Annotated in this window: 42 protein-coding genes and 2 riboswitches (1 of these 44 running past the window's edge); of the genes, 7 read left to right on the forward strand and 35 right to left on the reverse strand. The window is 68.1% G+C overall.

Annotation, left to right across the window (positions count from 1 at the left end; translation table 11 throughout):
• Positions 1-417: 417 nt before the first annotated feature.
• Entirely contained in the window at positions 418-1,902 is a 1,485-nt protein-coding gene (locus tag AC57BR_RS05705; protein WP_496358797.1) for a CoA-acylating methylmalonate-semialdehyde dehydrogenase, read from the reverse strand.
• 51 nt (positions 1,903-1,953) lie between these two features.
• Complete coding sequence (gene mmsB / locus AC57BR_RS05710; RefSeq protein ID WP_496358799.1) at positions 1,954-2,913, reverse strand: 3-hydroxyisobutyrate dehydrogenase; 960 nt, start codon at positions 2,911-2,913, stop codon at positions 1,954-1,956.
• A 55-nt stretch (positions 2,914-2,968) separates the two neighbouring features.
• Between mmsB and AC57BR_RS05715 the strand changes: the two genes are divergently transcribed.
• Positions 2,969-3,901: a LysR family transcriptional regulator gene (locus tag AC57BR_RS05715; protein ID WP_496358800.1), complete on the forward strand. Its 933-nt coding sequence runs from the start codon at positions 2,969-2,971 to the stop codon at positions 3,899-3,901.
• Between the two features lie 58 nt (positions 3,902-3,959).
• Here AC57BR_RS05715 and AC57BR_RS05720 read toward each other — a convergent pair whose 3' ends face one another.
• The 4 genes from AC57BR_RS05720 to AC57BR_RS05735 form a co-directional block, all read right to left on the reverse strand.
• Complete coding sequence (locus tag AC57BR_RS05720) at positions 3,960-5,096, reverse strand: alcohol dehydrogenase catalytic domain-containing protein (RefSeq protein ID WP_496358801.1); 1,137 nt, start codon at positions 5,094-5,096, stop codon at positions 3,960-3,962.
• 103 nt (positions 5,097-5,199) lie between these two features.
• Complete coding sequence (locus tag AC57BR_RS05725; RefSeq protein ID WP_496358802.1) at positions 5,200-6,582, reverse strand: MFS transporter; 1,383 nt, start codon at positions 6,580-6,582, stop codon at positions 5,200-5,202.
• A gap of 215 nt (positions 6,583-6,797) precedes the next feature.
• Positions 6,798-7,985: a homoserine O-acetyltransferase MetX gene (gene metX, locus AC57BR_RS05730; RefSeq protein WP_496358803.1), complete on the reverse strand. Its 1,188-nt coding sequence runs from the start codon at positions 7,983-7,985 to the stop codon at positions 6,798-6,800.
• A 12-nt stretch (positions 7,986-7,997) separates the two neighbouring features.
• A riboswitch (SAM riboswitch) is annotated at positions 7,998-8,113 on the reverse strand.
• Between the two features lie 105 nt (positions 8,114-8,218).
• Positions 8,219-9,535 (reverse strand): bifunctional o-acetylhomoserine/o-acetylserine sulfhydrylase, encoded by a 1,317-nt coding sequence (locus AC57BR_RS05735; RefSeq protein WP_496358804.1) that lies wholly within the window; start codon positions 9,533-9,535, stop codon positions 8,219-8,221.
• 43 nt (positions 9,536-9,578) lie between these two features.
• Positions 9,579-9,695: riboswitch (SAM riboswitch) on the reverse strand.
• Between the two features lie 128 nt (positions 9,696-9,823).
• Here AC57BR_RS05735 and AC57BR_RS05740 point away from each other — a divergent pair.
• Positions 9,824-10,462, forward strand: coding sequence for a VOC family protein (locus tag AC57BR_RS05740; RefSeq protein ID WP_003802054.1), 639 nt, complete (start codon positions 9,824-9,826; stop codon positions 10,460-10,462).
• Positions 10,463-10,578: 116 nt separating this feature from the next.
• On the opposite strand, the gene AC57BR_RS05745 is transcribed toward AC57BR_RS05740, so the two are convergent.
• A complete protein-coding gene (locus AC57BR_RS05745) occupies positions 10,579-11,358 on the reverse strand; it encodes a CPBP family intramembrane glutamic endopeptidase (protein WP_496358806.1) in 780 nt (259 codons plus the stop codon).
• A gap of 87 nt (positions 11,359-11,445) precedes the next feature.
• On the opposite strand from AC57BR_RS05745, the gene AC57BR_RS05750 reads away from it, so the two are divergent.
• Positions 11,446-12,126: a histidine phosphatase family protein gene (locus AC57BR_RS05750; protein WP_496358808.1), complete on the forward strand. Its 681-nt coding sequence runs from the start codon at positions 11,446-11,448 to the stop codon at positions 12,124-12,126.
• Here AC57BR_RS05750 and AC57BR_RS05755 read toward each other — a convergent pair.
• From AC57BR_RS05755 to tdh, 5 genes are all read right to left on the reverse strand, one after another.
• The gene (locus AC57BR_RS05755; protein ID WP_496358809.1) at positions 12,123-12,911 is read right to left on the reverse strand and encodes a DeoR/GlpR family DNA-binding transcription regulator; all 789 of its coding nucleotides are present in this window, start codon (positions 12,909-12,911) and stop codon (positions 12,123-12,125) included. The two genes, AC57BR_RS05750 and AC57BR_RS05755, sit on opposite strands and share 4 nt — an antisense overlap.
• Positions 12,912-13,022: 111 nt before the next feature.
• Positions 13,023-14,234: an imidazolonepropionase gene (hutI, locus tag AC57BR_RS05760; protein WP_496358810.1), complete on the reverse strand. Its 1,212-nt coding sequence runs from the start codon at positions 14,232-14,234 to the stop codon at positions 13,023-13,025.
• An 11-nt stretch (positions 14,235-14,245) separates the two neighbouring features.
• Entirely contained in the window at positions 14,246-15,364 is a 1,119-nt protein-coding gene (locus AC57BR_RS05765) for an NAD(P)/FAD-dependent oxidoreductase (RefSeq protein WP_496358812.1), read from the reverse strand.
• A gap of 28 nt (positions 15,365-15,392) precedes the next feature.
• Positions 15,393-16,589, reverse strand: a complete 1,197-nt coding sequence (locus AC57BR_RS05770) for a glycine C-acetyltransferase (protein ID WP_496358813.1) — start codon at positions 16,587-16,589, stop codon at positions 15,393-15,395.
• A 106-nt stretch (positions 16,590-16,695) separates the two neighbouring features.
• Complete coding sequence (gene tdh / locus AC57BR_RS05775) at positions 16,696-17,742, reverse strand: L-threonine 3-dehydrogenase (RefSeq protein ID WP_496358814.1); 1,047 nt, start codon at positions 17,740-17,742, stop codon at positions 16,696-16,698.
• 132 nt (positions 17,743-17,874) lie between these two features.
• On the opposite strand from tdh, the gene AC57BR_RS05780 reads away from it, so the two are divergent.
• A complete protein-coding gene (locus AC57BR_RS05780) occupies positions 17,875-18,783 on the forward strand; it encodes a LysR family transcriptional regulator (protein ID WP_496358815.1) in 909 nt (302 codons plus the stop codon).
• 76 nt (positions 18,784-18,859) lie between these two features.
• Here the strand turns inward: AC57BR_RS05780 and gatB are convergent, their stop codons facing one another.
• The 4 genes from gatB to AC57BR_RS05800 form a co-directional block, all read right to left on the reverse strand.
• Positions 18,860-20,368 carry an Asp-tRNA(Asn)/Glu-tRNA(Gln) amidotransferase subunit GatB gene (gene gatB / locus AC57BR_RS05785; protein ID WP_496358817.1) on the reverse strand — a complete coding sequence of 503 codons (1,509 nt, stop codon included), beginning with the start codon at positions 20,366-20,368 and terminating at the stop codon, positions 18,860-18,862.
• Complete coding sequence (gene gatA, locus AC57BR_RS05790) at positions 20,368-21,930, reverse strand: Asp-tRNA(Asn)/Glu-tRNA(Gln) amidotransferase subunit GatA (protein ID WP_496358818.1); 1,563 nt, start codon at positions 21,928-21,930, stop codon at positions 20,368-20,370. The genes gatB and gatA overlap by 1 nt, the downstream gene beginning before the upstream one ends.
• 3 nt (positions 21,931-21,933) lie before the next feature.
• Positions 21,934-22,230 (reverse strand): Asp-tRNA(Asn)/Glu-tRNA(Gln) amidotransferase subunit GatC, encoded by a 297-nt coding sequence (gene gatC, locus AC57BR_RS05795; protein WP_496358819.1) that lies wholly within the window; start codon positions 22,228-22,230, stop codon positions 21,934-21,936.
• A gap of 144 nt (positions 22,231-22,374) precedes the next feature.
• Positions 22,375-23,868, reverse strand: a complete 1,494-nt coding sequence (locus tag AC57BR_RS05800; RefSeq protein WP_496358821.1) for a CitMHS family transporter — start codon at positions 23,866-23,868, stop codon at positions 22,375-22,377.
• 209 nt (positions 23,869-24,077) lie between these two features.
• Here AC57BR_RS05800 and AC57BR_RS05805 point away from each other — a divergent pair, with 209 nt between their 5' ends.
• Complete coding sequence (locus AC57BR_RS05805) at positions 24,078-25,805, forward strand: sensor histidine kinase (protein WP_496358822.1); 1,728 nt, start codon at positions 24,078-24,080, stop codon at positions 25,803-25,805.
• Positions 25,806-25,847: 42 nt separating this feature from the next.
• Complete coding sequence (locus AC57BR_RS05810) at positions 25,848-26,510, forward strand: response regulator (protein WP_003802029.1); 663 nt, start codon at positions 25,848-25,850, stop codon at positions 26,508-26,510.
• An 82-nt stretch (positions 26,511-26,592) separates the two neighbouring features.
• On the opposite strand, the gene AC57BR_RS05815 is transcribed toward AC57BR_RS05810, so the two are convergent.
• Both AC57BR_RS05815 and AC57BR_RS05820 read right to left on the reverse strand, forming a co-directional pair.
• Positions 26,593-26,976, reverse strand: a complete 384-nt coding sequence (locus AC57BR_RS05815; protein ID WP_003802026.1) for a RidA family protein — start codon at positions 26,974-26,976, stop codon at positions 26,593-26,595.
• Positions 26,977-27,014: 38 nt separating this feature from the next.
• Entirely contained in the window at positions 27,015-27,527 is a 513-nt protein-coding gene (locus AC57BR_RS05820; protein ID WP_496358823.1) for a GNAT family N-acetyltransferase, read from the reverse strand.
• A 176-nt stretch (positions 27,528-27,703) separates the two neighbouring features.
• Here AC57BR_RS05820 and AC57BR_RS05825 point away from each other — a divergent pair, with 176 nt between their 5' ends.
• Complete coding sequence (locus AC57BR_RS05825; RefSeq protein ID WP_496358824.1) at positions 27,704-28,216, forward strand: cupin domain-containing protein; 513 nt, start codon at positions 27,704-27,706, stop codon at positions 28,214-28,216.
• Positions 28,217-28,264: 48 nt separating this feature from the next.
• Here the strand turns inward: AC57BR_RS05825 and AC57BR_RS05830 are convergent, their stop codons facing one another.
• From AC57BR_RS05830 to AC57BR_RS05910, 17 genes are all read right to left on the reverse strand, one after another.
• Positions 28,265-29,104, reverse strand: coding sequence for an inositol monophosphatase family protein (locus AC57BR_RS05830; RefSeq protein ID WP_496358825.1), 840 nt, complete (start codon positions 29,102-29,104; stop codon positions 28,265-28,267).
• Positions 29,101-31,392: an NAD-dependent DNA ligase LigA gene (gene ligA / locus AC57BR_RS05835; RefSeq protein WP_496358826.1), complete on the reverse strand. Its 2,292-nt coding sequence runs from the start codon at positions 31,390-31,392 to the stop codon at positions 29,101-29,103. The genes AC57BR_RS05830 and ligA overlap by 4 nt, the downstream gene beginning before the upstream one ends.
• A 50-nt stretch (positions 31,393-31,442) precedes the next feature.
• Complete coding sequence (locus AC57BR_RS05840) at positions 31,443-32,081, reverse strand: hypothetical protein (protein WP_496358827.1); 639 nt, start codon at positions 32,079-32,081, stop codon at positions 31,443-31,445.
• Positions 32,082-32,169: 88 nt separating this feature from the next.
• Positions 32,170-36,642 (reverse strand): type VII secretion EssC family protein, encoded by a 4,473-nt coding sequence (locus tag AC57BR_RS05845; protein ID WP_496358829.1) that lies wholly within the window; start codon positions 36,640-36,642, stop codon positions 32,170-32,172.
• A complete protein-coding gene (locus AC57BR_RS05850) occupies positions 36,639-37,343 on the reverse strand; it encodes a hypothetical protein (protein WP_496358830.1) in 705 nt (234 codons plus the stop codon). Before AC57BR_RS05850 ends, AC57BR_RS05845 begins: the two co-directional genes overlap by 4 nt.
• Positions 37,344-37,411: 68 nt before the next feature.
• Complete coding sequence (locus tag AC57BR_RS05855) at positions 37,412-39,064, reverse strand: serine/threonine-protein kinase (RefSeq protein WP_496358831.1); 1,653 nt, start codon at positions 39,062-39,064, stop codon at positions 37,412-37,414.
• Positions 39,061-40,839, reverse strand: coding sequence for an FHA domain-containing protein (locus AC57BR_RS05860; RefSeq protein ID WP_496358832.1), 1,779 nt, complete (start codon positions 40,837-40,839; stop codon positions 39,061-39,063). The genes AC57BR_RS05855 and AC57BR_RS05860 overlap by 4 nt, the downstream gene beginning before the upstream one ends.
• Entirely contained in the window at positions 40,826-41,704 is an 879-nt protein-coding gene (locus AC57BR_RS05865; protein WP_496358833.1) for a PP2C family protein-serine/threonine phosphatase, read from the reverse strand. The genes AC57BR_RS05860 and AC57BR_RS05865 overlap by 14 nt, the downstream gene beginning before the upstream one ends.
• Entirely contained in the window at positions 41,701-42,885 is a 1,185-nt protein-coding gene (locus tag AC57BR_RS05870; protein WP_496358834.1) for an RDD family protein, read from the reverse strand. The genes AC57BR_RS05865 and AC57BR_RS05870 overlap by 4 nt, the downstream gene beginning before the upstream one ends.
• A gap of 278 nt (positions 42,886-43,163) precedes the next feature.
• On the reverse strand, positions 43,164-45,605 hold the full coding sequence (locus AC57BR_RS05875; RefSeq protein ID WP_496358836.1) for a transglutaminase TgpA family protein: 2,442 nt from the start codon (positions 45,603-45,605) through the stop codon (positions 43,164-43,166).
• Positions 45,602-46,882: a DUF58 domain-containing protein gene (locus AC57BR_RS05880; RefSeq protein ID WP_496359023.1), complete on the reverse strand. Its 1,281-nt coding sequence runs from the start codon at positions 46,880-46,882 to the stop codon at positions 45,602-45,604. Before AC57BR_RS05880 ends, AC57BR_RS05875 begins: the two co-directional genes overlap by 4 nt.
• 46 nt (positions 46,883-46,928) lie before the next feature.
• The gene (locus tag AC57BR_RS05885) at positions 46,929-47,900 is read right to left on the reverse strand and encodes an AAA family ATPase (RefSeq protein ID WP_496358838.1); all 972 of its coding nucleotides are present in this window, start codon (positions 47,898-47,900) and stop codon (positions 46,929-46,931) included.
• A gap of 60 nt (positions 47,901-47,960) precedes the next feature.
• The gene (locus AC57BR_RS05890; protein ID WP_496358839.1) at positions 47,961-54,050 is read right to left on the reverse strand and encodes an Ig-like domain-containing protein; all 6,090 of its coding nucleotides are present in this window, start codon (positions 54,048-54,050) and stop codon (positions 47,961-47,963) included.
• 285 nt (positions 54,051-54,335) lie between these two features.
• Complete coding sequence (locus tag AC57BR_RS05895) at positions 54,336-55,511, reverse strand: adenylate/guanylate cyclase domain-containing protein (RefSeq protein ID WP_496358840.1); 1,176 nt, start codon at positions 55,509-55,511, stop codon at positions 54,336-54,338.
• On the reverse strand, positions 55,501-56,100 hold the full coding sequence (locus AC57BR_RS05900; RefSeq protein WP_496358842.1) for a PH domain-containing protein: 600 nt from the start codon (positions 56,098-56,100) through the stop codon (positions 55,501-55,503). Before AC57BR_RS05900 ends, AC57BR_RS05895 begins: the two co-directional genes overlap by 11 nt.
• Positions 56,093-57,109 carry a biotin--[acetyl-CoA-carboxylase] ligase gene (locus AC57BR_RS05905; RefSeq protein ID WP_496358844.1) on the reverse strand — a complete coding sequence of 339 codons (1,017 nt, stop codon included), beginning with the start codon at positions 57,107-57,109 and terminating at the stop codon, positions 56,093-56,095. The genes AC57BR_RS05900 and AC57BR_RS05905 overlap by 8 nt, the downstream gene beginning before the upstream one ends.
• A 145-nt stretch (positions 57,110-57,254) precedes the next feature.
• Positions 57,255-57,671: the end of an SDR family oxidoreductase gene (locus AC57BR_RS05910; protein ID WP_496358846.1), read on the reverse strand. It continues 453 nt past the right edge of the window; only the last 417 of its 870 coding nucleotides appear in the window; its start codon lies beyond the right edge, outside the window; its stop codon occupies positions 57,255-57,257.

Below are 57,671 nucleotides of genomic sequence, written 5' to 3' on the forward strand. Positions count from 1 at the left end.
GCTACGAAGACTGGCTCAACTCTCAATCCGAGAAACCGCAAAGACTGGCCCTGGGTTTGCCCGGGCTGAGCGGCAGTTTGACCAGCTCGGCGGGACCAACGGCGACAGGAGTCGGCGCGCCCGCCGTCCCTGCCATAATGACCGGGCACCAAGGCTCTGGGGTCAAGGGCGGCCGCCAGGCCGTCGCGCAGCGATTGCAGACCCTTGACGCCGGGGCCTTCGACCCGGCCACATGCACGACGCGGGGCGGCCGGGCCTCTTTGACATCTATAGGAGCATCAATTTAACGACGTGGGCCTGGACCAGAAAAAGGTACAGCCCGCGGCCCGCTGCTTGTGGCTGCGGGACGCGGGCTGAGGCGCAGGCCGGTCGTGACCGGCCCCGAACTCAAGTTTTGATGTAAACCGAGTTTCGAGTTTAGTCGATCTGCGGGAAGCCGAGGTCAATGACCGAGGTGGCCGGGTCCGGCCAGCGCGTGGTGACCACTTTGCCGCGGGTGTAGAACCGGATGCTGTCCGGGCCGTACATATGGGTGTCGCCGAACAGCGAGTTCTTCCAGCCGCCGAACGAGAACGTGCCCACCGGAACGGGGATGGGAACGTTGACGCCCACCATGCCGGCATCGACGTCGAACTCGAACTGCCGTGCCGCACCGCCGTCACGGGTGAAAATGGCTGTGCCGTTGCCGAACTCGTTCTCGTTGACCAGCCGGACGGCGTCGCTGTAGGTGTCGACGCGGACCACCGAGAGGACCGGGCCGAAGATCTCGTCGTCGTACACCTTCATGCCGGGCTTCACATGGTCAACCAGGCTTACGCCGATGAAGAAGCCGTTCGAATCGAACTGCTGCGAGCGCCCGTCCACGACGACCGTGGCGCCTTCGTTTTCCGCTCCCGCGACGTAGGAGGCCACGCGGTCCCGGTGCTCCGCGGTGATCAGCGGACCCATCTGGGAGGCCGGATCGGTTCCCGGACCAATCTTGAGGCCCGCCATGCGGCTGGAAATCGCCTGCACCAGGTCGTCCGCGATGTTGCCCACCGCCACGAGGACGCTGACGGCCATGCAGCGTTCGCCCGCGGAACCGTAGGCCGCGGAAACCGCAGCGTCGGCCGCCATGTCCAGGTCGGCGTCGGGCAGCACCACCATGTGGTTCTTCGCTCCGCCCAGAGCCTGCACGCGCTTGCCGTGGTCGGCTGCCCGCTTGTAGATCGACTGGGCGATGGGCGTGGAGCCCACGAAGCTCACCGCTTTCACATCGGGGTGCTCAAGCAGGACGTCAACGGCTTCCTTGTCGCCCTGGACCACGTTCAGCACGCCGGCGGGGAGCCCCGCTTCGGCGAAAGCCTCGGCGATGAAGACGGCGGCGGAGGGATCCTTCTCGCTGGGCTTCAGCAGCACGGTGTTGCCGCAGGCCAGGGCGCTGCCGATCATCCACAGCGGCACCATGGCCGGAAAGTTGAACGGGGTAATGCAGGCCACGACGCCCACCGGCTGGCGCACGGAGTGGACGTCGATGCCGCTGGAGACCTGCTCGGAGCGTTCGCCCTTGAGCATGTGGGACAGGCCCGTGGCGAACTCGATGTTCTCCAGGCCGCGGGAGATTTCACCTTCGGCGTCGGAGAGGACCTTCCCGTGCTCGCTGGTGAGGATGGCCGCGAGATCGGGCTTGCGCTGGTTCAGGATTTCGCGGACCCGGAAGAAGATGTTGGTGCGCTTGGCCAGGCTGGTGGCCCGCCACGCCGGCAGCGCGGCCCGTGCGGCGGCGATGGCCTCTTCAGTCCGCGACGCCGAGGCGAGCGCCACCTGCTTCTCCTGTTCCCCGGTGGCGGGGTTGAAGACGGGGCCGAAGCGTTCGGCGTCCGTGACGCGGCTGCCGTTAATGAAATGCGGAATGGTTTCCAAGGGAAGTCTCTTTTCGTACGTTGCTGGCGGGTGTATGGCTGGCGGTGAAGGCTACTTGGCGGAGCCCAGCGAGCCGTCGGCGAGCTTGATGATCATCGAGCAGTCCTTGCCCGCTTCGCCCGCGTCGATGAGCTGCTGGAACAGCTGCTGGACGTGCTTGCCGATCTCCAGCGGCGTGCCGGTGTCCTCGGCGGCGCTGATGGCCAGGCCGATGTCCTTGTTGGCCAGTTCGGTGGTGAAGGTGGGCGCGAAGTCGTTGTTGGAGGCGGCGGTGGGAACGACGCCGGGCACCGGATACCAGGTCCGCAGCGCCCAGGAGTCGCCCGAGGAGACGGACGCGATGTCCCAGAAGACCTGCTTGTCCAGGCCCAGCCGGTCAGCCAGGACGGCACCCTCGGCGGTGGAGGCGAGGTTGATGAAGAGCATCAGGTTGTTGCAGATCTTCGCTGCCTGTCCGGTAGTGGCGCCGCCGGTGGGGATGATGTTGGCTGCCATCGGGCCGATGTAGCCGGTGGCGTCTGCGACGGCGCCCTCCTCGCCGCCCACCATGAAGGTCAGCGTCCCCGCCCTGGCACCGCTCATGCCGCCGGAGACCGGGGCGTCCACAAAGCGGAAGCCGGCGGCAGCGGCGGCGTCGTGCAGTTCCTGGGCGGACGCAATGTCGATGGTGGAGGAGTCCACCAGCAGCGTGCGGGTGTCGGCATGTGCGAGGACGCCGTCTTCGCCGAGGTAGACCGCGCGGGCGTGCTCGCCCTTGGGCAGCATGGTGAACACAACGTCAGCGCCGTCGACGGCCTCGGCAATGCTGCCGACCGGCTTGACGCCGGCCTCCTCGGCGGCGGCGAGGGCCGCAGGATTGAGGTCAAAACCGCGGACATCGTGTCCGGCCTTCGCCAGGTTCGCGGTCATGTTGCCGCCCATGTTTCCGAGGCCGATCCAGCCGATTACTGCCATTCGTAAGCTCCTTTGCTTCGGATCCGGCCGCTCGGGCCGGAAGGTCTGTGTCCACAATCACACCCTGCTAGAGTGCAATCAAGGGGAAAAATTACAGACGGTATGTGCACTGATGCACACAGACGAAAGGCTTGCCGTGGATCTGAGGCGGCTCCCGAGCCCGGACGACCTCCTGATCCTGCTGACAGTTGCACGGCTGGGCAGGTTCAACGCGGTGGCGGAAACCCTGGGCACCACCCACACCACGATCTCCCGCCGGATCCTCGCCCTGGACAAGCAGCTTGGCGGCCGCACCCTCGAACGCAGCCCGCACGGCTGGGAGCTCACCCAGCTCGGTACCGCCGCCGTGGAGGCGGCGGAAGCCATTGAGAACACCCTTGGATCGCTTTCCGGCCTGATCAGCCAGGACCAGAGCGCCCTGTCCGGGCTGGTGCGCGTGGCGACGACGGACGCTGTCGGAGCCGTGTTCGTCACGCCCGCGCTGGTCCGGCTGCAGCAGCAGAACCCCCAGCTGAACATCGAGATGCTGAGCGCCACGCGGAAGGTCAGCCAGAACAGATCCGGCGTGGACCTGGAAATCGTGGTGGGCCGGACGGACGTCACCAACGCCCAGACCATCTTCCTCAGCAACTACTACCTGCGCCTCTACGCCAGCCCCGGCTATGCCGCGGAGCACGGACTGCCGGAAACGCTCGACGACGTCGGGCAGCACGGCTTTGTCTCTTACGTTGAGTCTGCACTCCAGGTGGCGGAGTTGGGGCACCGCTGGTCCTCGCAGCTACCGATGCCTACCTCGAGCTTCCAGGCCACGAGTGTATTTGCCCAGGTGGAGGCGGTGCGGCAGGGCGCAGGGATCGGGCTGCTGCCGAACTTCATGGTGGCCGGGCAGCCGGACTTCGTTCCCGTGCTCGCCGGCGACTTCGAGCGCCAGCTCCCCATCTGGGCGGTGGCACGGCCGGAATCCCTCCGCTCGGCCGCGGTGCAGGCCGTCATCGCGTCGCTCAAGGAGGAAGTGAAGGCGCGGGCAGGCCTGCTGGCGGGCTGACGCGGCCCCTGTCAGGCCGTGCGCCTGGCAGGCAAGGGCCCCGCCAGGCTTTGCCCCGTCAGGCCTGGAACAGGCGCCGCACCACCTGCCCTGACGCCAGTGCATCCAGCCCTTCGTTGATCTCGGTGAGTGGCCGGGTGTCGGTGTGCAGCAGCTCCACCGGCAGGAGGCCCTCCCGCCAGTAGCCGAGGTAGAGCGGGATGTCCCGCCCGGGAACGGCATCGCCCATGTACGAACCGAGCAGGCGTTTGCCGGCCCCGGCGAACTGCAGCGCCGGCACCGTCAGCTCTGCTGACGGATGGGGCAGGCCGACCGAGACCACGGCGCCGCCCCGGGTCACATGCCCGAGGCACGCAGCAATCACGCCGGCTGAGCCAACCGCTTCGATGGCGACGTCGACGCCGTCGCCGGCGGCCTCCGCGATGAGCCGGGCCGCGTCCTCGGGCGTCCCCACAGCGGTGGCGCCACAGTCGAGGGCGAGCTGGTGCTTGCCGGAATTGGGATCGATGGCGATCACGCTGCCGGCCCCGGCGAGGGAGGCGGCCATGACGGCGGAAAGGCCCACGGCCCCCAGCCCGAAAACGGCCACCGACTGGCCGGCCGTGACAGCGGCGGTGTTGAGCACAGCCCCCATGCCGGTGAGCACGGCGCAACCGAACATCGCCGCGACAGTGTCCGGGACGTCGTCGTCAATCACCACCACCGATTCCCGGGCCACCACGGCATGATCGGCGAAAGCCGAGACGCCCAGGTGGTGGTTGATCCGCTCCCCCGACGGCGTCCGCAGCAGCGCCTCGCCGTGGAGCAGGTCGCCCGAGCCGTTGACCTCGGCCGCCCGATGGCAGAGCGCGGGACGGCCGGACCGGCAGGCGCGGCAGTCCCCGCAGCTCGGCACGAAGACCAGCACCACGTGGTCCCCGGCCGACACGTCGGAGACGCCGTCGCCGACAGACACGACCCGCCCCACCGCCTCGTGGCCCAGCGCCATGGGCAGGGGCCGGACCCGCGAACCGTCCACCACGGAAAGGTCCGAATGGCACAGGCTGGAGTAGGTGATGGCAACGCCGAGCTCGCCGGCACGCGGCTCCGGCCGGTCCAGCTCCTGCACCACCAGGGGCCGCGCGTCCGTGTAGCTGCGCTTCTGCGCTGCAGTACTGGTGCCGGGGACGGTGGAGTAGAGGACTGCTGCTTTCATGGAATTCCTTGGTTTCGGTGAACGGGCAACTGCCCGGGCCCCGCAGGCGTGGAGGGTCCGGGCAGCTGCTGTTTGCTCGTCGGGCTCGAGGCTAAAGCCGGGCTTACTTCTTGCCGGCCGCGAGCAGGTCGGCAGTGCCCTGGGCGTCGGCCGCGTCCACGTCATGGAGCGAAATGCCGCGGGTTTCCTTCAGGAAGAACACCGCAACGGCGGTGATGACGCAGGCGATCAGCAGGTAGATGGCCACCGGAACGGAGGACTTGTAGGTGCCCAGGAGTGACGCGGCGATGATCGGGGCCAGTGAACCGGCGACGATGGAGGTCACCTGGTAGCCCAGCGAGACGCCGGAGTAGCGCATTCTGGTGGGGAACATTTCCGCCATGATGGCGGGCTGGCCGGCATACATGAGTGCGTGGAACAGCAGGCCGATCATGATGGCCGCCAGGATGATGACGTCGTTCTTGGTGTCCATCATCGGGAAGGCGAAGAAGCCCCACGTGGCGCCCAGGATGGCACCGGCCATGTAGACGGGCCTGCGGCCGAAGCGGTCCGACAGCTTGCCCACCAGCGGCACAGCGGCGAAGTGCACAGCGTGGGCAACCAGCAGCAGCAGCAGGATCCGCGTCGTGTCGGCCTGCACCACGGTCTTGAGGTACGTAATGGAGAACGTGACCACGAGGTAGTACAGGATGTTCTCGGCGAAGCGCAGGCCCATCGCGGTGAAAACGCCGCGCGGGTAGCGCTTGAAGACCTCGGCAACGCCGTAGCCCTTGTGCCCGGCCTCGACCTCTTTGCGGGCCTCAAGGAAGATCGGGGCATCGTTGACCTTGGTGCGGATGTAGTAACCGATCAGGACGATCACCGCCGAGAGCCAGAACGCCACGCGCCAGCCCCAGCCCAGGAACGCTTCCTGGGTCAGCGTGGACGACAGGATGAACAGCACGGCCGTGGCGAGAAGGTTGCCCATGGGCACGGCGGACTGCGGCCAGCTGGCCCAGAAACCACGGGACTTGCTGGGGCTGTGCTCTGCCACGAGAAGGACCGCGCCGCCCCATTCACCGCCGACCGCAAAGCCCTGGGCAAACCGCAGGAAGACCAGGAGCGCGGGCGCCCAGTAGCCGATCTGCTGGAACGTCGGCAGGCAGCCCATGAGGAAGGTGGAGACACCCACCAGGATGATGCTCAGCTGCAGCAGCTGCTTGCGGCCGAACTTGTCGCCGAAGTGGCCGAAGACGATGCCGCCGATCGGGCGCGCAACGAAGCCTACGGCGTACGTGAGGAAGGCGGCGATGATGCCGTCCAGCTCCGTGCCGGCGTTGGGGAAGAAGGTCTTGCCGAAGACCAGGGTGGCAGCCGAGGCGTAGAGGAAAAACTCGTACCACTCCACGACGGTGCCGGCCATGGATGCCGTGACTACTTTTTTGAGGCCTGTGGCCTTGATATCGGTTTCCTCTGCACGCCTTGCGGCGGAGCTTTCCGTACTCATTGCGAACTCCTTCGGCGTCTTCCTCGACACCACTGGGACCAGTCGATTGGCGAACGGTGTGATGCGCACCACGAACGCCGGATTCAACGAGTATGGTCTGCCAATGAAGCAAGCTCAACGCCAAATAGTGCAGGGCGCATCTGCATAAATGCACATACGCGGCATCGGCATTGCCACGATACGGACGGCTCCGGCCGCATGGACCGGCCCTGGAGTCAGTTAAGGAGGTGTGCCCTGAGCTGGGTGTTCAGCTGGCCGATCTCCGTGAGGAATCCGTCGTGGCCGATCGGCGAATCGATCATATGGACATCCACGTTCCCGGGCAGGGCCTCGGCGAGTTCCACCGACTGGGCAGGAAAGTACAGCCGGTCCGTCTCTACCGCGGCGACGAAGAAGTCCGCGGAGGCCCGCGCCAGGGCTTCCTTGAGCGTCCCCCGCCCCCGGCTGACGTCATGGCTCATGAGTGCTTCCGTCAGGGCGATGTAGCTGTTGGCGTCGAAGCGCCGGACCAGCTTGTTGCCCTGGTGGTCGAGGTAGCTCTCCACCTGGTACCGGCCGCGGCCCGCCAGTGCACCGGCCTGCAGCGGCTCTTCAGCGGCCTGGGCGTTCCTGCCGAACCGGAAATCGAGTTCGTAGGCAGAGCGGTAGGTGATGTGCGCAATCCGCCGGGCGAGCGCCAGCCCCTCAGTAGGTTCCGGCCCGCCGTAGTAGTCGCCGCCGTTGAAGTGGCGGTCCTGCCGGATGGCAAGAGTCTGCGCCTGGGCGAAGGCGATTTGTTCAGCCGTGCTCTTGGCACCGACGGAGATGACACCGCAGCGGCGCACCCGCTCCGGGAAAGTCACTGCCCATTCGAGGGCGCGGGCCCCACCCATGGATCCGCCCACCACGGCGTGCCAGCTGCTGATGCCGAGCCGGTCGGCCAGCCTCGCCTCGGCGATGGTGGAGTCCCTGAGTGTCACCAGCGGAAAGCGCGAACCCCAGGGCTTGCCGTCCGGCGCGGTCGACGACGGCCCGGTGGACCCGTAACAGCCGCCCAGGATGTTGATGGAAATGACAAAGAACCTGTCAGTGTCCGCCGGCGCACCGGGGCCGGCGAGCTGTTCCCACCAGCCCTCCTCGTCACCGGCACCCCGCGTCACGTGCGTGCTGCCGGTGAGGGCATGCTGAACGAGGATGGCGTTCGAGCCGTCCTCGTTGAGCGTTCCCCAGGATTCGTACGCCAGTGTGACGTCCGGCAGGAAGCCTCCGGCTTCGAGTTCCAGGCTGCCAATGTTGACGTACCGGACTGTGCCATCCGGGTTTGTGCCGTCCTGGTTTGCGCCGCCGGGAACGGTGCCGTTCAAAGCCGTTCGGTGCGAACCCTCGGCGGCGGAAACGTCGGTGCTGCTGACAGAAATCGTCATAGGTAAACCTCTTCTACGCGCTTGCCCGCCGGCAGCTGTCCGGCAGGCCAGGTCTTCACCCGGGGCACCCCACCGCGGAAGGAGGGTTGCCGGCCAGCAAGCCGGGGCTGTCGCTGGCACTCATGACCTGTTGCCCAGTTTACGAAACAGGCGGACATCTGCGCTAAGAATGTGACGGCTGTGTGACTCCCGGCCCGTTACCGGGCCGGGAGTTCCACCCGGGGCACCTGAAATCAGGCGCCTTTCGCGGCACGGAATCCGGCGTCGAGGTCGGCCAGGATGTCGTCGATGTGCTCCAGGCCCACGGACAGCCGGACCAGGCCCGGGGCAACCCCGGCCACGCTCTGCTGCTCCGGACTCAGCTGGCTGTGCGTGGTCGACGCCGGGTGGATGACGAGGGAGCGAACGTCACCAATGTTCGCCACGTGGGAGTGCAGTTCCAGGGCATCCACGAAGCGCTTGCCTGCCTCGGCGCCGCCGGCCACCGTAAAGGCCACCACGGCGCCGGTGCCCTTGGGCCCGTACTTCAGGCCCCGCTCGTACCAGGGGCTGGACGGCAGCCCGGCGTAGGCTACGGACTCCACGTCATGGCGGGCTTCCAGCCATCCGGCCACCGCCACCGCATTGGCAACGTGGCGCTCCACGCGCAGGCTCAGCGTTTCCAGGCCCTGCGCAATGAGGAAGGCATTGAACGGGGACACCGCGGAACCCAGGTCGCGGAGCAGCTGGACCCGCGCCTTGAGGATGTAGGACAGATTGGCCCCCAGTGCGCCGCCTGCCCCGAGGTCGCGGGCGTAGACCAGTCCGTTGTACGTGGGGTCCGGCGTGTTGAAGCCCGGGAAGCGTTCCGGGTCCTTGCCGAAGTCGAAGTTGCCGGAATCCACGATGACACCGGCGATCGCGGCCCCGTGTCCGCCCAGGTATTTGGTGGCAGAGTGCACCACGACGTCTGCGCCCCACTCGAGCGGCCTGATGAGGTAGGGCGTGGACAGGGTGTTGTCCACGACCAGCGGCACACCGGCGTCGTGGGCTGTCCGGGCAACGCCTTCGATGTCCAGGACGTCCTGCCGCGGGTTGGACACCACCTCGGCAAAGAAGAGCTTGGTGTTGGGCTGCACGGCGTCGCGCCACTGCTCCAGGTTGTCCGGGTCTGCCACGAAGGTCACGGACACGCCGAACTTCTTCAAGGTATGTGCCAGCAGGTTGTAGGTGCCGCCGTAGAGGCTGGGGCTGGCGACCACATGGTCGCCGGCCTCGGCGATGTTGAGGATGGCGTACGTTTCGGCGGCTTGGCCGGAGCTCAGGAGCAGCGCGGCAAGCCCTCCTTCCAGGCTGGCGATCCGCTGTTCAACGGCATCCTGGGTCGGGTTGCCGATCCGGGTATAGATGGGTGCGAGCTCGGCGAGCGCGAAGCGGTCAGCTGCGCTGTCGGCGCTGGGGAAGACGAACGACGTCGTCTGGTAAATCGGCAGCGACCGGGCGCCGGTGGCGCTGTCCGGCACCTGGCCCGCGTGGATCTGGCGGGTTTCGAATGACCATGCGTTGGACATGCAGGCTCCTCTGCTCAAGGGGGCATGTGCTGGTCCCGGCACAGGCCCGCGCTTGCCGCACGGCGGGCGCCGCGCAGCCAGGTCGTCACCCGGGGCACCCCGCCGCGGTGGAGGGTTGCCGGCCTGCGAGCCGGGGCTTTCTTCGCTGGCACTCATGACCTGCGATCAGTGTAGGAATCCCTCTATTACGCGCACAGCTTTGTGACGAACTTCGTCAAAGTATGGACTTTTCGCAAGGTTAGGCGACCCTAAGCTGAGAGCCCCGTCACAAAGTGCCAAGATGAGGGCATGCGCATGGATCACGTCTCTTACGCCTGTGAACACGATGGCCTCGCGGCCACCACCGAACGTATCTCCTCCGCCCTCGGCGTCGAAGCCGTAAAGGGCGGAGTGCACCCCCGGTTTGGAACCCGGAACATGATCATTCCCCTGGCCGGCCACAAGTATCTCGAGGTTGTTGAGGTCCTGGACCACCCGGCGTCGGACAAGGCACCGTTCGGCCAGGCCGTCCGGGCCCGGTCCGCAGCGGGCGGCGGCTGGATGGGCTGGTGCGTCGAAGTTGACGACCTGGCCCCGTTCGAGGAGCGCCTTGGCCGCTCCGCCGTCAACGGCAACCGCAAGTTCCCCGACGGCCGGGAGCTGGTGTGGAAGCAGATCGGCATCCTGGGCCTGATCGCGGACCCACAGGTTCCGTACATGCTGAAGTGGGAGGGCGATCCGGGACTGCACCCGTCCAACGCCTATGACAGCAATGTGAAGATGTCCAGCCTCACGATTGCAGGCTCCGCCGAGCGCGTGACCGAGTGGCTCGGCGAGCCCGTCGAACGGCCGCTTGAGGATGTCGCAGTGAACTGGGTGGCCCCGCACGGCACTCCGGGAATCCTCTCCGTCACGTTCGAAACCGCAGCGGGCGCCGTCACCATCTGACGCACTTTCTGCCCTTTACTTCGGCCGCCATCAGCGGGTGCCAACGACGCCACCCGCCGATGGCGGCCGAATCATTTTTAACGGCTGTTCCTGGCCCAGGACCGAGCCCAGGACAACTAGCCCAGCCCGACCGCCTTGCCGAACAGGCTGAACCCGACGAACGCGACGATATCCAGCAGCGCGTGCGCGATGACCAGCGGCATCACCCGGCGGGTTTTGGTGTAGACCCAGGCGAAGACCACGCCCATGACCGCGTTTCCGATGAAGGGCCCGAACCCCTGGTACAGGTGATAGCTGCCGCGGAGCATCGAGGAGACAAAGATCGCCAGTGGCATGGACCAGCCGAACTTGGAGAACCGGTCCAGGAGATAGCCCACCACAATGACTTCCTCCACGATCGCGTGGCGCATGGCGGACAGGATCAGTACGGGCACTGTCCACCAGTAAGCGTCCAGGCCGCTGGGGATGATCGCCGTCGTAATGCCGAGGGCACGTCCGGCGGCGTACAGGCCCAGTGATGCGATGCCGATCAGGGCGGCCAGCCCGAGGCCCTGCAGCAGGTCCTTTCCGGGCCGGGCAAAGTTGAATCCCAGCTTCCGGAACGCGGAGCCGGCGTCGTGCCCGGACCCGGACTTCGCCTGGCGGTGGTCTGTCAGGAAGTAGACCACCAGCAGGACCGGCACCAGGGCGAAGATGATGTCCAGCAGCTGGTAGGTCAGGTCGAAGTACTCGCGGGTGCTTTGTGACCTGTTCAGCGTGGACGTCCCCTGCGCCAATGGTGCCCGGGTCATCTTGTCCAGCAGCTGCACTACGGAATAGACGGCGGACTGCCCCAGCGACAACCCCAGGACTATCCAGACTTCGAACCGCAGCCGACGGCGGGAGGGAACCAACATGTTCCTATCTTGCCCGTACCTGCTGGTACTTTCCTGTCAGCCTGCCGGTTCCTGTCCGGCCGCGGGCTGACCCTATGCTGGGAAACTATGAGCGCTCCCGGGAAAATCATCATGATCCGGCACGGCCAGTCGGCGGCCAACGCGGATACCTCCATTTACAACAGGGTGCCCGACTACCGGATTCCGCTGACGGAGCTCGGACTGGAGCAGGCGAAGGCCGCCGGTGAGCGCATCCGCCGGGAGCTGGACGGCCGGCAGGTGAGCGTCTACGTCTCACCATATCTGCGCGCCTATCAGACGCTCGAGGCGCTGAACCTGGGCTCCCTGACGGAGCGGGTGATCGAGGAGCCGCGGCTGCGCGAGCAGGACTGGGCCAACTTCCAGATTTCCGGCGACATCGAGGACCAGAAGGAACTCCGCAACGCCTACGGCCACTTCTTCTACCGCTTCCGGGAGGGCGAGTCGGGCTCCGATGTGTACGACCGGATCTCCTCATTCATGGAAACCCTGTACCGGCACTGGTCCAAGCCGGACTACTCCCCCAACGCCCAGCTGGTCACGCACGGGCTGACCATGCGCCTGTTCTGCATGCGCTGGTTCCACTGGTCGGTGGAGTATTTCGAGTCGCTGAACAACCCCGAAAACGCCGAAGTCCGCATGCTGGTGCGCAACGGCCAGGGCAAATACGAACTCGACACACCCTTCACACAGTGGGTGCACCGGAGGGTGGACGAAACGGTGCTGGACGCCCCGCCTGTGATCTTCTAGGCGCCGGCCACGGTCACTTCGGTGCCGCGGGCCTCGAACGCGGCCTTGTCCGCCGCGGAAATGCCGGAGTCGGTGATGAGCCGGGTGAAGTTGTAGCCGTCCATGGTGGCGAACGCCCGGCGGCCCACCTTCGAGGAATCGGCGATCACGTAGGAGACGCTGGCACGGCTGGCCAGCAGCGCATTGACCGTCGCCTCGGCCTCGCCGGTGTTGGTGGGCCCCACCTCGGCGTCGACACCGTTGACCCCGATGAAGGCGATGTCCAGCACCACCTTCTGCATGATGATGTCCGTGTACGGGCCCACGAGCTCATAGGACCGCGTGTTGAGGATGCCGCCTGTCACCATCACCTTGATGTTGGGCCGGACGGCAAGCTGCGAGGCGATGTTGATCGCGTTGGTGACCACCGTGAGCGTGGGCTGGTTCGACGGCGAGTTGAGGTCCTCCCGGGTGGCCAGGATCTGCGCCAGGGCGGTGCTCGTGGTGCCGCCGCACAGCCCGATCACCATGCCCGGGGCAATGAGCGCCGAGGCAGCCAGGGCGATCTCCTGCTTGGCCACGGCGTGGTCGTCCCGGTTGTACCTGCCGGGAAGGTCGTAGGCCAAGGCGCCGGTGGTGGCGCCGCCCCGGGTCCGCGTCAGCAGCCGCCGCTTGGCCAGGCTGTCCAGGTCGCGCCGGGCGGTTGCCGGTGACACGCCGAGCCGGGTGACGATTTCCTCGACTTCCACCTGGCCGGCCTCGGCAAGGAGATCAAGGATGGCCGTCAGTCGGTCGGTGCGGGTCATGCAGGGCCTTTCAGGATCCAAAAGCGCCACGAAAAATGACGCTTTGTGATTGTATCAGACCTCTAATGATCACGTTCCGTCACGAGCGTCGGGTGATGGCCCCGCCCGACACTACCGTGCCCGTACCCCTGCGCGCCAAACCGCGTGGGTGAGCGGCATCCCGGGCCGGTAGGCCAGATGGGTGGCGGACGGGGCGTTGAGGACGTGCAGGTCTGCCCGGTGTCCGACGGCGATGGAGCCCACCGCGCGTTCGCCGTCGACGTCGTTACCGGACTCGCGCTGCAGCGCCAGGGCGCCGCCGTACGTTGCCGCCCGGACGGCCTCGTGGACACTCAGGCCCATCTGGAGGACGGCGGTGGTGACGCAGAAGGCCATGGAACTCGTGTAGGACGTGCCGGGGTTGCAGTTGGACGCGAGCGCCACGGGCACGCCGGCGTCCAGCAGCTGCCGGCCGGGAGCCAGCGGCTGGCGGGTGGAAAGGTCGCAGGCCGGCAGGCAGGTGGCCACGGTTCCGCGACGGCCCGTTCCTGCGGCGGCATCCCAGCCGGACCAGCCGGCAGCGAGGCTGGCGATATCCTGCTCCGAGAGATAGTTGACGTGGTCCACGCTCGCCGCGCCGAACTCCACCGCGAGGCTGACGCCGGCGCCGTGCCCCAGCTGGTTGCCGTGCACCCGCAGCCCCAGCCCGGCGTCGCGGCAGGCCTGCAGCACGGCACGGGACTGCTCCTGCGAAAAGGCTCCCTTTTCGCAGAACACGTCGGCCCAGCGGGCGTACGGAAGCACAGCGTCCAGCATCGGGCCGCAGGCGAGCTTGGTGTACTCATCCGCATCAATGCCGGCCGGCACCAGGTGTGCGCCGAGGTAAGTGACCTCGTCCACGACGGTCGAGGCAATGCGTGCGCTCCTGGCCTCCTGCTCGACGTCCAGGCCGTAGCCCGTTTTCGTTTCCAGGTACGTCGTGCCTTGCGAAACTGCTTCGGCGACGCGCCCCTGCGCCAGCCGCGTGAGGTCGTAGTCGCCGGTGTTCCGGGTGGCTTCGGTGGTGACGGCGATGCCGCCGGCGCTGTACTCCTCCCCCGCCATCCGCGCCTCGAACTCGGCTGTCCGGTCCCCGGCGAAGATCAGGTGCGTGTGGGAATCCACCCAGCCGGGCAGCATGGCCCGGCCGCCCGCATCCACGGTGTCGTCGGCCGCCGGGGCGGCGGACGCCTGGCCGATCCACGAAATCCGTTCCCCCTCGATCACCACTGCCGCGTCCTTGAGGACACGGTGTTCCGCGTCCTGGGTCATCAGTTCGGCAATGTTGGTGATCAGAGTGCTCATGGGTCCATTCTTCAGCGCCGGATGGACCAGCGCGTCGCGGCCAGCGCATCCGCCGTCCGGGATACCGGACCGGCCCCGCCGTCTTGGCCGGAACCGCCATCAGGCCCCGCCAAGATCTGGGCCGCGGCCAGTTCCGCGATACCGGACGACGTCTGGAACCCGTAGCCGCCCTGGCCGGCGAGCCAGAAGAACCCGCGGGCCTCGGCGTCGAACCCCACCACCGGGACGCCGTCGGCCGCCTCGGTGCGCAGGCCGGTCCAGGCCGTCCGGACGGTGCCGATCCCCAGTGTCGTCAACGTATTGAGCCGGGAGATGAGCCGCTCCACGTCCCCGGGACGGGGACGTGCGTCCTCCGCCGGGCTGGCCACGTGTTCCGACGGCGAGATCAGCACGTCGCTGCCTTCCCTGCGGAAGTAAAAGGAGTCGTCGGCCGCTGCCACCATGGGGCTGCCCTCCGGCAGCGGATGGCCGACGCCGGCAATCGCCGCCGTGCGCCGGTACGGCTGCAGGCCGATCTTCTCGACGCCGCTCAGCACCGCCAGTTCGTCCGCCCAGGCGCCGGCCGCGTTGACCAGAACGCCGGCGGAGAAGCCTTCCTGCCCGGCGCCGATCTCCCAGCCTGATCCGAGCCGCTGGGCGGAGTGGACGCGCGCGCCGGTGATGATGTCCACGCCGGCAGCTTCGGCCCGCGCCCGGTGCCTTTCCAGCAGCACCGGGGCGTCACACCCGAAGGACCCCGTGTCCAGGCCGGCGGCGGAAAAGGACTCCGGTTTCAGGGCCGGGCACAGCCCGAGGGCTTCCCCATGGCTGATCAGGCGCATCTCGCCGCTGGCCTCGGCCCGCACCGTCTCTTCGTCCCCGATGAGCAGAAAGCTCCGCGGCGTCAGCACGGGCTGGGGCCCTCCGGCGTCGTCGGCTGCAATCAGCTCGAGGGTGCGGACGGTGAGTTTCTGGACCACCGGCGGACCGTAGCTGGGGATGAGCTGCCGGGCCGAGCGCGAGGACGTGTGGTACGCCAGCTGCTGCTCGGCCTCCACGAGGGCAACGGTGCACTTGCCCGCCAGCGCGGAGGCCAGCGACAGCCCTGCGATCCCGCCGCCCACAATGACCACGTCATAGGTTGATGCCATGGGCTCAATCCTTGCAGATGGCCGGAACCTACGCAGTCACCGCGTCGCGGCTCTTGATGAACGCCTGGACGCAGGTTTCGACGTCGTCGGCGCTGTGCGCGGCGGATAGCTGGACGCGGATGCGGGCGGCACCGCGCGGCACCACGGGGAAGCTGAAGGCGGTGACATAGACCCCGTGCTGGAGCATCTGGTCGGCCACCTTCGCCGCCAGCACGGCGTCGCCGAACATGACCGGCACAATGGCGTGCTCGCCGTCGAGCAGCTCGAAGCCTTCCTCCGTCATCCGGCGGCGGAACAGCTCCGCGTTCCGGAACAGCCTGTCCCGCAGCTCCCCGGAGGTCTGCACAAGCTCCAGTGCCTTGATGGTCGCGGCCACGATGGCCGGCGCCAGGGAGTTGGAGAAGAGATAGGGGCGGGCTTTCTGCCGAAGCATCGCCACCACTTCGCCGCGGCCGGACACGTAGCCGCCCGAGGCGCCGCCCAGCGCCTTCCCGAAGGTGCCGGTGAAGATGTCCACCCGGTCGGAGACGCCGGCGTGCTCGGGGGTCCCGGCTCCGGTGGCGCCCATGAACCCGACGGCGTGGGAGTCGTCCACCATCACCAGGGCGTCGTGCTTCTCGGCGAGGTCGCAAATGGCCTCCAGCGGGGCCAGGTAGCCGTCCATGGAGAAGACGCCGTCGGTGACGATGATCTTCCGCCGGGCATCCTTGGCCTCCACCAGCTTCGCTTCCAGGTCAGCCATGTCCTGGTTGGCATACCGGAACCGCTGCGCCTTGCAGAGCCGGATCCCGTCGATGATCGAGGCGTGGTTCAGGGCGTCGGAGATGATGGCGTCCTCCGGGCCGAAGAGTGATTCGAAAACGCCGCCGTTGGCGTCGAAGCAGCTGGAGAACAGGATGGTGTCCTCCGTGCCCAGGAACTTTGAGACCCTGGCTTCGAGTTCGAGGTGGAGGTCCTGGGTGCCGCAGATAAACCGGACACTGGCCATGCCGAAACCGCGGTCGTCCATGGCGGACTTGGCCGCCGCAATGATCTCGGGGTGGTCGGCCAGGCCCAGGTAGTTGTTGGCGCAGAAGTTCAGGACGGGCGCGCCGGACTCACCGATCTGCCCGGCCGTGATGTGGCTGGCCTGGGCGGAGTCGATGTGCCGCTCGGTCTTGTAGAGGCCTGCGGTGCGGATGTCGTCGAGCTCGGCGCGGAGCTGGTCTTTGATGGCTGAGTACATGGCGGTTCTCCTCGGCTGGGAAACAGTTAAAGACTATTGGTGGGAGGTGGCGGGGTCAGGCTTGTGCGCAGTCAGGTTTCGGGCGCGGTCAGCCTTCGGGCACAGGTCAGATTTCCGACCAGTCGAGCACGACCTTGCCGCCGACGCCGGCCTTCGCGATTTCGAAGCCCTTCTCCCACTGGGTGGCCGGCAGCACGTCGGTGACCACGGCGGAAATGCTGGCGTGCAGTGCGGGGTTGGAGGACAGCATTGCACTCATGGCGTACCAGGTCTCGTACATCTCGCGGCCGTAGATGCCCTTCAGGGTGAGCATGTGCGTGACCACCTTGCCCCAGTCGATGTTGATGGACTGGCTGGGCAGACCGAGCATGGCGATGCGTCCGCCGTGGTTCATGTTGTCGATCATCTCCGGCAGCGCCGTGGGATGGCCGGACATCTCCAGTCCGATGTCGAACCCTTCGCGCATGCCCAGCTCCCGCTGCGCTTCCCGGACCCGCGTCTTGGAGACGTCGATGGCGAGGTCCACGCCGAGCTGCCGGGCAATCTCGAGCCGCGGGGCAGAGACGTCGGTGATCGCGATCTTGCGCGCGCCGGCGTGGCGGGCCACAGCGATGGCCATGAGGCCGATCGGCCCGGCGCCGGTGATCAGGACATCCTCACCCACCAGCGGGAAACTCAGTGCGGTGTGCACGGCGTTGCCGAAGGGGTCGAAGATGGCGCCGAGCTCGGGCGTGACGGACGGGTCCTGGTGCACCCAGACGTTCGTTTCGGGGATGACCACGTATTCGGCGAATGCACCGTCCCGCTGCACGCCCACGCTGACCGTGTGGATGCACATCTGCCGGCGGCCGGCGCGGCAGTTGCGGCAGATCCCGCACACTATGTGCCCTTCGCCCGAGACCCGGTCCCCCACTTTCACGTCACGGACGTCCTCGCCGGTTTCCACCACTTCGCCGTAGAACTCGTGACCGGCGATCAGCGGGGCCTCGATGATGCCCTGCGCCCAGGCGTCCCAGGACTGGATGTGCAGGTCAGTGCCGCAGATGCCGGTGGTCATTACGCGGATCTTGACCTCGCCGGGTCCCGCCTCGGGTTCCGGGCGGTCGGTCAGTTCAAACCCGGCGTGTGCGCCGGCCTTGTAGAGGGCCTTCATTGGCTTCCTTACGTTCGGCATGCGGTGGCATGCGGGAAATCTCCCTTCATTAGAGCCACCTTCAACCCATTAGCACAAGGGGATTCTTCTCAATCGACGATTAAGGAATTGCTAAGGAATAGGATGGGGCGCATGGAGATCCACCAGCTCGAAATGCTGCGGGAGCTTGGTGCGCTGGGAAGCGTCAAGGCCGTGGCCGATACCCTGCTCGTCACACCCTCGGCCGTGTCCCAGCAGCTCGCCCAGCTGCAGAAAAGCGTCGAGGTGCCGCTGACCCGCAAGGAGGGCCGGAACCTGGTCCTCACGGAGGCCGGCCAGGTGCTCGCGGACGCGGGCGCCGCCGTCGTCAGCGCCATGGCCGACGCGCGGATGGCGATCGGCGCGTACCACAGTTCAACGGTGGCGCCGGTGACGGTGAGCGGATTCCACAGTGCCGGGCAGGCGCTGTTCGCGCCGCTGGCACGGCTTCTGGACGGCTCGGACAAGCCGAAGGTGCTGCTCTCCGACGAGGACGTGGCCCAGCAGGATTTCCCCGCGCTGACGGCAAGGTACGACCTCGTGCTGGCGCACCGGATGGACCACAGTCCCAAGTGGCCGGAGGAAAGGGTGGCGGTGATACCGCTGGCCCATGAGCCGCTGGACGTGGCACTGCCGGCTGCCCACCGGCTGGCGGGCCAGGCGGCGCTGACAGCGTCCGACGTCGTCGGCGAGCCCTGGGTGACCAGCCGTGCCGGCTACTCCCCTGCGGACGTGCTGTCCGCCGTCGCCGCGGTGTCCAGCCGGGAGCTGAACATCGTGCACCGGATCAATGACTACTCCACGGTGGCGGCGCTGGTGGCCTCCGGAAGCGTGATCGGCCTGCTGCCGCGGCACACGGCGCAGCCCGTGCTGAACCCGGACATCGTGCTGCGGCCGCTGCACGGGATCAGCACCCGGCGCCGGATCGATATCCTGGCGCGCCCGGAAAACCTCAAGCGCGCGTCGGTCCGGGTGGTGTGCGAGGCGCTGCAGGACATCATGGCCAGGCTCAGCCACGGTTAAACCCAACTGGGTCGCAGCACAGGGCGTTCTGAGCGCTCAGAACCCCCGCAACTGCGACCCAGTTGGGTTAAAACAGCTAGACGGTGACGCCCAGCTTCTCCAGGATCAGCTCGCGCACGCGGCCGGCGTCGGCCTGGCCACGGGTGGCCTTCATGACGCCGCCGACAATCGCGCCGATGGCCTGCACCTTGCCGCCGCGGATCTTGTCCGCGACATCCGGCTGCGCGGCCAGGGCTGCGTCGATCGCTTCCAGGAGCGGGCCGTCGTCGGAGACCACGGCGAGGCCGCGCTTCTCGACGACCTCGGCCGGGGTGCCTTCGCCGGCCAGCACGCCGTCCAGCACCTGGGAGGCCATCTTGTTGTTGATCTTGCCCGCGTCCACCATGCGGCTCAGCTCCACGACGGTAGCCGGCTCGATGCCCAGCTGGCCGGGGTCGACGTCGGCGTTTTTGGCGCGGCCCACGATCTCGCCCATCCACCATTTGCGGGCCACGGATGCCGTGGCTCCGGCGGCGATGGTTTCCTCGATCTCGTCCAGCACCCCGGCGTTGACGACGTCGCGGAACTCCAGGTCCGAGTAACCCCAGTCCTGCTTGAGCCGCTTGCGGCGCTCAGCCGGCGGCTCGGGCAGGGTCGCCCGGAGCTCTTCCACCCACTCCCGGGAGGGAACCACGGGAACCAGGTCCGGCTCCGGGAAGTAGCGGTAATCGTCGGCGTCGGACTTTGCCCGACCCGACGTCGTCGTGCGCGTGTCCTCGTGCCAGTGGCGCGTTTCCTGGATGACCGGCTCACCTGAGTCCAGGACGGCGGCATGCCGCTGGATCTCGTAGCGCACGGCATGTTCGACGGCGCGCAGCGAGTTCACGTTCTTCGTCTCGGAGCGGATGCCGAAGCGTTCGCGGCCGTGCGGACGCAGCGAGACGTTGGCGTCGCAGCGGACGTTGCCGCGCTCCATCTTGGCGTCCGAGACACCGAGGTTCTTCACGATTTCCCGCACGGCGGCCACGTAGGCCTTGGCGAGCTCGGGGGCGCGGGACCCGGCACCCTCGATCGGCTTGGTGACGATCTCCACGAGCGGAACGCCGGCACGGTTGTAGTCCACGAGCGAGTATTCCGCGCCCTGGATGCGTCCGGCCGAGCCGCCGAGGTGGGTCAGCTTGCCGGCGTCCTCCTCCATGTGCGCGCGCTCGATCTCGACCCGGAACACGGTGCCGTCCTCGAGTTCGATGTCCAGGTAGCCGTCATACGCGATCGGCTCATCGTACTGGGACGTCTGGAAGTTCTTCGGGGTGTCCGGGTAGAAGTAGTTCTTCCGGGCAAAGCGGCAGGATTCGGCGATCTTGCAGTTCAGCGCGAGACCGATCTTGATGGAGGACTCCACCGCGGTCTTGTTCACCACCGGCAGGACGCCCGGCATGCCCAGGTCCACCTCGTTGACGTTGGTGTTGGGCTCGTCGCCGAACACGTTGGGTGCGGAGGAGAACATCTTGGTCTTGGTGTTGAGTTCAACGTGGACCTCGAACCCCAGGACGGGGTCGTACTTCTCCATGGCTTCTTCAAAGCTCAGGGTTGCGTCAGTGCTCATTATTTTGCCTCCTGGGTTTCGACAAGCTCAGCCAACGCCGGGGCCTTGTCCAGCAGCGGGCCGCCCCACTTGGCTTCCAGCAGGGATTCCAGGACAGCACCCACCCGGTAGAGGCGGGCGTCCTCGCGGGCCGGTGCCAGCAGCTGGATGCCAACAGGCAGTCCGTCCTCGTCAGCCAGGCCGCCGGGCAGCGAAAGCCCGGGCACGCCGGCCATGTTGGCGGGGATGGTGGCGACGTCGTTGAGGTACATCGCCAGCGGGTCATCGAGCTTCTCGCCCAGCTTGAACGCCGTGGTGGGCGCCGTGGGGGAAATCAGGACGTCGGCCTTGGCGAAGGCAGCCTCGAAGTCACGCTGGATGAGCGTGCGGACCTTCTGCGCGGAGCCGTAGTAGGCGTCGTAGTAGCCGGCGGACAGGGCGTACGTGCCCAGGATGATGCGGCGCTTGACCTCGTCACCGAACCCTGCGGCGCGGGTGGCGCCCATGACACGCTCGATGGTCAGCGGCGGATCCTCGGGGAGCACGCGCAGGCCGTAGCGGACGCCGTCGAACTTGGCCAGGTTGGAGGAAGCCTCGGACGGCATGATCAGGTAGTAGGCACCCAGCGCGTACTGGAAGTTGGGGCAGGACACCTCAACGATCTCCGCACCCGCTTCCTTCAGCAGCTCAAGGGCTTCGTTGAAGCGGTTTTCGACGCCGGCCTGGTAGCCCTCGCCGTGGAGCTCCTTGATGATGCCGATCTTCATGCCGTCCACGTTGCCGAGGCGCGCCGCGGCCACGAGGTCGCCCAGCGGGTCCGGCAGGGAGGTGGAGTCGTGGGGGTCGTGGCCGCCGATGACCTGCTGCAGCAGCGCCGAGTCCAGGACGGTGCGCGAAACGGGCCCGATCTGGTCCAGCGAGGACGCCATGGCGATGGCACCGTAGCGGGACACGCCTCCGTAGGTGGGCTTGACGCCCACGGTGCCGGTGACGGCGCCGGGCTGGCGGATGGACCCGCCGGTGTCCGTGCCGAGGGCCAGCGGAGCTTCAAAGGCGGCGACGGCGGCAGCGGACCCGCCGCCCGAACCGCCGGGGATGCGGTCCAGGTCCCATGGGTTGCGGGTGGGGCCGAAGGCCGAGTGCTCGGTGGAGGAGCCCATGGCGAACTCGTCCAGGTTGGTCTTGCCCAGGATGGGCATCTTCGCGGCGCGCAGCTTCTTGACGACCGTGGCGTCGTACGGGCTGTGCCAGCCTTCGAGGATCTTGGAACCGGCCGTGGTGGGCTGGCCGATGGTGACGATGAGGTCCTTGACCGCGATCGGAACGCCGGCGAGCTCGTGCAGCTCCTCGGCGGCCTGCCCGCCGGCCGCGCGGATGGCGTCCACCTCGGCCGCGACCGCGAGCGCCTCCTCGGCATTGACGTGCAGGAAGGCGTTGACGCCGCGCTCTCCCCCGTCGACGGCGGCGATGCGGTCCAGGTGAGCCTGGGTGACCTGGACGGCGGTGACCTCACCGGCGGCGAGCTTCGCGGCCAGCTGGGCTGCGGACAGACGGATGAGTTCCGTGCTGTTGGTTTCAGTCATGTTCTAGTCCTCATCCAGGATTGCCGGGACCTTGAAGCGGTCTGCGTCCGAGTCCGGAGCGCCGGAGAGTGCCTGCTGGGCGGTGAAGGTGTGGCCCACCTCGTCCTCGCGGAACACGTTGCTCAGCGGAATCGGGTGCGAAGTGGCCGGAACGCCGTCACCTGCGGCCTCGCTCACGGATTTCACCGCGTCGACGATGACGGCGAGTTCGCCGGCCATCCTGTCCAGCTCTTCAGCACTCATCTCAATGTGCGCGAGCCGCGCTAGGTGCGCGACGTCGTCACGGTTGATCGCAGCCATGGATCTCCCTGCAGGTTCGGAATGGGTTTCCGAACTAGTCTACGTGTCCGGGACGGCGAACAACGCGGGGTCACTTACGGCCCATCCGGAGGTCCGGAATGGGCCGTAAGTGACCCCGCGTTGTTTGGTGCTGGTGACTGGTTGCTAGTGGATGCCGATTGCTCCGGTCAGGATTGCTACTGCGAGCATCACCAGGGCGACGACTGCGCTTCGCCACAGGACCTTCTTGTGGTGGTCGCCCAGGTCTACCTTGGCCAGGGAGACCAGGAGCAGGATGGCGGGAACCAGCGGGCTCTGCATGTGGAACGGCTGGCCGGTGATGGAGGCACGGGCCATCTCGGCGGCGCTGATGCCGTAGTGGGCTGCGGTCTCGCTCAGGACGGGCAGCACGCCGAAGTAGAAGGCGTCGTTGCTCATGAAGAACGTCATGGGGATGCTGAGGACGCCGGTGATGACTGCCATGAGCGGGCCCATGCTGGACGGGATGATCTGGACCAGCCAGGCGGACATCGCTTCAACCATGCCGGTACCCTTCAGGACACCGGTGAGGACTGCAGCTGCCATGACCATGCTGACGACGGCGACGATCGACGGTGCGTGGGCCACGAGCTGCGCGCCCTGGTCCTTGACGTGGGGGAAGTTCACCAGCAGGGCGATGGCCGAGCCCACCATGAAGACGTACGGCAGGGGGACGAGGTCGGCGATGAGCATGCCCATGACGGCAACGGTGAGGGCCAGGTTGAACCACTGCAGCTTGGGGCGCAGGGTCTTGCGGTTGGGGTCCAGCGCGGTGTCCGCCATGGCGGTGTCGCTGTCGTCGACCAGGAGCTCGGTCCGTTCCAGGACAGCGACCGATGATCCTTCGGGGGAACCGCCGACGGCGGGGCCTCCCGTAGCGGGGACAGGTGCAGACCCACGTCCGGAACCGCCCGATCCACCGCGGCCGGTGCGGCCGGCGCCGGCGGGGGTTCCGCCGTCGAACGCTTCAGCCGTCTCCGGCGTTCCCCAGATCTCCGGCTGCGTGGCGCGGAGGCGGTTACGCTCCTGCAGGCCCAGGACCCAGGCGAAGACCAGGACGACGGCGAGCCCGGCGATCAGCGACGGGATCATGGGAACAAAGACTTCGTTGACGTCGATCTTCAGGGCGCTGGCGGCGCGGGCCGTGGGGCCGCCCCACGGAACGATGTTCATGGTGCCGTTGGCCAGGCCGGCCACGCAGGTGAGGACCACGGGGCTCATCTTCAGGCGGAGGTAGATCGGCAGCATGGCGGCGGTGGTGAGGATGAAGGTGGTGGAACCGTCGCCATCGAGGGACACCGCGGCGGCCAGGAGGGCGGTGCCGAGCACCACCTTGGCGGGGTCATTGCCGAGCTTGCGCAGAATGAACCGGACCAGCGGATCGAACAGCCCGACGTCGATCATCAGGCCGAAGTAGATGATGGCGAACATCAGCAGCGCCGCGGTGGAGGTCATGGACTTCATCGAGTCCATGACCATGTCGCCGATGCCGAGGCCGGCACCTGCGAAAAGACCGAAAACGGTGGGGACGATGATCAGCGCCAGCACTGGCGTCAACTTCTTCGTCATGATCAGCACCATGAAAACCGCGATCATGGCGAATCCAAGTAATACCAGCACAGCCGGCTCCTTCTAAGTGAACAGCACCACCCCGGTGTGATGCGTACTACAGAGATTAGAGTGGCCCCGGTCACGGCAGTGCCTTTGGCTCAATTGATTGGCATACTGCTTATTGGGAGCATTTTGCGCATTTTGCTCAAACGCCTCCGCGCCGTTCAAACACAGCTGCCAGCCCACTCTGCAGCCCGCCCGACCCACAGAGGAGTGCCATGATGAGCCCCGCCGGCAGGCTTCCGCTCAGGTTCTCCACCCAGACCCTGCTGCTGCAGCTGGGCGTGGTTCTCCTCGTTGTGCTCCTCAGTGGCGCGGTGCATGCGTGGCTGACCTTTGAACGGCTGGGCCGTGAGGCGGAAAACCAGGCACTGACGCTGGCCCGGACCGTGGCCTCGGACCCTTCGGTCCGTGCCAACGTGCAGGCCATCAGCCGCCAGGCCGGCACTCCCCCGCCCGCGGAGCTGAAGACGGGGCCAATCATGGCGGTGGCCGAGGGCGCCCGGACCCGCACCGGCGCCCTGTTCGTGGTGATCACCGACGAAACAGGCCTCCGGCTGGCCCATCCCGACGCCGACCGGCTGGGCGAGCGCGTCAGCACGGACCCGTCCGAGGCGCTTGCCGGCCGCGAGGTGACCACCCGCAACACCGGCACGCTGGGTCCGTCGGCCGGGGCGAAGGTCCCCGTCTTTGCACCTGGCACGGGTTCGGCTTCCGATTCGGGTTCCGCTTCACGGACTGTGGTGGGCGAGGTCAGCGTGGGCTATTCCACCGAGTCCATCGGGCAGAGCCTCGCCCGGGACATCGTGCCGATCGTGCTGACCGCAGCCGGCTCGCTGGTGGCAGGCGTCCTGGCGTCGTTCCTGCTGCGGCGCCGGCTGCAGCGGCTCACGCTCGGCCTGGAACCGGAGGAAATCGGCGCGCTGGTGCATGATCAGGTGGCGGTCCTGGAGGGTGTGGATGAAGGTGTCGTGGGCATCTCCGCCGACGGCCGGATCAGCGTGTTCAACGCGGCCGCCCAGCGGCTCCTCGGCCAGCCGGACCTCGCGGGCCAGCTCTGGCAGGATGCCCCGGTGCCGGCCCGGCTCAGGGCCCTGACTCTGCCCGATGCCCGGGAAGGCGAGGCGGTGGAACTGGTGGCGGGCGAACAGGTCCTTGTGGCCAGCGCGCGGAAGGCGCTGCACCGCCGCGAAGACCTGGGTTGGGTGGTCATGCTCCGTGACCGCACTGAACTCCAGCACCTGACCCGGCAGCTCGACGCCGTGGGCACCATGTCCACAGCCCTCCGTGCCCAGCGGCACGAGTTTGCCAACCAGCTGCACACGATCGCCGGGTTCATGAGTATCGGCCAGCACCAGCAGGCGCGGAATTACCTTGAGCGGCTCGCCGCCACGGGCCCGCTCAAGTTCCCCGTGGACCAGGCCGAACTGCTGCAGGACCCGTATCTGCAGGCCTTCATCGGCGCCAAGGGCGTGGAGGCCGATGAGCGGGGGGTATCGTTGCGGATCGGGCCGGAAACCCTGGTGCGGGGCCAGGTGACGGAGCCGCAGGACGTCACTACCGTCCTCGGAAACCTGATCGACAACGCGGTCAACGCGGCGGTGGCCGGCACGGCCGCCGAGCGCTGGGTGGAGCTTGAGCTGCTCGATGACGAGGGCGACGGCGGCGGTACCCTGCACGTCGTCGTCGCCGACTCCGGTGACGGGCTGCCGGACGGCGGCGATCCGGAGGCGGTGTTCGCCGAGGGGTTCACGACGGCGACTGGCCATGGTCTTCAGGGACAGGCCCGCGCCGGAGGCGGCCAGGGCCTGGGTCTGGCTCTCGCACGGCAACTGGCGCGGCGGCGCGGCGGCGACGTTACCGTGCTGGAACCGGGGAACGTTGGCGGACCCGGCGCCGTGTTCATGGCCACGCTGCCGGGAACCACCACGGCGCGGAAAGACTGATGGCCAAGGAAAGACTGATGGGTAGCGGACGGAAGGACAAGGATGTCTGAGGATTTCAGGGTGCTGATCGTGGACGACGACTTCCACGTCGCCAAACTCCATGCCGCCTATGTGGATTCCGTGGCAGGGTTCCTGGCGCTGCCGCCGGCGGGTTCGGCGTCGCTGGCCCTGCAGTCCATCCACAGCCTGCGCCCGGACCTGGTGCTGCTGGATGTGTACCTGCCGGACGCCTCGGGCCTGGATCTCCTGCACCAACTGGACGTTGACACCATGATTCTCAGTGCGGCATCGGACGCCGCGTCGCTGCGGACGGCCTTCCGGCGGGGCGCCCTCGGGTACCTGCTCAAACCGTTCACGGCCGAATCCCTGTCCCAGCAGCTGCGGTCCTATGCCCGGTACCGGCGGATCCTTGGCCAGCCGGGTGCCCTGGACCAGGACACCGTTGAGCGGGCGAAGCGGGCGCTCATTCCGGGTGACGTCTCGCCGTCGGCCAAGCCGCGGTCGGCGACGGAGGCGGCGGTGCTGGAGTCGCTGATTCCCGGCGAGCAGTACTCGGCGGCCGACGTCGCGCGGCGGGTTGGCGTGTCCCGGGCCACCGCCCAGCGGTACCTGTCCTCGCTGGCTGACGACGGCGCGGTCGAGATCCAGCTCCGCTACGGCACCACCGGCCGGCCCGAACACCGCTACGGCCTCCCGGCATCTTAGCCCCGCAGCGCGAACTGGCAGGTAATGCCCTCAAAACGTGGATTTGGGGGCATCTGCTGCCAGTTCGCGCGGTTGGAACCGGCTAGCTGGCGCTCTTCTGCGCGACGAGCTCGATCTCCACGAGCATCTCCGGGTCCAGGAACGGCAGCACGTGGACCAGCGACAGCGTGGGGCGGATCTCGCCGAAGACCTCGCCGTGTGCACGGCCGGCATCCTCCCACTTGCTGATGTCCGTCAGGTACAGCTTGGACTGCACGACGTCGGCTAGCGCGAATCCGGCGTCGGCCAGGACGGTCTCCAGCTTCTGCAGGATGAACCGGGTCTGCTCGTAGAAGTCGCTGCCGACGATCCCGTTCTCGCCGCTGGCCGAGGTCGCCGAGATGTAGAGCGTGTTGTCCACCTGGACCGCGCGGGAGTAGCCGAGCTTCTGTTCCCAGACCGAGCCGGTGCCAAACGTCTTGCGCATGCTGCGCCTTTCACTAGTCGTTTTAAGTCGGCTCCACTCTAGGCGGGCTGGACGTCGAGCCTGAAAACCAGCAGCTTTATGTCGGTGCCGGGCACATACCAGTCGCGCTCGGGCACCCGCCGGAAGCCTGTTTTCCGGTACAGCCCGTGGGCGCTCTCCCAGGTCCCGCCGGTGGTCAGTGCCACGGCACGGATCCCGTCCAGCGATCTGGCGTGCGCAATAATCGCTTCGACCATGGCCAGTCCGGCACCACTGCGCTGCACGGCCGGATCCACTACCAGCATGCGGAACTCAAGCTCGTCGTCCAGCGCGATATCGGCATACTTCTCACCGGCCAGCGCCAGCGTCACGGATCCGACGACCGTGCCGGCGCGCTCCGCCACCCAGATGGTGGCCCGGTCCGCGCGGGTGGCCACGTCCTGGATCTGCTTCATGTACGGATGGTCCGCGGTCTCGAAGTAGCCGGCCGCCAGGTAGGCGTCCCGGGTGATGCGGGCGATGGCCGCAAAGTCGGCGGGGACGGCGGGACGGACGGTGATCTGCGGCTGCACCCGTCAATGGTAGTGCCGGCCGGCCGATGCGCCCTGCGAAACAGCTGTTTCCGTGACTGAACTATCACGTTCCACACTGATGGAGCCGGCTGGTCTCTGCTGTGTTTTCGGTATGGACCCGCACCGTCGCCGGGACGATAATGCGTGCACCGCATCACCGATTGAAGGGACGAGCCATGAACGAGGAAGGGGCTCCGCGACTTACCGTCGTGCAGCCCGGTGAGGGACGAGAGGCACCGCTTGGCGGCATCGGGGTCGTGTTCAAGCTCTTCGGAGAGCACACAGACCAAAAGCTCTCGATCGTGGAGCACCCGTTCCCGGTCGGCGCACTGGTGCCTCCGCACATCCACACCCGCGAAGACGAATACTCGATCGTCATCGAGGGCGAAATAGGATTCCGGTCCGGTGACCGCGAGGCGGTCCTGGGTGCCGGCGGGTACATCACAAAGCCACGGAATGAACTTCACACCATGTGGAACGCGGGCAAGGTGCCTGCCCGGATGATTGAGGTGATCAGCCCGGCCGGATTTGAGCACTTCTTCTGGGGGCTTGCCAACCACATCGAAGCCGGGCTTCCGGACCCCGAGACGATCGAGAAACTCGCGGCCCACTTCGGCCTGCGCTTCGCCGAGGCGCCTTGGCTGCCGGACATAATCGCGCGCTACAACCTGACGCCGCCGCGCATGTAACCCACCCCGCCCGGGCCGTAATTGGCCCCGGCGCCGCGGAGCACCTGGCTAGAGCGGGAACGTGCCGGACATCTCCAGGGTGCCCGCGCAGGTCCAGGCGGACAGCCGTTCCTCGGCGGAGGGTCCGCCGTCGAGCGGGCTGGTGAGCCGGGGACGCCGGACCCAGCATCCGGCTTCCTCGGCCACAAGCGCGCCGGCGGCGAAGTCGTGCTCATTCAGTCCCCGCTCGCCGAAGGCATCGACAGTGCCGTCGGCAACCATGCAGAGATCCAGGGCCGCCGAGCCGAGCCGCCGCACGTCCGCAAAGCCGTCCACAAAGCTCCCCAGCGCTGCAAACTGCTCCGCGCGCACCTCAGGGTCATAGCTGAAGCCGGTGGACAGGATCTGGCCGGTGCGGCCGGGAACCGGACCGGTGAGCTGGACCCGTTTCCCGTCCTGCTCCAGCCACGCGCCCTGTCCCCTTGAGGCGTAGTACACGCGCCCCAGCGCGGGGGCGTGGACGACGCCGGCGAGCCACACGCCGTCGGAATCGGCAACGGCCACCGAGGTGGCGTAGTAGACGATATTGCGGATGAAGTTGGTGGTGCCGTCGAGCGGGTCAATGGACCACCGCAGCCCGGTCGGTTCCTCCGGGCGGGTTGTCCCGTGTTCCTCGCCGGTGATCGCGTCGCCGGGACGCGCGCTGCGGATGGCCGTGCGCACGGCTTCCTCCGCGGCAACATCGAAGGCGGTAACCCAGTCCCCGGCTTCGCCCTTGTTGGTCACCGTCCCTGAGTCCAGGGCTCCGTGGCTGCGTTCGGCGAGAACACCGGCACCGGCGGCGGCGGCCGCCTTGGCTACAGCGAGCAGCCCGTTGAGGTCTTGGTGTCCGGTCAGGTTTTGCGTCATTCGGAATCCTCCTGGTCGCGCGGATTGCCGGTTGCCCCGGGATCCTCAGCCTCCGCCACACTATTTTCCCCGGCAGGCGCCGGCCCGTTGGCCAGCAGCTCGCGGAACCCGTCCTCGTCCAGCACCGGCAGGCCCAGCTGCTCGGCCTTGTCCAGCTTGGTTCCGGCGTTCTCCCCCGCCACGACGTAGCTGGTGTTCTTTGAGACGGAACCTGCTGCCTTGCCGCCCCGGACGAGTATGGCCTCCTTGGCCTCGTCGCGGCTGAAGCCTTCGAGGCTTCCGGTCACCACGATGGTCAGCCCTTCCAGGGTCCGCGGAATGGATTCGTCCTGCTCGTCCTTCATCCGCACGCCGTCGGCTGCCCAGGTGTCAACGATTTCGCGGTGCCAGTCCTCGGCGAACCATTCCTTCAGGGCCGCGGCGATGACCGGGCCCACGCCGTCGACGTGGGCGAGCTGCTCTTCGCTGGCCTGCCGGATGGCATCCATCGATCCGAACGCCGTGGCGAGCGCCCTCGATGCCCGCGGCCCGACATGCCGGATGGACAGCGCAACGAGCACACGCCACAGCGGCTGGGTTTTGGCTTTCTCCAGTTCGGCGAAGAGCTTTTCGGTGGTGGCCGTCGGCTTCGACGGCGACTTGGCCGTGCCCTTGCTGAAGAAATACGGAACCAGCTCGAATTCACCCGTGCCCACACCCTTGGACCGCTTCTCGCGCCGGATGCGGACCCCGGCGAGGTCCTCCCGCGTCAGCCGGAACAGGGTGGCCTCGCTGGTAAGCGGCGGGGTTTCCGGCTCGGCCGGCTGGGTCAGCGCGATGGCGGCCTCCCAGCCAAGCGCCTCAATGTCGAAGGCGCCACGGCTGGCAACATGGAACACACGTTCACGCAGCTGCGCCGGGCAGGAGCGCGAGTTGGGGCAGCGGATATCCACGTCCCCTTCCTTCCCGGGGGCAAGCGGCGTGCCGCAGGAAGGGCATTCTGTGGGCATGACGAAGTCCCGGACCGGCGGATCCTGCTGGTCGCGGAGGGCAAGGACGGGCCCCACAATCTCCGGGATGACGTCCCCGGCCTTGCGCAGCACCACGATGTCGCCGATCTTCACGCCCTTGGCCTTGACCACATCCTGGTTGTGCAGGGTGGCCATGCCCACGGTGGAACCGGCCACCTTGACGGGCTCCATGATGCCGAAGGGGGTGACCCGGCCGGTGCGGCCCACGTTCACGGCAATGTCCAGCAGCTTAGTGTGGACTTCCTCCGGCGGATACTTGTAGGCCACGGCCCAGCGGGGCACGCGGGACGTATATCCGAGGGCACGCTGGGTGGCGAAGTCGTCCACCTTGACCACAATGCCGTCGATTTCGTGGGTGAGGCTGTGCCGCTTGTCGCCGTAGCGCTTGATGAAGTCGAGGACTTCCTTGAGGCTCCCGAGGAGCTCGAAGTATGGGCTGGTGGGCAGGCCCCACTCGGCGAGCTGGCGGTAGGTGTCCGACTGGCTTACCGTTGCCAGCCCTTCACGGGCGCCGATGCCGTGGACGTACATGCGCAGCGGGCGCTTGGCGGTTTCCGCCGGGTCCTTCTGGCGCAGCGACCCGGCCGCGGCGTTGCGTGGGTTGGCCAGGGGCGCCTTCCCGGCCTCGATCAGTGCTTCGTTGAATTCGGCAAAGGCCTGGGACGGGATGAAGACTTCGCCGCGGACCTCCATTTCGGCCGGGAAGTTTCCGCCGCTCAGCTGCTGCGGGATTTCCTTGATGGTCAGCACGTTGTGCGTGATGTCCTCGCCCGTGTAGCCGTCTCCGCGGGTGGCCGCGCGGACGAGTTTGCCGTCGCGGTACAGCAGGTTGACCGCCAGGCCGTCGATCTTGAGTTCGGTGAGCCAGGTGGGGCCGGCGCTGCCGTTGCCGAGCTTGGCGACGCTTGCCTCGGCCTTGGCGATCCAGGCCTCGAGTTCCCCGATGGAGAACACATCCTCCAGGCTGTACATCCGCTGGAGGTGTTCGACGGCGGCAAACGCCGCGGACACTTCGCCGCCGACCTCCTGGGTGGGCGAGTCATTGGAAACGAGCTCCGGATGCAGCGCCTCGAGTTCCTCCAGCCGGCGGAAGAGAGCGTCGAACTCGGCATCGGAGACGAGTGGCTCGTCCTCCTGGTAGTACGCGAAGCGGTACTTCCGGACGAGGTCCGCCAGGTTCTCGTACTCATCCCGTACGGACTCCGAGGGAATGGCTTCCGGCTCAAGCTGGTCCGTTCCGGTGGCTGCGCTGTCTGTGGGGCCTGATGGTGTGCTCACAGACCTATCTTGCCTTACAGCCCGGACATTTTGCCGAGGCGGCGGGCCGCCTACCAGTGACCGGGGCGGTTCCGGCTCCACAGGGCGAAGGCCAGTCCGCCCAGGCCCACCAGGAGGACGCCGCCCATGATGGCGAACAGCCCGAAGATGCCGATGCCGGAACTCTTTTCCACGGACACGACCGCGGCGGCCTGGCTGGCCGCCGCCGTGGCGATCGGTTTGGTCCAGCTGGACTCGGTCGTGGTCGTGGACGACGACGGTCCCGGGCTGGAGGAGGCAGGGGTGACCGGAACGGCCGCGGGTGTTGCCACCTGAACTGCGTCGGCCGCCACTCCGCCATTGAATGTTGGGGCGACTAAGGGTGTGAGGGTGGGCACGGGAGCAGGCCGCGCCGGTGCCGGGGCAACGCGCGGCGCCGCAGGCGCCACGGGCTGCACGGGTGCCGGAGCAGGTGCCGGCGCCTTTTGCGCCGGCGGCGGCGCCGGAGCAGGCGTCGGGACGGGAGCCGCCGTCGTCGTCGGAGCCGGGGACGCCGGCGGGGCGGTGGGTACCGGGGATGCAGAGCACTGTTGCTCCGGCAGGCAGGCCGCCTGGGCCGCTCCGGCGGCGCCGGCCACAACCGTAAAAGCCAGCATGGCGGTGGTAATTCCGGGCAGCAGCGCGCCCCGCAGACGGGTGGTTCGGATCATGGAAGTACCTTTGCAGCCGCGCAGGATACCCTGCGCCGAGTTGTGTCCCGGGTATCTTCCTACAGTCCGGCGCGGCGCGCCAAATCGGCTACTGCCGGTTTTCCGGCGGCAGCGCGATCTGGAGCTTGCGCACCTTGCCCCTGCCAACGATGTAGCCGCGTCCCGGAATGAAGTCGGTGCCGACCCGTCCGAGTGAAGTATTGAGGAGGCTGTCGCCGTCGATGTCGCCCGGATTGATCAGCAGTCCCCTCCTGCCCGACTTGAACGGTTGCGCTAGCGACCACGCCGATGACCAGGTGGAGGTTTCGGATTCCCCCACCACCCACTGGTCGGCCTTGATGGACGCCGCCACGAGCCTTTCGATGCCGGACTCGGCCAGGGTGTCCGTGAACTCCGTGAGTCCCTCGATGAAGATGGCCACCTTGCCCGGATTGGCCGAGGCGTGGTCGGTGAGCGCTTCCACCGCCTCCTCGACGTCGTCGGCCCCCACCAGCGAGCGGTCCCAGACCGGCAGGGACGCCACGGCGGACTTCCTGGCGGCAAGGTATACCAGTTCGGCGTCGGGGTTGGACCGGCGCAGCGCGTAGGCCATGGTCACCAGGGCCACGGTGCGGCCGGCGCCGGGCGGGCCGGCGAGCAGCAGGGGCCCCTTGGCCATGAGCGTGGCGGGCTGCAGTGTTTCGTCGTCCACACCGATCACGGGAAGGTCCGGGAGTCCGGCAGGCAGGATGTCCAGGTCGATCTGCTCGGGCAGCCGCTCGATCCGCGGAGCCCTTTCCACGCCCTGGCGGAGCATGGCCGCGCTGAGTTTGTGGACTTCGCGCGCCTGCAGGGCCAGGTTGGAGTTGCCGCCGAGGACGGCGAGCTGCACCTCGTGGCCGCCGAGCAGCCCGCGGCCGGGAGGCGAGGCCTTGCCGAGGACGTCCTTCGGCACGTCCATGGTCAGGTAGTCGTCCTCGGCGGACAGCCGGAGGACCAGCCGCCGCTGGATGGAGGCGAGCAACGACGCCGGGACGGAGTTGGGGCGGTCACCGGTGACAACGAGGTGGATGCCCAGGGGACGGCCGTCCGTCGCCAGCTGCAGGAAGAGGTCCCAGAGGCCCGAGAGCTTGCTGTACTCGTAGGCCTCGCGGAAGGCCGACATGCCGTCGACCAGCACGAAGATGCGCTTTTCATCCGGCCGGCCGGCGAGCGTGCGGTACTCGCCGATGGTGGAGGCACGCACCTCGGCGAAACGGCTCGCCCGGTCCTCGGCGAGGTCGCCGAGCCAGCGCAGGAGCCTGCCCACACGCTCCACGTCGTCGCCGTCGATGATTCCGCCCACGTGCGGGAGCTCCTCAAGCATCTTGAGCCCGGCGGAGCCGCAGTCGATCCCGTAGACGTGGACGGGGCCGCCGCGGGGCGTGACGGCAGCCGCGATGGCGATCCCCCGCAGCGCGGCGGATTTGCCCGAGCCGCCCGTGCCGTAGATGGCCATGTTGCCGTCTTTGTCCGGCTCATAGAAGACAGTGGGCTGGTCCTGGTGTGCGGGGTCGTCCGCAACTCCCAGAAGGAGCCGTTCATCGGTGCGCGGGTTGGGCAGCAGGGAGAAGTCGTACGTCGTGGCCAGCTGGTTCAGCCACGGCTTCCGCGGCGGCTCGATGGCCAGCAGGTCAGCGGCGGCAATGACGTTGGCGGTCATCCTGGCGATGTCGTTCGGCCCGGCGGGTTCGTCCTGCACGCTGGTCTCGGGGGCCGGTGTTTCCCACGCGGGACCCGACCCGAAGGCCATCTCCACGATGTCGATCTGCGGGCGCTGCGGGCGTTCGGTGGTCCAGCCGCCGGCGTAGCCGGTCTGGAAACCCTGGATGCGGCCCGGACCGGTTTTCGCCGCGCCGCGGCCCGGGATGGAGGGGTCGAAGTATGCGGCGTCCGGAACGCCGAGGATGTCCGTGGCGTCGTCCTCGTCGGCCATGCGCAGCGCCACCCGAAGGTTGGTGTTGGCACGCAGGCTTTCCTTGATGACGCCGGCGGGCCGCTGGGTGGCGAGAATCAGGTGCAGCCCAAGGGACCGGCCGCGGGCGGCAACGTCAACCACGCCGTCCACGAACTCGGGCACCTCGGTGGCCAGGGCCGCGAATTCATCCACCACGATCACCAGGTAGGGCGGGGCCTCCGGATCGGCCTCGCGCTGGAGCGCGAGCAGGTCCTTGGCCTTCTTCCTGTTGAGCAGGTGTTCCCGGTAATGGAGCTCGGCCCGCAGCGAGGTCAGGGCGCGGCGCACCAGGTGCGGCGAGAGGTCGGTGACCAGGCCCACGGTGTGCGGGAGGTGGACGCAGTCGGCAAACGCGGCGCCGCCCTTGTAGTCCACGAACAGGAAGCTGACGCGGTCAGGGCTGTAGGCAGTGGCCATGCCCATCACCCAGGACTGCAGGAACTCGGACTTGCCGGCGCCGGTGGTACCGCCCACCAGCGCGTGCGGTCCCTCGTTCTTGAGGTCCAGGTGCAGGGGCTCCACGCCCTTGGACCCCACGAGGGCACGCAGCGAGCCGTTGTCCTTGCGGTTGGCAACGGCGGTGGAGCGGACGGAGTTGTTCTCCTGCCAGCGTTCGGCCACGGCCTGCGGGTTGTCCAGGAAGTCCTTGCCCACCAGCGCGGCATAGGACACGGCGCGCGGCAGGTTCGAGTCATCCTCCACCGGCTTGCCCGCGTCGACCACCGGCGAGAGCATGCGGGCCAGCTGGCCGGCCAGTTCGGCGTCGAGGCTTTCGCAGCTCACGGGGTAGGTGTGGCGTCCCAGCCGGACCTGGCCGGTGGTGGTGCCGTGCTCGCCGTCCACCGCCATGAAGTCACGGCAGGCCGCCGGAAGGGATTCGACGCCGGCAGCCACCCACAGCACGTGGACACCGGTATCGGGTCCGCGCTCCACGAGCCGGGTCAGCCGGCCGCGGTCCACCGGCGCGTCATCCTCGACGATCACCAGCACCGAGGGCAGCACCGGCGGCGGAACGTCCGCGGTTTCTTCGAGGACGCCGGGCCGCTGCGCGGGGCCCTGCGCTGGGCTGTGCGAACGCATCGCAGTTTCCCGGAGTTCCACAAGGTCCTCGAGGCGGGCCAGCAGGCTGGTGCCGCCTGCCGAGCCGGCAGCAAGGTGGTCGCCGGCGAGCGGGCTGTGGCTCGAGCCGACGTGCGGCAGCCACTGCAGCCAGTTCCAGCGTTCCCTGGACCGTGCCGAGGTGACGGCGGCAACGGCTACTTCCGCGGGGGAATGCAGGCCCACGAGCTGGAGCACCACTCCCCGTGCCACGTCATCGACGAGTCCGCGCGGCCCGGCGAGGCCGAAGGAGCCGGCGGACCGCAGCTGGGATACCACCGGCACGCCCTCGATGTGCCGGAACTGGTCCAGGCAGTCCTCGACCTCGCGCCGGTACTCCGTCTCGGTTTCCGCGGTGTTCGGCTCCTCGAACGGAATCCGGGACGGCACCGTGCCCAGCCCGAACCGGAGGGCCAGGAAGCCGGAGTGTTCGGGCCGGTGGGTCCAGAGCAGGGGGCCAAGCTTGTAAATGGAGTCGACCGTGTCACTGACGGACGGCGCTTCCTGGAGCCGGACGGCCCGCTCCACGCGCTGCAGCTCGGTGGTGTCCTGCCGGAAGGCTGCCATGGCCTCCCTGAACTGCTTCAGCTGCTCCTTGCGTTCACGCTTGTTTTGCAGCTTCTGGTCCACGTAGTGGCCCACGATGAACAGCGGCATCATCAGCATGAACAGCATGGAGAGCAGGCTTTGGGTGACCGCGAACAGCACCGCGCCCATCATCAGCGGGGCGATGAGCATGATGTAGGGGAAGGGGTGGTGGTCCTGCCGCTTGGGTCCGGCCGGGGGCACCCGCTTGCCGGGGGCGAACCGGGGGACCACCCGGGGTGAACGGTTGAAGTCCACCAGGGGCGACGTCGGAGCTGCCGCGCCGCTGCGCGCCAGCGGCACCACGGTCAGCTCGGTGTCGCCCAGGGTTACGGTGTCGGAGGAATTCAGGGTGGCCCGGGTGACCGGCAGCCCGTCCATCTGGAGGCCGTTGGCGGAGTTCGTGTCCACGATCTCGATGCTCTCCCCCACCGTGATGCGGGCGTGCCGCTTCGACGTCAGGGGGTCGGTGAGCCGGACGTCCACGTTCCGGTCCCGTCCGATGTAGCTGGTGCCGGAGGGCAGCGAAAACTCCCGGCCGGCGTTGGGCCCGGAGACGATCCGGAGCGTCGCCGCGGCGGGCCCGCGGTCCGCGGCAGCGCCGGCGTCGTTCGGGTTACCGAACTGGTCGCTCACCTGGGTAAGCGAAACAACCGACCCGGGCCGCAGCCCGGATTCGAGGAGGTTGTCCGCCCGGTCGAGGACGATGCCGCGCATACCCCCGGCCACGAATGCCTCGTCGATCCGGAGTGAAAGGTTCGGCGGAGCGGGCTCCTGCCGCCGGGCGGGATCGGCCGTCCACAACTCGGTGGCGATGTCCGCAACGGTGGCGCGGCCGTCCACGGTGACCGCCAGGTCCTTGGCCTCGGCAGGATCCCGGCGCAGGGTCAGTCGGATCCTCATGCTTCGCCGTCCCCGCGCATCTTTTCCAGCAGGTGGAGGTCGTCGGCGGTGACCAGGTGCGAGGTGACCGCGTGCTCCACGAGGCGTGCCCGGCGGTTGGTGGCCAGCTTGCCGCCCCCGGCACGAAGGCCGGCCACCCCGGCCCGGTCCAGTTTGTCGCACACGTTGTCCAGCTTCCGGTTGAACCGGGTGATGGCCCAGCCCAGGGACCGGGCCGCCTCTGCGGAGGATGGAATGGCGCTGAATCCGGTTCCTTCGCGCCGGAGCATGGGCTCGGCGAGCGCCACGATGAGTGCTTTTTGGGAGTCCGTGAAGACCACCGGGCCGATCGTGGTGTCGCCGCCGCTGGTTTCGCTGCTGGTCTCCTGCCGGAACGACGGCGTTTTCAGGTGGACGGCGAACTCGTAGGTGGTGGGTCCGGCCGTGAAGATGATGCTGGTGTGGCTGAAGACGAGCGGCAGCCGGGCCCCGGGTGAGAGCCAGGCCTGCATGCCGCCGGATCCGTCGGCCACCGTGGCGGAGAGCCGGCTGCCCACGTTGCTGAGCCACCAGATGCCGTCGTACCTGGCAATCTGCAGGAAGCGGCGGTGCAGGTACGGGTTGTCGTCCACCTCGAGGTCGCCCTCGCGGCCGATGCTGAAGATGTCCTCATCGGTCGGTTCGTACCACTCGCCGCAGAAATCTATGGCCAGGTCTCCCATGTTTTCCCGTCTTGTCGTTGGGTCTGTTGATGCTGCGCGGCGGTTGGTGCTTCTCGCGCCGCAGGCTGCTAAAGGCAGGCGATGGAGTCCTCGCCGGCGGGTGATGCGGATCCGTCGCTGCGGACGATGATCACCTGGACGCAGGTGGGTTCCGCCGGATTCGCCGTGACCTCCACCCGGGTGGCCGGCGTCGACAGGTAGCTTCCGCCGCCCTTGACCGTTTTGATCCGCCACTTGTAGGTGTCCCCGGGCTTGGGCTGCGGGTTGGTCCAGGTGAAGCGGACCTTCCCCTGCGCGCCCGCGCTGCCCGCCAGCTTGGCGACGTCGGGCACGGACCCGTCGTCGATGGCGTCGGCGGGCGGTTTGCTGACCGTTTCGGTGGGGCCGGCCTCCGGCTGCGGCGCGGCCGATGCCACCACAATGCCCACGATGACCGCCAGCACCAGGAGCGTTCCGCCGGAGATGGCGAGCCACAGGTTGCGTTTCCCGTGGTCCGCCGGCTGGTCCCCCGGATGGCCGGACGCGTCATCCTCCGCAGCTTTGGGCTGATTGCTTCGCAGGACCGTGGCGTCGGCCCAGTCGTCCGCTGCCGGCTCCCGTGCCGCTGTCCGTCCCGCTGTCGCCGGGGCCGACGGCGGGATGCCCGGCGCCTGCCCACTGACCGGCCCCGGTGTCGGTACAGCAGGGCCCGGGGCAAGGCCCGGTGCCTGCGCGGCTCCCCCGTCCAGTGGTTTGGTGCGGGCCGGGAACGTGGGGGCGCTTCCGGTCCGGTCCGGGTCGATGGACGCGACGTTGCGGACGCGCGTCTCCTCCACGCCGTCGTCCAGGTGCACGTCCTCCGGCAGGCGTTCCTCAAGCACCTCGAAAGGCGTGACGGACAGGTTGAGCTCGGCCTGGATCCGCTGCAGCGCCAGCGCGAAAGCGTGGGCCGACGAATAGCGTGAGGCCGGCGACTTGGCCATCGCCGTTGCCAGGGCCAGTTCCAGGGATTCCGGCACGTCGGCGCGGCTCAGCCGGGGCACGGGCATGTTGGTGATGCGCGAAATGAGCTCGCGCTGGGAGTTGTCGGCGCCCGGCAGCACGAACGGCGACCGTCCGGCCAGCAGTGTGTACAGCGTGGCGCCAAGGGCCCACACGTCCACCAGCACGCCGTCGACATTGCCGTCCCTGAACTGTTCGGGCGGGGACCACGGGATGGACATCCCGGCGTCCTCGTCGACGTCGCCGGCCAGCGTGCCGGAGATGCCGAAGTCGGTGAGCGCCGGACGGTTGTAGTCGGTGACCAGGATGTTGGCGGGCTTGATGTCGCGGTGGGCGATGCCGGCCCGGTGCGCCGTTTCGACGGCGGAGGCCACCTGGATGCCGACGGCCAGGACCTCGTCCACGCTGAAGCGCTGCCGGCGGTACCGGACGTCCAGGCTGGGCCGGGAGCAGTATTCCATGGCGAGGTAGGAATGCCCGTCCTCGGTCACCTCGGCTTCAAAGATGGTCACGATGAAGGGGTGCGACGACAGCTGGGCCATCAGGTTGGCCTCGGACTCAAACCGGCGGCGGGCGCCCTCGGTCTTGAGGCCGGACAGCAGCACCTTCACGGCCACCTTGCGGCGCGGCCGGTCCTGCTCGTAGAGGTAGACGTCGGAAAAGCCGCCCGATCCGAGCAGGCTGACGTAGTTGAAGCCGGGGATGCGGGGCGGCGGCGCCGCCGGCCGCTTGGAACTCACAGGATCTCCTCAAAGCGCAAGGAAACGTCATCGCCGAGTTCTGCGATGTCGCCGTCCAAGACAATGGCCATTTCATTCTGGGCGAGGCGCCGCGGCGGTTGCCCCTCGCGGATCAGCACGGTGCCGTTGGTTGCTTTCAGGTCGCAGAGCATCACGTGCCAGCCCTCCAGCCGGACCTCCACGTGCGACCTCGAAATGTCGCCGCCGGGGCTGGCAACCTGGACCAGCCGCGGCATGGTTCCGCCCTGGACCCGGGACACGGACGGCTGCCGCCCGATCACGAGCGACTGTTCAAGGTCGATCAGCTCCCCCGTGGACAGGCGCAGCCGGCCCAGCCGAGGGCGCGGCACCTGGATCGCGACGTCGGGCAGCTGCGCCCCGCAGGTGAAGCACTGGCCGCTGGTGGGAGGGTTGGCGTGGCCGCCGGGGCACACCCTGGCCAGCACCAGGGGGCCCTCGCCTGCCGCAGCGCCTTGGCCGGGTTCCGGTCCCTGCCCTTTTCCGTGGCCTGCCTGCTGGGCACCGGGCTGCTGGGAAGTGGGGAGATCGCTCTTGAGGATGGTCTGGCCGTCGTGGTCGCCTTCCGCCGCCTCGCGGGGCTCGGAGATGAACGACGGCGGGACCTGAGGTCCTGGGATAGGCTGCGGCGCCGCCGGCGCTGCGAACGACGGCGGCACCGCCGGTCCCGGGGCACGGTCGCCGCCGGTCGCCCACGGCACTGAGTCGATCAGTCCTGACAACGCAGGGACGGACGGTGGCGCCGGAGCTGCTGCCTCAGGGGCAATATCCGGCTGGTCAGCTTCCCGCTGGCCGGATTCCGGCGGGTCGGCTTCCTGGCCCGCAGTTTGCTGAACCGCCGTCTCCCCGGCTGCGGGAGCACCGCCGTCCTCCTCGCCGGTCCGCACGGCGGCGTCCTCGATGCTGCGCACCACGGTCTTGTCCCAGAGGTGGTCGTAGGAGCCGGTGAGTTCGGTGGCTGGGCTGTCTTCCCTGCTGAGTGATTCCTCGGGCAGTGATTCCTGGGACCGTGCTTCCTGGGACCGTGCTTCCTGAGGCAGGTCTTCCTCAGGCAGTGTCCCGGCAGTGGCGGCGCCGGTCTCAGTGAAGCCCGTGACGGTTTCCTGCAGCCCGGCGACGGTCTCGGCCGACGCCTCCAAAGTCGTGGCACAAGTAGACGTGGCAGCAGTAGACATGGCTGCAGTAGGCGTTGCAGCAGTGCGCGTTGCAGGAGTTTCCGGCCGGAAGGACGGCGCACCCCCGGGTCCGGTGACGCTGACCCGCAGGGACTGCAGCAGCACCGCCCCTTCCACCACGGGCAGTTCAGCGACGGGCAATTCGGCAACAGGCAACCCGGCGGCCGGCATGCCAGCGACGGAGCCGGGCTCCGACGGACCGGACTGCGCTGACGCGGCTCCGGGCACCGCCACGCTGAACCACTCGGGTGCATCCAGCCACCGCTCGGTCCAGGTGGTGACATTCCGGCCGTCGAGGTTCACGGGACCCGACGGAAGCTGGACTGCCAGGTCGATGTCGCCGCGCAGGAATACCCGCAGCGAGTCACTGAACCCGATGATCCCGAACCACGGGCTGGCGGACAGCGGCGCACCGAACCCTCCGGTCACGGCATGAAGAACCTCGGATGCGTCCGGGCCTTTCGCCAGCAGATCCCACACCGCGCTGACCAGCGGGGCCGGGGTGGACGGGTCGAGGATCACCGCAGTTCCCGACCGGATGAGGCCCAGCCATCCACCGGGGACGTAGCTAGCTGCGGCCATTGACCGGGTCCTCGCTTCCGGCACGCGGCAGCGTGTCCTCCTCTTCCGCGTCAGCCGCGGTCCGGGGCGCCGTCGTCGCGATACCGGCATCGTTGAGCACGTTCCTGGCATCGACGACGATCACCGTGATGTTGTCCCGGCCCCCGCGCCGCAGCGCTGCCTGGATCAGGGCATCCACGGCCTCTTGCGGGTCCTCGACCGTGCTGAGGATGTCCAGCATCTGTCCGTCCGTCAGCTCGCCGTTGAGACCGTCCGAGCACACCATCATCCGGTCACCTTCCTCAATGGGCAGGAGCCAGTAGTCGGCTTCAGTCTCGTCGCCCGCGCCCAGCGCGCGCGTCACGACGTGCCGGCGGGGATGAACCGCGGCCTCCTCGGCGGTGATCTCGCCGCTCTCGACGAGCTCCTGGACCTCGGAGTGATCCACGCTGACCTGGGAGAGCCGGCCCTGGCTCAGCCGGTACGTCCGGGAATCGCCGATGTTCATGACCAGCCAGTAGGGAACACCCATCTGTTCCACCACCACCACGCCGCTGAGCGTCGTTCCGGCCCGCGAGCCGGTGGCGGAGCGGATCGATTCGTCGGCGCTGGCCAGGTACTGCTGCACCACTCCCGCGGTGGCTGTCCGCTCCCCCGTGGCCAGTTGCGGCAGCTGTGCCAGCGCCCGCACGCATATGCCGCTGGCTACCTCGCCGGCTTCATGGCCGCCCATGCCGTCCGCGACGGCGAACACGGGATCCGAGGCAATGTACGAGTCCTCGTTGAGCTCGCGGCGAAGGCCCCGGTCCGTTCCGTAGCCGTAGCTCAGCCGGAGGCCAGGCTCGCCGCCGGTCCCTGGAGTTCCGGCCACCTGCTGTGAATTCATGCGTGTCCTACGTTGAAGGTGCGGTCCCCGAAATGAACTGTCGTTCCGGGGCTGACATATGCGGGCACGCCCGGCTGCAGCGCCGTGCGCATGCCGTCGGGTGTGGTGACGGCGCTGCCGTTGGTCGAATGGCGGTCGGTGACCCAGAGGCCAGTGCCGTCCGTGAGCAGGTGGAGGTGCGTCTTGGAAATGGTCCTGCCGGGGTCCGGCACCGCCAGCAGCTGCGCCTGTGATTCCCCGGCGGCGGGGGCAGGATTGCGGCCGATCAGGACGGTCCGCTCCAGGCGGAAGTCGCGGCCGTCGTCGAGCGTTATTCGCAGCACCGCCTCGGGCGCGTCCTGGCGTACCCCGGCGCGCACCTGGGTGCGGTCCATGGCGTCGTCCGGGTCAATGGCGTCGTCCGGGTCAATGGCGTCGTCCGGGTGAGTGGCCGGGGCGGAATGAGCGGCGTCGTCCGGGTGAATGGCGGTACCGGGGTGTACAGCGGGGCCCGGGGCCGCAGGGGGGCCCGGGACAACCGGGGTCCGGGAGGCAACCGGGGAGGCAACCTGTTGCACCGGGGGCAGGTCCAGAGGTGCGAAGCTGTACGGACCTTCGATGCCGCCGGTGGCCACGGGGTTGCGGCCGTTCACGACGTCGAAGACAAGGGTCTTGGCAGCGCGGTCGTGCCATCCGCGGAGCCTGCCGTTCCGGTCCCAGGCGCTGGATGCTGCAACGACGACGGCCCAGGCCGTTCCGATCAGCAGCAGCGGCCCCAGGATCAGCCCGGCGGCGTCGAACCACTTGAAGGCGGCCACCAGTACCGCGGCAAGGACGGCCAGCAGGATGCCGGCGCCGGTCACGATGCCCCGCAGGAACACAGCACCGAGGCCCGGCGCGTAGCCGTCCTTGTCAGTGCTGCGGATGCCCATGAGCCGGTTGCCGATGGTGTTGCCTGACCGGCCCTCGACACTTGCGACGGCGAACGCGTAGGCAAGGGTCAGTCCGGCTCCGATGCTCCCAAGGAGGGCCAGCCGGCTTGTGTCGTAGATGATGAGTCCGGCGCTGCGTGTGCTCGTGATGCCCGCGAATCCGAAGGACAGCAGAACCGTCAGGATGGCCACCGGCGCAAGCCAGTCCAGGACGGCTGCGCCGAGGCGTTTGCCCGGCGCCGCTGGAACCAGCGCAAGAGTGCCTGACATGTCCGATCCTTCCCCCAGCCCTACCGGGATGCTACCGGGAATCGGAGCGGCTTGCCTCCCGCCCCGGCTGGGCATGGCGCCACGATCTGGCCGGGCTCCCCAGTTAACCATGGCTCCCCTGTTGGGCAGCGGGGTGCCGCAGGCGCCGCAAAAGCTCGCACCGGCGCGGACGGGCTGCCCGCAGCGCAGGCACGGCCCTGTCCCTCCGGCAGCTCCGGGGCCCTCGCCGGTTCCGGGCCCCTCGCCGGTCACAAACGGCCCGGTCCCGGGCGACCCGTTCACCGCCGGAACCCCCGCGCGGCCAGGGCCGAACGGGCCTCAGCCAGCAGCGACCGGGGCGAGAAGCGCGCCTGCTGGCGCCGCCAGAAACCAACGGTTCCGGTCATCTCCCTGAGCGAGCCGTCCACGACGTTCCAGTACTCCCGCACCTCATCCTCGCTCGGCTGGCCCGCTCCGAAGATGGAGGCGTCAGCCCGGTGCGCGAGCAGGGTTGTGGTGGTCCCGGCGGCGGGGAACGCCGCGGCCACTACCGCCGCCGTTTCCCGCCTGGTTGCCCGGTTGTCCACGGCGGCACCCATGTCCGTTGCCAGGCTGAGGACCTCGTTCCAGCCGCCCCCGACGCGCTGGGCAGGATCGCCGCCGGTGAAGCGGGTCTTCCGGCGCCGGGACTTGAGCAGGGCGATGAGCAGCAGCGGCAGGGCAAGGATGCCGACGGGAATCATGGCGATGCCGATGGCCGTGAGGATGGGACCCCAGAGCAGCCAGGGGTTGTTCTTCTTCTCGTCGGCGTCGAGGGCGTCGGGAGAGGAGTCCGGCGGCAGGTCGGCCGGTTCCTGCGGCGGTGGCGGCGGCTGCAGGACCTGGGGCTTTGGCTTGGACTTGTTCTCCGGATCGGGCGGGATGGGAATGTTGTCCTTGGGCGGTGTGGGGTCGAAGGCCACCCACCCCACCCGGTCGAAGGCCACCTCCACCCAGGCATGGACGTCCTTGCCCAGGATCCTGATTTCGCCGGCGCCGTTCTCCGGGCTTTTCGGGTCCGGGTAGAAGCCCATGACCACGCGGGACGGGATGCCCAGGTGGCGAAGCATCAGGGACATCGCCACGGCATACTGCTCGTCGTCGCCCAGCATCTGCTTGGCGGTCAGCAGGTCGCGGATGCGCGCCGCGCCGTGTCCGGAGACGCTCGGGAGCTGCCCGTCGGCGATGAGCCCGTTGCTGAAGGCGCCCTTCTTCTGGAAGTGGGCCTCGATCTGCCGGACCTGGTCCGCGGCGGTCGGGGCGTCCGCGGCGAGATCATTGGCCTGGGCGCCCACCACCGGCGGCACGTCGGTGGTGTCCGGCAGGCTGACCCTGGCGAAGTCGTATTGCGTCAGCTGCCCGTGCTCAAGCTTCACCGGGTCCGAGACCTGGACGGTGTAGGAATCGCCGCGGGACAGGCCCTGGGTGGTCACCGCGGTGTCGGTTCCGGAGTTGAAGTACAGCCCCGAGGCGGCGCCGGATGAGCCCGGGCCGAAGCTTAGTCCGGTCGTCTTGCGGCCGCCCGGGACGAAGTAGCCCTGGTAGTCATCTACGGTGATGTCCAGACTGTAGTCGTTCGTCGGCACCGCGTCCGTGGAGTCGGCGAGCGTGTTGATCGATTTCGCATCGCCCACCTTGCTGAAGCTGCCGGAGCCGTTCGGATCCATGGTGTAGTTGGTGCCGTTGAAGGAATCGAGTGCCCCGAGCCGGACGCGTGCGTCCTTGGGCAGCCCCTTGACGGTGAACAGGGCGTCGTCCTTCTTGTCCTTGACGAAGTTGCGGAAGCTCGCCAGCGGCGTGACGTAGGCCTTGGGGTCAAAGGGGGGTACGACGACGTTGCGGAGGACGCGCCGCTCGTCACCGGCGGCGATCAGCGGCGATACCGCCGCGGTGATTCCCACAGTCGCCGCCAGGACGGCGGCTCCGGCCGCCAAACGGCGCATGCGCGCCTTCCCGGCCGTGCCGGCGTCGTGCTGGGGGCGGTTCACCGAGACCTTGTGGGTGTCGTGCCGGCGCAGGGCGTCCCGCCGGAAGGTGGCCCAGGCGATGCCCACCACTGTCAGCGCGATGCCGCGCTCCACGGTCAGGAACCCGGCGTTGGTGCTGAAGGCGATGCCCGTGACGAAAAGGACCAGGACCGGCAGCAGCGGCCAGTAGGGGCTCCGGATCCGCCACGTGAGGACCCCGGCGGCGGCTGCCGTGATGAGTGAGCTCAGGAAGGGGACGATCAGCACGCCGCCCGCGGTGCCCACGGGCACTCCGACGGTGAGCATGTCCTTCCATGAGAAGACGACGCCGAGCAGCAGCGTCCGCAGCGATTCGAGGCTGGGGAGGAATCCAGCGACCGCGGCGTCGGGCACGGCAAGGGCCGTCCCCAGTACCAGGTAACCGCCGAAGGCCAGGGCCGTGGTGATCAGCAGGCCAAGCCGGAAATGGGCGTTGCCGGCAGCGATGCCCAGGCCCAGGATGATCCCGCCAAAGCCGGCAACCAGGTAGTGGGGGTCGCCGCCGAAGCTGAGGCTGAAACCGAGGACACCCAGCCCGAGCAGAATGGTGAGGGCACCGCCGTCGAGCACAAAATGCCACGGCGGCCGGCCGTCCGCGAACGCGGACCCGGCAGCAGGCCGGGCTGAACGGCGGGGGCTGTCTGGCCGACGAGGGCTGTCTGAACGGCGGGGGCGGAGTCCGGTGGCCTCACTCATGCTGCAGCCTTTCGCAGGACGGAGGGAAGGTCGGCGAGGTCACCGACGGTGAGGACGGCCAGGTCGCCGATGTTGGCGCGGGCCGGGGCAGCGCCAAGGTCGACGAGCACGGCGAGGCTTCGGACGCCGGGCGGCACCGAGGCGGCGGCCGAGCGCAGCTGGGTGGGCGACACGTGGCTGCCCACGACGAAGAAAACTACCGAGGCGTTAGGCACCGTGTCGGCCAGCGTGCGGGCGAGGTCGACGGCGGTCTTCCGCAACGGGGTGCCGACGATCCGGGTCATGTCGTCCAGCATGTTGCGGCCGGTCTCGCAGCGCAGCGGACCGGCCTGCGTCAGGACGTCCAGCTCGCGCTGTTCGCGGATGGCCTGCCGGCCGATCGACGCCGCTGCCGATATGGCCAGCTCGAACTCCTCCTCCGACGCGTATTCGTCCGTGTTGATGGACAGCGAAATGGCCAGGTGGGCGCGGCGGGTTTCTTCAAACTGGCGGACCATGAGTTTGTTGGTTCGGGCGGTGGTTTTCCAGTGGATGTGCCGCCGGTCGTCCCCCGGGACGTAGTCGCGCAGGGCGTGGAAGGAAACGTCCGCGCTGGACAGCTCCGTGGTGGGCATGCCTTCCAGGTCGCGGATGAACCCGGCGGCGGAACCGGCAAGCGCCACGGTCCGGGGGTGCACGTACAGGTCCTCCGGTTCCGTCCAGAGCACCTGCCGGCGGAGCAGGTGCAGCGGATCAGCCCGGACGGAGCGCACCGGGCCCACCACGATGACGGCTCTGCGCGCCGTGGGAATGGTGAAAAGGTCCTCGTGCACCTGCTGCGGCTTCATCCGCGGGAGGTGGAAGACGGCGGTGGCTGCCCCGACGGGCAGTTCGAGGTCAGCGGGCAGGAGCGGCCGGGCAGAGGTGTTGGACACGGCGATGCTTCCGACGGCGCTGTCCCCCACCGCCACCCTGGTCCGGGCGAGGTCGAGCACCACCCCGTAGGAGGACCGCCCCAGGATGAAGCCGACGGCGATGACGAAAAGCACCAGCGCCGCAATGGCCGCCGCCTTGGCTTCCTGCCAGCCGTAGGCGCTTCCGGCCGCCCACAGGAGAATCGCGGCGGCCAGCACCGACCAGCCCAGGACGCTGACCACGGACAGCACGGGCCGGACGTGCCGGCCCCAAGCGCCGCCGGCTATCCGCCAGGCGGGACCCAGCGCCAGGCGCGCAGTGCTGGCGGCATCCCGCCACACCCTGGACGGGCGGCTTTGGGGCCGCAGCCCCGACAGCCACATTTTGGTCAGCCGCACTTTGGGAAACTGCACCCTGGACCTCTGCACTTTAGACGGCAGCGCGCTGCTGCGGCGCTGCGACATCGGCCAGGACGCGTCCAAGCACGGCTTCGGCCGTTGCCCCGGAGAACTCGGCTTCGGGGTCCATCACAAAACGGTGCGTCCAGACGACGGCCGCGAGGTCCTTGATGTCGTCCGGCAGGACGAAGTTGCGCCCCTGGCACGCGGCCCAGACCTTGGCCGCCCGGACCATGGCGAGGGCGCCGCGCACCGACACACCCAGGCGGGTCTCGGGAGCGTTGCGGGTTTCCTCGCAGAGCCGGGAGATGTACTCAAGCACGGCGGTGTCGACGTGCGTGGTGGCGGCGAGGTCCGCCATGTCGGCCACGGCCTGCGTGGTGATCACCGGCTGCAGGTGCCGGGACCGGTCCTTGAGGTTGGTTCCGCCCAGGAGCTGGACGGTGGAGGCGTGGTCCGGGTACCCGATGGACGTCTTAATCAGGAAGCGGTCCAGCTGGGCCTCGGGCAGCCGGTAGGTGCCCGCCTGCTCGATCGGGTTCTGGGTGGCCAGCACCATGAACGGCCGGCCCGCTTCGTAGGTGGTGCCGTCCACGGTGACGCGGGACTCCTCCATGACTTCCAGCAGCGCCGACTGCGTCTTGGGCGAGGCCCGGTTGATTTCGTCGGCAAGCACGATGTTGCTGAAGATCGGACCCTTGTGGAATTCGAACTTCTGGGTCTTCTGGTCGTAGATGGTCACACCGGTGACGTCAGAGGGCAGCAGGTCCGGCGTGAACTGGATGCGGCTGTTGGAGCCCTGGACGGTGGCCGCCAGGGCCCGGGCCAACGAGGTCTTTCCGGTGCCCGGGGCGTCTTCGAAGAGGACGTGGCCCTCGGCGAGCATCGCGGTGAAGGTCAGGCGGATGACGTGGGCCTTGCCCAGGACAGCCTGTCCCACATTGGCGACGAGCTTCTCGAACGTCCCTGCAAACCAGGCGGCCTGCTCGCTAGTCATTGTCATGGTTGTTCCTCTTCTGTGTCATTCCAGACATATTCGTTCCTGGCAGGGCATGGCCCTGCCTCAGCATGTGCCGGGCCTGGGGCCGTACAGGTCCACGGTTGTCGACTTCACATACCATCCGCTTTTCGCCGATTCGGTCAGGCGGTACCACGGCGTGCCGTTGCCGTAGATGTCCTTGGTGCAGTCGATGGTCAGCCTGCCCCAGGACCGCTCCACCCATCCGACGCCGCACCTGTTGGGGCTGCCGGGCTGGTAGGAATCCGGCAGGCCGGGCTTCCCTGGACAGGTGCGCACGCTGCTCGCGTCCACCTGGATCTGCGACGCGGGCGGCGGCGGGGTGGGATCGGCGCCGCTGGTTGCATTGTCGCTGCCGGCCTGTCCGTAGGCGACGGTGAACGCCCTGACCCGCAGTGTATGCGTCTTGTCCCATCCTCCCGCGGCGCGGTCGTAGCTGTTCCGGAGGCCGACGTCGATCCAGCCGCCTCCGTCAAAGCTCACTTCGAACCGCTTGATGGCACGTCCGTTGTTCGCCGGGTTGTTCCAGGTCCAGTGCACGTCACCGTCGCCCTTGGCGGACTGGCGGCCGGAGACATTCGGCGCGTTCGGCGGGGCGTATGGGTTCCCCGAGCCGATGGCCTTCGCGTCGCCGGATACGTTGTTCTTAGTGGAGGAGGCGATGATGTTGACGGTCACGTCCCGGCCGTTGGGCTGGCCGGAGATAGTTCCGCCGCCGGCGTTGATGGGCCCGGACCCGTAGGCGGTGGACCACCGGTAGGTGATCTCCGACGCCTGCGAGCCATTCCGCTGGGCCGCCGTGAGCGGGGTGAAGGTCACATCCAGCTGGCCACTGGTCCCAGTCGCGCGGACGCTGCCGCCGTTCACGGTGCCGGGCTTGCCGGCGGCCCTGACCGGCGCCGATTGGGCGCTGGTTCCGGACGTGCCTGCCTTGTTGGTGGCGGAGACGGTGAAGGCGTAGTCGGCCTCGGAGTTGTCCACTGTGACGTTGAGCGAGGTTCCGGAAGCCACCTTCTGGCTCTTCACCACCGCTCCGCCGCGGAGGGTGGTGAGCGTGTAGGCGGAGACGGCGTCGCCGTTGTTGTCCGGCGCTGTCCAGCTGACGTTCACCTGTGACTGGGTCCCCACGGACCCGGCGCCGGCTGCTGAGGGGGCTGCCGGCGTCGCCGGAACACCGGCCGGGACCTCGGCGGCCGAGTACGGGCTCCACTCCGAAGGGTCCTTCGCGTCGTTCCGGGCCAGGACGCGCACCTTGTAGGCGACGCCGTTGGTGAGGCCCTTCCAGACGTAGCTGGTAGAGGTGAGGTTCTGGATCTGCGGGTTCTGGCCGGCGGGTGCCGGCGAGATTTCCAGGTCATAGGACTTGACCGGGGAGCCCTTGCTGGCCGGTGCCTTCCAGGCGATGGACAGCTGCTTGTCGCCAAACTTCAGCGACGGAGCCAGCGGCATGTCCGGCTTGACGTCAGGCCGGACCTCCGCGGAGACCGGCGAACGGCCGGACTCGCCGAACTCGTTCGTTGCCGTCACCTGGAAGTGGTACTTGGTGTTGTTGACCAGGTTGTTCAGGGTGCACGAGTTGGCCGGGCAGTCCTGCTTGTAGCCGCCTTCGCCGTACACCGTGTACCTGGTGATCGGTGCCCCCCGGTCAGCCGGCGCCGTCCAGTTCAGCAAAGCAGTCCGGTCGCCGACGCTTTGCGCCTGGGGCGTGGTGGGTGCGAGCGGTTTGTCCTTGACCGTGAGCCGGATGCGGGCGGTGGCGTACCGGGACGAGTCCTCCGTCTTGTCCCCCACGGTGTAGGACACAATCAGGGTGCCGGAGAACCCGGCCTCCGGTGTGACGGTTACGGAGTCCCCACTGACGGCGGCCGTCCCCTGGCCCGTTTCGGTGGCGACGCCGATGATCTTCAGCGGCGTGTCCGGGAACGGGTTGGCGTCGTTTGCCAGTACCTTGACGGTCACCGGCTTGCCCGCCGCGGCGTTTTCCTCGATGTCATCGTTCGCCACCGGCTTGGCCCGGTTGGTCGCCGTGACGGCCAGCCGGAACGTGGCAGTGGATTCCAGGCCGCGCGGGTCCTTCGCCGTCACCTGCACGGCGCCCCCGTCACCTGTCCTCACGCCGTCCTTCGCCGAGACTTTGAGGGACGAGCCGTCGATGGCCACGTTGAAGCCCTGGGGGACCGCCCCGGCGATCTCGTACTTCATGTTCGCGGCCTCGTCGTCATCCGGGTCGGTGGTCAGTTTGGCCAGGTCGGCGGCGGCAGAGTCACCCAACGGAACATCCACCGAGCCGCCGAGCAGCACCGGCGGGTTGTTGCGGTTGGGGTCGGGCAGCACCTTGGTGCGGATGCTCAGCGTGGATTTGAGCCCGGCGGGGTCGTCCGGGCCCGAACCGTCCGTCACCTCGAAGGTCATGGACCCCGGGCCCACGTAGTCCCTGTCCGCCGTGTACTTGACGGCGGTGCCGTTGCCGGCCACCGGGTTGCTGCCGTCGGCACCGATGAGCTTGATCCGGTCGGTCTGGGTCAGCCGGGGCGAACGGCCGTCCCGCACCTTAACCCATTCGGCGAGGTCTGCGGTCACGGACTGGCCCGCGACCACTTCGAGGACCTGGTCCTTGGCCAGGGTGGGGACCTGCTGGCCCAGGCCCGGCACCCAGATGATCGCCGTCGACTTCTGGCCGTCGACGTCCTCAACCGTGTAGGGCACCAGCTGTGGCTGCTCGGTCAGCCCGACGATCATGTTGCCATCCGGCCCCGGGCGCGCGGTCTCGGCGGCGCTGCTGATCTTAAGGTTCTCGCCCACGCCGTCAGGATCCTCGTCGTTCTTCAGGACGGGGACGTCGACGGCGGTTTTACCGAGCGTTTGCGCGGAGGTCACCCGGTCATCCCGGGCGATCGGTGCCTGCAGCGGGACGTTGCTGTCCACCACCATCCTGATGGCTGCCTGCGCGGAGGCTCCGCGTTCGTCGGCCACGGTGTAGCGGACGTTGACGGTACCTTCGGCGGCCGGTGCCTGCAGCAGGATGCGGCCGCTTTGCTTGCTGACCGTGGCCTTCAGTGCGGCATCGGCTTCGATGCCGTCGGTGAGGATCCGAATCAGGTCACCGTCCGGATCGGTGTCGTTGCCTGCTGCGTCGACGGCTATCTGCCGCCCGGGCCGGACCTTGACCTGGTCATCCACGGGAGTGGGCCTCTGGTTGGTGTCGCTGCGGGGAGCGATTCCCACAGTGACGGTGCCCGTGTTCACGGCTCCCTGCCGGTCCACGACCTTGTAGCGGAAGGTATCGGTTCCGGCGCCGTTTCCGGCGGCCACGAAGTCGATGAAGTTGCTGCCCGCCGTCGCGGTGCCCATGCCCGGCGTGCTGTCGATGCCGGTCAGCTGGACGGAGTCGCCGTCGGGGTCAATGCCGTCCAGCGGCACCGGAATGCGCACCGTGCCGGCAGCCACCACCCGGGCCGTCAGGTTCTTGGGTTGCGGGCGGGAGTTTTCGGCGCCCTCCAGCGGCAGGATGTGGATGGTGACGGCGGCGGCGCTCTTCTGGCCCTGCGGGTCCACCGCGTTGTAGATGGCGCGCACGGTCCTGGGCTGGCTTCCGGCGATGAAGCGGAGGGTGTTCTCCGAGACGAAGCTCTTCCCGTCCTCCGCCGGGACGGCCTGCGGCAGGACCGGGTCAACAGTCAGTTTTTCGCCCTGCGGGTGGGTGTCATTGTCCAGGACCGGGATGGTCACGACGTCGTTGACGCGGACGTTGACCTCATCGGGCTTGGGCTGCGGCGCCTCCACCACAGCAGGGGCGGGAACAGGCACCACCGAGACGCTGCCCGTGGCGGAAGATTTGCCGTTGGACATCGTGTAGCGGAACAGGAAGGGGTCCTTGGTGCCCGCGATGTCGGTGATCCGCAGGACACTGTGGTCGATCACGCTCACCGACGCCGTGGCGTTCTCCGGCACCGCGACGGACTGCAGGACCAGGACGCCCCCGGACGGGTCCGAGTCGTTGGCCAGCGGGTCCAGCAGCACGCTGCCGCCCACCGGCAGGAGTGCCACGTCATGGACAGCGACGGGATTTCCGGAGTCCTTGCCGGATTCCACGTCCACCCGGATGAGGCCCTGGCTGCTTTGCGGTCCGTTGCTGGCCAGGTACGTCAGGTAGACCGGGCCCGGGGTCCGGCTGCGGAACGTGAAGGTGCCGCCGTCGGTGACGGGGCCCAGTTCCGCAGCTCCGCTGGCTTCCACCTGGGCGAGGCGCAAGGCGCCGCCGTTGGGATCTACATCGTTCTTCAGCGGCGCGATGACCAGGTCCTGGCCCACCACGGCCGTGACGTGGTCGGCGTTGACCACAGGGGCCAGTGCGCCCGGCGGCTGGACGTTGACCACCACCTTTCCCGTGGTGGTGGCGCGGCCGTCCCAGACGGTCACGGTGACGCTTTTCTTGCCGGCCGAGGCGCCGGAGTCCTGGAAGGTGAGCAGACCGTCGCGGCGGACCTTGACCTGGTCCTGTTCGTTGTCGGCGGTGGCCGTCATCAGGACGAGGTCGTCGCCGTCGGGATCGGCCCAGTCGGTGAGGATGTTCTGGCTGACGGTCTTGCCCTGCTCCACGAGGAGCGTGGTCGGGTCGCCGCGCTTGAAGGCCGGGGGCCGGTTCTCGTCCGGCCCCACGACGCTCAGGCTTACCTTGCCGCCGGCGGACAGGCCGCGGCCGTCCGCCGCGGTGTAGTCAAAGGTCTCGGTCCCCGGCGCGGCGTCGGCCGGCACCGCGATCTGGAAGGCGGACCCGCCGTAGATGCTTTCAATGCTGCCGGCCTGCGGGCCTTCGGCACCGAGTGACGCGGTCAGCACGTCGCCGTCGGGGTCGGAGTCGTTGTCGAGGACGCTCAGGACCGTGGTGCGCCCGGGCCGGACGCCGACGACGTCGGGTTTCGTTTCGGGCGGACGGTTCGGTTTGGTGCGATCCGGCAGGACGTTGATGGTGTTGTCGTCGGCCGATTCCTCATCCGGGTCGTCAGCCTGGTTCTTGGGCGGGACAACGTCGTCCCAGTTGTTGACCAGCTGCATGTTCTGGTTGACGAGCCACACGTTTCCCGAGTTCACGTCGTTCAACACCACGACGTCCCGGTTGACGCGGAACACGTAGCTGGGCGACGCGCTGGCTTTGGGCACGGCCACGTTCTTGTTGTCCGAGTCATTGGCGCAGTCCCGGACATACTTGTTCGCCCCGGACCATGCCGCGTGAACGCAGCCGCCCAGCTGCACCGGCGCTGCCGGCACCCCCTGGCCGCCGAACGTCACGGTCTTCGCGGCGGAGCCGTTCAGCGGCTGCTTGAGGAGTGCTTTGCCGGTGGCCACGGCCACCGAGTCAGACGCCGGGCCGGACTGCTGGAGCTTCGCGTCCCGCGCGTCGGCCAGCGCCACTTCGCGCCCGCCGGGCAGGAACAGTTTCCCTGCGGCTGCATCCAGGGCCACGGGCTGGTCCCCCACGACGGCGAGCTGGAGGTCCCCGGCACCCTTCAGCCCGTCCCACGTGCTCTGCTCGGTGTGGGTGGCTGCCCCCGCGGCGTCCACCGTGGTCACAGTCACCTGCCCCGTCTTCGGATCGGCCGAGTAGATCCGGTCATCGGGGCCAACGGCGGACACGAGACCCTGGGAACCCGCCACGGCGGGCTCGCTGGACTCCTCGTCGAACGCGTTGACGGTTGACGGGGACATGGCCCACATTTTGCCGGCGGACGGGTCGGTGACCGAGATGACGTCGGCGCCGAAGCTCACCTGCGCCGAGCCGGGAAGCTTCTTGTCGCCGCCCAGCCTCATGTTGGCGGCGGACACCTGGTTCAGGGTGGAGCCGGATTCATCGTCGACGAACACCTTGCCGGCATTCTGCAGGACATCGAACGTGGTGCTGGCGGGGGTCACGGCACCGTCCAGGACCCGCGAGGGGTAGTTGAGCCGGCCGACGGCGTTGCGGGCCTTGCTGACCACCCAGACGCCGCCGTCGTTCAGGTCAACCTCGGTTGTCTTGAAGCCCGGGTAGATCACGGCACCGGCCACCAGCGCTGCAGCTGCAGCGGAAAAGACGGTTCCGGTGACGATCTTGTTGCGGCGTTTCCTCAGCCCCAGCTTGCCGAACAAAGTTGACACAGCGTTATTATTCCCCCGAAATCACAGCCGCCCGAGCGCGGCTTGCTAGCCCCTGACGTTCATCACGGGCCGGTGACATTCCGCCACTCCCCCATAGAGACGCCGGAACAATTCTGAGCCTCGACTATTACATGGGCGCTGGCGGCTTGTCCAAGAACAGCCCTGTGGCCGTCCGTTACCCCGCCAGCCTACCCGCGCAGCCCGGCCCGGGCGATGGGGAGGACTGCCCACGCTTCGCCTGCACTGGGCCAGGAGTCCATTGATAAGAAGGTTAGTCCAGGGCCCCTAGTCCAGGACCAGGCCCTTGCCCCGTCCCCGTGCCAGGGTGACCGGCTGGATCTCCCCGAATCCCCGGACGTTCTCCACGTCCTGGGGAATGAGCACGAAGCGCTCGTCCTGGTCCAGCGCGGCCGCCGTCATCGAGTCGACCAGCACGGTACCCGGATCGGCGAGCGTGGTGAGGCGGGCGGCAAGGTTGACGGTGGGTCCGTAGATGTCGCCCAGACGGGAGAGGATTCGTCCCCAGACCATGGCAACCCGTGCCTCGGGCAGGATCTCGTCACGGGTAAAGGCCTCGGCAAGGGCAAGCGATATTTCGGCGCCCGCTGCCGGCGTCTCGGCGATGTAGAGGACTTCATCGCCCACGGTTTTCACCAGCCGGCCACCGCCCACTGAGATGATTTCCGCGCACTTGTTCTCGAACCGCTGCACCAGTTTGGCGAGTGTCTTCTCGTTCATCCGCCGGGACAGGCTCGTGTAGGACACCAGGTCGGCGAAGCCCACGGCACGCGCCAACGGAAGCGGCGCGTCGTCCTCGTCACCCTCCCGGCCTTCCTCGCTGGCCTGCAGGCCGGCTTCCGCCCGGACGGCCAGCCGCTGCACGGCGGCGTTGAGCTGGCGTCGCCAGGAGTAGACGAGCATCTCCTCGAGAGGATCCACCATGGCAGGCAGTTCATGGACCAGCCGCTTGCGGGCCTGGGCGTCCGTGAGTCCCTGCTCGTGGACCATGTCCTCAACCAGCGCCTCGATCTGCCACACCACCATGCGGTCCGTCATCTGCCCGATGGCACGGGTCACCGAGATGGCGGCCTCTTCCGTGAGCATTCCGGCCCGGACCATGCCCACGGCGGTGGACAGGGCGGCCTGGTCGCGTTCCGTAAAAGCGACGTCGTCGTCACCGAAGTTCGGAAAGCCCAGTGCACGCCACAGCTTGCGCGCCGAGAGCAGCGACAGGCCCACGCCGGCGGCCACCTCGCGGCGGCGCAGCTTGCGCTCCCCGCCCAGAAGCCTGGATTCGAGGGCTTTGGCCGCAATGCGCTCCGCAGACATTGTGCCGGTGGCCGGATTTTCGACGACGGCGTCCGTCACCTCCCGGTGATCGGTGCCCTGCCCGCCGGCCCCGCCCGTGCCGGCCTCATGCGTGCCTGCCTCCTGGCCGCCGCGCTGATCCTCATCGTTCATCTCTTCCACCTTCTCTCACATCCCGCGGAAACCGGCCACCGGGCTCATCCGGCGCCTGACCCAATCCAAATGGTTCGTCGTCCGGAAGCTCGTCAAGGGCATCCAGCAAGAACCTGTGGAAGGTGGCAACTTCCGGCACATCCTCCAGCACTGTGCCGAAATGGTGCCCGGCATCCAAGGATATATTCCCCGAACGCAACATCCGCTGGAGCATCGACTGGCTGATTGTGACATTACGCACTGAGACCAGGAAAACCTGCCGGTCCCGGCGGCGGAGCATGCCGTAGCGCGCCAGGACCCGCTGGCTGGTCAGGACATACCGTGTGGTCTGCCACCGCAACAGCCGGGGCAGGCAGTACCCCAGGAGGATCCACAGGCCGGCAAGCACACAGCCGGCCACCGCCCAAAACGTCCATTCCCCGGTGATGGCGGGGGCCAGCGCGGCCAGGCCGCCGCGGATAATCCACGCGCTGGCAAATGCGGCAAGGGCCGGCACCACAATGAAAACCACCGCCGGGAGGAACAGCACCCTGGGCTGCGGGCGGGTCACCACGATGACCTGCTCGCCCGGAAGGAGTTCCTTACGCATAACCGCTTTCGCCGGACCCCTGCTTGTCAGAGCCATGCTGCCCGGCGCTGTGCTTATCGGCGCCATGCCTGGCAGAAGTCTCCGGCGACCACGGCCGCAGATGGACCACGTCCCCCGCAGTCACCACGTGCTCATGGGCAGAGGCATCCACCACCAGCAGGGAGCCCGAGTCATCAAGCCGGGAAGCGTGGCCGATGATCTCGTGGTCGCCCGGCAACTGGGCGCGGACCTGCTGGCCCAGGGTGACCATCGCCGTTTCGACGCGCTTGTGCAGCGACGGACCGCCGGCCAGGCCGGCCGTGGCGTCGCCGTCGGCATTGCAGAAGCTGCGGTACAGCCTGCAAAAACGGGACAGGTAGCTCTTCAGCAGCGCGGTGCGGTTCACCGTGCCGGCACCTTGAAGCTGGACGGACGTGGCGGTGGGCACGGGCAGCTCGTCCTCGGTGAGCGTGACGTTCAGACCCGTGCCAAGGATGACGGGCGGCACCGAGCCGTCGCCCAGGGGGCCGAGCTGGGCGAGGATGCCGGCAATTTTCCCGCCACGCACCAGGACATCGTTCGGCCACTTCAGCTCAGCGGGAATTCCCGCTGTCTCATCCAGGGCGTCGCGCAGCGCGACGGCGGCCAGGAGGGACAGCCATGAGTAGGTCTGGGTGGCCAGGGGGCGGCCGTCGGCATTGACGGGCCGCAGCACCAGCGAGACCAGCACGGAGCTGCGGGCTGGCGCTTCCCAGGCGCGGTCCAGGCGGCCGCGGGCGGCAGTCTGGTGCTCCGCTGTCAGGACTGCCAGGTCGGGCCAGGCCTTGGGATCCACGGTCACAGCCCGCAGGAGGTCCGCGTTGGTGGACCCGGTTGTCTCCACGACCGTCAGCTGCGCGATGCCGGTGGCGGCGAGGAAGTTGGCGTCAGAGAGGGCTTCCCGGTCCAGGGCCGGCCGCTCGGGCAGGCCCTTCGCTCCGGTGGGGTTCTCCTGCGGTCCACGGCTATCGTCAGGGCGTGCGGCATCCATAGTTGAATCCTAGCGACTCGCCGGGCCGCGCGGCCGGGAAAGCCCCCGGTCAGAGCCGCCTCACAGGAAGATGCCAGCTAACCGGAAGGTCCCGGCTCTGAAAAGATGCCGGCCCAGACGGTGCTGCCTCACAGACTGTGCCGGCTCACAGGAAGATGTCTTCGACGAGGTCTGCTTCGGCGGCCCCCAGGCTGTAGGGCCGGAAATCGGTCACGCCGGCGGCGGCCAGGACCTGCTCGTCCGTGTAGAAGTTGCCTGTGTTGAAGGCGCCGGTGAGTACGGCATGGGCCGCGTCGGCCATGATCTCGGGACTGCGGGCGGCCCGGACCATGGACTCGCCGCCGGCCATGCTCCGGATGGCGGCCGTATCGATGAGCGTCCGGGGCCACAGCGAGTTGACGCAGATGCGGTCGTTCCTGAGCTCCTCCGCCAGGCCCAGCGTGGTCAGGCTCATGCCGTACTTGGCCATGGTGTACGCCAGGTGCCGGCCGGCCCACTTCGGGTCGAGGTTCAGGGGAGGCGAGAGCGTCAGGATGTGGCCGCCCGGTGATGTGCGCAGTGC

It is taken from the genome of Arthrobacter sp. BGA-UO-ETr-C19 (genome assembly GCF_059568005.1).

Excerpts from the sequence above, each read along its gene's own strand:
- AC57BR_RS05900 (WP_496358842.1), bottom strand. The coding sequence starts at position 56,100 with ATGCGTAAGGAACTCCTTCCGGGCGAGCAGGTCATCGTGGTGACCCGC.
- hutI (WP_496358810.1), bottom strand. The coding sequence starts at position 14,234 with ATGAGCACTCTGATCACCAACATTGCCGAACTGATGACCCAGGACGCG.
- AC57BR_RS05740 (WP_003802054.1), top strand. The coding sequence starts at position 9,824 with ATGCGCATGGATCACGTCTCTTACGCCTGTGAACACGATGGCCTCGCG.
- gatB (WP_496358817.1), bottom strand. The coding sequence starts at position 20,368 with ATGAGCACTGACGCAACCCTGAGCTTTGAAGAAGCCATGGAGAAGTAC.
- AC57BR_RS05805 (WP_496358822.1), top strand. The coding sequence starts at position 24,078 with ATGATGAGCCCCGCCGGCAGGCTTCCGCTCAGGTTCTCCACCCAGACC.
- AC57BR_RS05875 (WP_496358836.1), bottom strand. The coding sequence starts at position 45,605 with ATGAGTGAGGCCACCGGACTCCGCCCCCGCCGTTCAGACAGCCCTCGT.
- AC57BR_RS05880 (WP_496359023.1), bottom strand. The coding sequence starts at position 46,882 with ATGTGGCTGTCGGGGCTGCGGCCCCAAAGCCGCCCGTCCAGGGTGTGG.
- AC57BR_RS05755 (WP_496358809.1), bottom strand. The coding sequence starts at position 12,911 with ATGACCCGCACCGACCGACTGACGGCCATCCTTGATCTCCTTGCCGAG.
- AC57BR_RS05735 (WP_496358804.1), bottom strand. The coding sequence starts at position 9,535 with ATGTCCAACGCATGGTCATTCGAAACCCGCCAGATCCACGCGGGCCAG.
- AC57BR_RS05885 (WP_496358838.1), bottom strand. The coding sequence starts at position 47,900 with ATGACAATGACTAGCGAGCAGGCCGCCTGGTTTGCAGGGACGTTCGAG.
- AC57BR_RS05770 (WP_496358813.1), bottom strand. The coding sequence starts at position 16,589 with ATGTACTCAGCCATCAAAGACCAGCTCCGCGCCGAGCTCGACGACATC.
- AC57BR_RS05780 (WP_496358815.1), top strand. The coding sequence starts at position 17,875 with ATGGAGATCCACCAGCTCGAAATGCTGCGGGAGCTTGGTGCGCTGGGA.
- AC57BR_RS05845 (WP_496358829.1), bottom strand. The coding sequence starts at position 36,642 with ATGAGGATCCGACTGACCCTGCGCCGGGATCCTGCCGAGGCCAAGGAC.
- AC57BR_RS05895 (WP_496358840.1), bottom strand. The coding sequence starts at position 55,511 with ATGAACGATGAGGATCAGCGCGGCGGCCAGGAGGCAGGCACGCATGAG.
- AC57BR_RS05725 (WP_496358802.1), bottom strand. The coding sequence starts at position 6,582 with ATGAGTACGGAAAGCTCCGCCGCAAGGCGTGCAGAGGAAACCGATATC.
- gatA (WP_496358818.1), bottom strand. The coding sequence starts at position 21,930 with ATGACTGAAACCAACAGCACGGAACTCATCCGTCTGTCCGCAGCCCAG.
- AC57BR_RS05860 (WP_496358832.1), bottom strand. The coding sequence starts at position 40,839 with ATGGCCGCAGCTAGCTACGTCCCCGGTGGATGGCTGGGCCTCATCCGG.
- AC57BR_RS05750 (WP_496358808.1), top strand. The coding sequence starts at position 11,446 with ATGAGCGCTCCCGGGAAAATCATCATGATCCGGCACGGCCAGTCGGCG.
- AC57BR_RS05865 (WP_496358833.1), bottom strand. The coding sequence starts at position 41,704 with ATGAATTCACAGCAGGTGGCCGGAACTCCAGGGACCGGCGGCGAGCCT.
- gatC (WP_496358819.1), bottom strand. The coding sequence starts at position 22,230 with ATGGCTGCGATCAACCGTGACGACGTCGCGCACCTAGCGCGGCTCGCG.
- AC57BR_RS05870 (WP_496358834.1), bottom strand. The coding sequence starts at position 42,885 with ATGTCAGGCACTCTTGCGCTGGTTCCAGCGGCGCCGGGCAAACGCCTC.
- AC57BR_RS05850 (WP_496358830.1), bottom strand. The coding sequence starts at position 37,343 with ATGGGAGACCTGGCCATAGATTTCTGCGGCGAGTGGTACGAACCGACC.
- AC57BR_RS05720 (WP_496358801.1), bottom strand. The coding sequence starts at position 5,096 with ATGAAAGCAGCAGTCCTCTACTCCACCGTCCCCGGCACCAGTACTGCA.
- AC57BR_RS05715 (WP_496358800.1), top strand. The coding sequence starts at position 2,969 with ATGCACACAGACGAAAGGCTTGCCGTGGATCTGAGGCGGCTCCCGAGC.
- AC57BR_RS05825 (WP_496358824.1), top strand. The coding sequence starts at position 27,704 with ATGAACGAGGAAGGGGCTCCGCGACTTACCGTCGTGCAGCCCGGTGAG.
- AC57BR_RS05810 (WP_003802029.1), top strand. The coding sequence starts at position 25,848 with ATGTCTGAGGATTTCAGGGTGCTGATCGTGGACGACGACTTCCACGTC.
- AC57BR_RS05830 (WP_496358825.1), bottom strand. The coding sequence starts at position 29,104 with ATGACGCAAAACCTGACCGGACACCAAGACCTCAACGGGCTGCTCGCT.
- tdh (WP_496358814.1), bottom strand. The coding sequence starts at position 17,742 with ATGAAGGCCCTCTACAAGGCCGGCGCACACGCCGGGTTTGAACTGACC.
- AC57BR_RS05745 (WP_496358806.1), bottom strand. The coding sequence starts at position 11,358 with ATGTTGGTTCCCTCCCGCCGTCGGCTGCGGTTCGAAGTCTGGATAGTC.
- AC57BR_RS05815 (WP_003802026.1), bottom strand. The coding sequence starts at position 26,976 with ATGCGCAAGACGTTTGGCACCGGCTCGGTCTGGGAACAGAAGCTCGGC.
- AC57BR_RS05905 (WP_496358844.1), bottom strand. The coding sequence starts at position 57,109 with ATGGATGCCGCACGCCCTGACGATAGCCGTGGACCGCAGGAGAACCCC.
- AC57BR_RS05840 (WP_496358827.1), bottom strand. The coding sequence starts at position 32,081 with ATGATCCGAACCACCCGTCTGCGGGGCGCGCTGCTGCCCGGAATTACC.
- AC57BR_RS05765 (WP_496358812.1), bottom strand. The coding sequence starts at position 15,364 with ATGGCATCAACCTATGACGTGGTCATTGTGGGCGGCGGGATCGCAGGG.
- metX (WP_496358803.1), bottom strand. The coding sequence starts at position 7,985 with ATGACGATTTCTGTCAGCAGCACCGACGTTTCCGCCGCCGAGGGTTCG.